Origin of the sequence: Streptomyces chattanoogensis (assembly GCF_001294335.1) — a bacterium.
GTDB lineage: Bacteria > Actinomycetota > Actinomycetes > Streptomycetales > Streptomycetaceae > Streptomyces > Streptomyces chattanoogensis.
Map to the genome: position 1 here is coordinate 57,198 of NZ_LGKG01000079.1, position 56,402 is coordinate 113,599.

52 protein-coding genes and 6 pseudogenes (2 of these 58 cut by a window edge) are annotated in these 56,402 nt (G+C 68.1%); 34 read left to right on the top strand and 24 right to left on the bottom strand.

Annotated features, from left to right (window positions below; translation table 11 throughout):
- On the top strand, positions 1-252 hold the 3' end of the coding sequence (locus tag ADL29_RS10545; RefSeq protein WP_053923411.1) for an SDR family oxidoreductase. It extends 486 nt beyond the left edge of the window; the window shows 252 of its 738 coding nt (coding positions 487-738); its start codon lies beyond the left edge, outside the window; it ends in the stop codon at positions 250-252.
- 6 nt (positions 253-258) lie between these two features.
- On the opposite strand, the pseudogene ADL29_RS45030 reads toward ADL29_RS10545, so the two are convergent.
- Positions 259-587: pseudogene (locus ADL29_RS45030) on the bottom strand (transposase); the annotation flags it as partial.
- Positions 588-1,127: 540 nt separating this feature from the next.
- Between ADL29_RS45030 and ADL29_RS40715 the strand changes: the two are divergent.
- A complete protein-coding gene (locus tag ADL29_RS40715; protein ID WP_078970883.1) occupies positions 1,128-2,846 on the top strand; it encodes a mycolysin in 1,719 nt (572 codons plus the stop codon).
- Between the two features lie 195 nt (positions 2,847-3,041).
- Here ADL29_RS40715 and ADL29_RS40720 read toward each other — a convergent pair.
- Both ADL29_RS40720 and ADL29_RS10555 read right to left on the bottom strand, forming a co-directional pair.
- Positions 3,042-3,224: pseudogene (locus ADL29_RS40720) on the bottom strand (VOC family protein); the annotation flags it as partial.
- Positions 3,225-3,417: 193 nt separating this feature from the next.
- Entirely contained in the window at positions 3,418-3,870 is a 453-nt protein-coding gene (locus ADL29_RS10555) for a winged helix-turn-helix transcriptional regulator (protein ID WP_053923413.1), read from the bottom strand.
- Between the two features lie 177 nt (positions 3,871-4,047).
- Between ADL29_RS10555 and ADL29_RS10560 the strand changes: the two genes are divergently transcribed.
- Complete coding sequence (locus ADL29_RS10560) at positions 4,048-5,523, top strand: MFS transporter (RefSeq protein ID WP_078970899.1); 1,476 nt, start codon at positions 4,048-4,050, stop codon at positions 5,521-5,523.
- A gap of 25 nt (positions 5,524-5,548) precedes the next feature.
- A complete protein-coding gene (locus ADL29_RS10565) occupies positions 5,549-6,004 on the top strand; it encodes a pyridoxamine 5'-phosphate oxidase family protein (protein ID WP_245689291.1) in 456 nt (151 codons plus the stop codon).
- A gap of 465 nt (positions 6,005-6,469) precedes the next feature.
- On the opposite strand, the gene ADL29_RS10570 is transcribed toward ADL29_RS10565, so the two are convergent.
- The gene (locus ADL29_RS10570) at positions 6,470-7,381 is read right to left on the bottom strand and encodes an alpha/beta fold hydrolase (protein WP_053923415.1); all 912 of its coding nucleotides are present in this window, start codon (positions 7,379-7,381) and stop codon (positions 6,470-6,472) included.
- Positions 7,382-7,509: 128 nt separating this feature from the next.
- Between ADL29_RS10570 and ADL29_RS10575 the strand changes: the two genes are divergently transcribed.
- Positions 7,510-8,127 carry a TetR/AcrR family transcriptional regulator gene (locus ADL29_RS10575; protein WP_053923416.1) on the top strand — a complete coding sequence of 206 codons (618 nt, stop codon included), beginning with the start codon at positions 7,510-7,512 and terminating at the stop codon, positions 8,125-8,127.
- 168 nt (positions 8,128-8,295) lie between these two features.
- Here the strand turns inward: ADL29_RS10575 and ADL29_RS10580 are convergent, their stop codons facing one another.
- The 3 genes from ADL29_RS10580 to ADL29_RS10590 form a co-directional block, all read right to left on the bottom strand.
- A complete protein-coding gene (locus ADL29_RS10580; RefSeq protein WP_053923417.1) occupies positions 8,296-9,111 on the bottom strand; it encodes a DUF899 family protein in 816 nt (271 codons plus the stop codon).
- A 347-nt stretch (positions 9,112-9,458) separates the two neighbouring features.
- Positions 9,459-9,956 (bottom strand): EF-hand domain-containing protein, encoded by a 498-nt coding sequence (locus ADL29_RS43380; RefSeq protein ID WP_053923418.1) that lies wholly within the window; start codon positions 9,954-9,956, stop codon positions 9,459-9,461.
- Between the two features lie 372 nt (positions 9,957-10,328).
- On the bottom strand, positions 10,329-11,384 hold the full coding sequence (locus ADL29_RS10590; protein ID WP_053923419.1) for a PP2C family protein-serine/threonine phosphatase: 1,056 nt from the start codon (positions 11,382-11,384) through the stop codon (positions 10,329-10,331).
- 644 nt (positions 11,385-12,028) lie between these two features.
- Between ADL29_RS10590 and ADL29_RS10595 the strand changes: the two genes are divergently transcribed.
- Both ADL29_RS10595 and ADL29_RS45035 read left to right on the top strand, forming a co-directional pair.
- Positions 12,029-12,412, top strand: coding sequence for an AQJ64_40280 family protein (locus ADL29_RS10595; RefSeq protein WP_053923420.1), 384 nt, complete (start codon positions 12,029-12,031; stop codon positions 12,410-12,412).
- A gap of 27 nt (positions 12,413-12,439) precedes the next feature.
- Positions 12,440-12,592 (top strand): annotated as a pseudogene (locus tag ADL29_RS45035) (TetR/AcrR family transcriptional regulator); the annotation flags it as partial.
- Between the two features lie 77 nt (positions 12,593-12,669).
- Here the strand turns inward: ADL29_RS45035 and ADL29_RS10600 are convergent.
- Positions 12,670-13,311 (bottom strand): cysteine hydrolase family protein, encoded by a 642-nt coding sequence (locus ADL29_RS10600; protein ID WP_053923421.1) that lies wholly within the window; start codon positions 13,309-13,311, stop codon positions 12,670-12,672.
- A gap of 85 nt (positions 13,312-13,396) precedes the next feature.
- Positions 13,397-14,665 (bottom strand): MFS transporter, encoded by a 1,269-nt coding sequence (locus ADL29_RS10605; protein WP_053923422.1) that lies wholly within the window; start codon positions 14,663-14,665, stop codon positions 13,397-13,399.
- Positions 14,666-14,799: 134 nt separating this feature from the next.
- Here ADL29_RS10605 and ADL29_RS10610 point away from each other — a divergent pair, with 134 nt between their 5' ends.
- Positions 14,800-15,735, top strand: coding sequence for a LysR family transcriptional regulator (locus ADL29_RS10610; RefSeq protein WP_053923423.1), 936 nt, complete (start codon positions 14,800-14,802; stop codon positions 15,733-15,735).
- Between the two features lie 193 nt (positions 15,736-15,928).
- A pseudogene (locus tag ADL29_RS46500) lies at positions 15,929-16,234 on the top strand (AAA family ATPase); the annotation flags it as partial.
- Here ADL29_RS46500 and ADL29_RS45040 read toward each other — a convergent pair.
- The 3 genes and pseudogenes from ADL29_RS45040 to ADL29_RS10625 form a co-directional block, all read right to left on the bottom strand.
- Positions 16,152-16,685 (bottom strand): DUF1877 family protein, encoded by a 534-nt coding sequence (locus tag ADL29_RS45040; protein WP_425424217.1) that lies wholly within the window; start codon positions 16,683-16,685, stop codon positions 16,152-16,154. The pseudogene ADL29_RS46500 and the gene ADL29_RS45040 overlap by 83 nt on opposite strands.
- Positions 16,682-17,492 (bottom strand): annotated as a pseudogene (locus ADL29_RS10620) (transposase family protein). The gene ADL29_RS45040 and the pseudogene ADL29_RS10620 overlap by 4 nt, the downstream one beginning before the upstream one ends.
- Before the next feature lie 260 nt (positions 17,493-17,752).
- Entirely contained in the window at positions 17,753-18,490 is a 738-nt protein-coding gene (locus tag ADL29_RS10625) for an alpha/beta fold hydrolase (RefSeq protein WP_053923425.1), read from the bottom strand.
- Positions 18,491-18,908: 418 nt separating this feature from the next.
- Here ADL29_RS10625 and ADL29_RS10630 point away from each other — a divergent pair, with 418 nt between their 5' ends.
- Entirely contained in the window at positions 18,909-20,522 is a 1,614-nt protein-coding gene (locus ADL29_RS10630; protein ID WP_245689293.1) for an FAD-dependent monooxygenase, read from the top strand.
- A 138-nt stretch (positions 20,523-20,660) separates the two neighbouring features.
- On the opposite strand, the gene ADL29_RS10635 is transcribed toward ADL29_RS10630, so the two are convergent.
- On the bottom strand, positions 20,661-21,935 hold the full coding sequence (locus ADL29_RS10635; RefSeq protein WP_053923426.1) for a pyridoxal phosphate-dependent aminotransferase: 1,275 nt from the start codon (positions 21,933-21,935) through the stop codon (positions 20,661-20,663).
- Positions 21,936-22,233: 298 nt separating this feature from the next.
- On the opposite strand from ADL29_RS10635, the gene ADL29_RS10640 reads away from it, so the two are divergent.
- On the top strand, positions 22,234-23,196 hold the full coding sequence (locus tag ADL29_RS10640) for a LysR family transcriptional regulator (RefSeq protein ID WP_053923427.1): 963 nt from the start codon (positions 22,234-22,236) through the stop codon (positions 23,194-23,196).
- Between the two features lie 199 nt (positions 23,197-23,395).
- On the opposite strand, the gene ADL29_RS10645 is transcribed toward ADL29_RS10640, so the two are convergent.
- On the bottom strand, positions 23,396-23,884 hold the full coding sequence (locus tag ADL29_RS10645; RefSeq protein WP_053923428.1) for a hypothetical protein: 489 nt from the start codon (positions 23,882-23,884) through the stop codon (positions 23,396-23,398).
- A gap of 468 nt (positions 23,885-24,352) precedes the next feature.
- On the opposite strand from ADL29_RS10645, the gene ADL29_RS43385 reads away from it, so the two are divergent.
- The gene (locus ADL29_RS43385) at positions 24,353-24,496 is read left to right on the top strand and encodes a hypothetical protein (RefSeq protein ID WP_157878441.1); all 144 of its coding nucleotides are present in this window, start codon (positions 24,353-24,355) and stop codon (positions 24,494-24,496) included.
- A 52-nt stretch (positions 24,497-24,548) separates the two neighbouring features.
- On the top strand, positions 24,549-25,757 hold the full coding sequence (locus ADL29_RS10650) for a PP2C family protein-serine/threonine phosphatase (protein ID WP_211274281.1): 1,209 nt from the start codon (positions 24,549-24,551) through the stop codon (positions 25,755-25,757).
- 297 nt (positions 25,758-26,054) lie between these two features.
- Here the strand turns inward: ADL29_RS10650 and ADL29_RS10655 are convergent, their stop codons facing one another.
- The gene (locus ADL29_RS10655; protein ID WP_053923429.1) at positions 26,055-26,672 is read right to left on the bottom strand and encodes a TOPRIM nucleotidyl transferase/hydrolase domain-containing protein; all 618 of its coding nucleotides are present in this window, start codon (positions 26,670-26,672) and stop codon (positions 26,055-26,057) included.
- 1,551 nt (positions 26,673-28,223) lie between these two features.
- Positions 28,224-28,502 (bottom strand): hypothetical protein, encoded by a 279-nt coding sequence (locus ADL29_RS10665; protein ID WP_053923430.1) that lies wholly within the window; start codon positions 28,500-28,502, stop codon positions 28,224-28,226.
- A 100-nt stretch (positions 28,503-28,602) separates the two neighbouring features.
- On the opposite strand from ADL29_RS10665, the gene ADL29_RS10670 reads away from it, so the two are divergent.
- From ADL29_RS10670 to ADL29_RS10705, 8 genes are all read left to right on the top strand, one after another.
- The gene (locus ADL29_RS10670) at positions 28,603-29,076 is read left to right on the top strand and encodes a MarR family winged helix-turn-helix transcriptional regulator (protein WP_078970885.1); all 474 of its coding nucleotides are present in this window, start codon (positions 28,603-28,605) and stop codon (positions 29,074-29,076) included.
- A 933-nt stretch (positions 29,077-30,009) separates the two neighbouring features.
- Complete coding sequence (locus ADL29_RS10675; protein ID WP_053923432.1) at positions 30,010-30,507, top strand: anthrone oxygenase family protein; 498 nt, start codon at positions 30,010-30,012, stop codon at positions 30,505-30,507.
- Positions 30,508-30,610: 103 nt separating this feature from the next.
- A complete protein-coding gene (locus tag ADL29_RS10680; protein WP_053923433.1) occupies positions 30,611-31,567 on the top strand; it encodes an IS481 family transposase in 957 nt (318 codons plus the stop codon).
- Positions 31,568-31,709: 142 nt separating this feature from the next.
- Positions 31,710-32,063 carry a PadR family transcriptional regulator gene (locus tag ADL29_RS10685; RefSeq protein ID WP_053923434.1) on the top strand — a complete coding sequence of 118 codons (354 nt, stop codon included), beginning with the start codon at positions 31,710-31,712 and terminating at the stop codon, positions 32,061-32,063.
- A gap of 13 nt (positions 32,064-32,076) precedes the next feature.
- The gene (locus ADL29_RS10690) at positions 32,077-32,691 is read left to right on the top strand and encodes an HAAS signaling domain-containing protein (RefSeq protein ID WP_053923435.1); all 615 of its coding nucleotides are present in this window, start codon (positions 32,077-32,079) and stop codon (positions 32,689-32,691) included.
- 154 nt (positions 32,692-32,845) lie between these two features.
- On the top strand, positions 32,846-33,100 hold the full coding sequence (locus tag ADL29_RS10695) for a PLD nuclease N-terminal domain-containing protein (protein WP_053923436.1): 255 nt from the start codon (positions 32,846-32,848) through the stop codon (positions 33,098-33,100).
- Positions 33,101-33,339: 239 nt separating this feature from the next.
- Positions 33,340-33,483 carry a hypothetical protein gene (locus ADL29_RS45045; RefSeq protein WP_245689295.1) on the top strand — a complete coding sequence of 48 codons (144 nt, stop codon included), beginning with the start codon at positions 33,340-33,342 and terminating at the stop codon, positions 33,481-33,483.
- A gap of 458 nt (positions 33,484-33,941) precedes the next feature.
- Complete coding sequence (locus ADL29_RS10705) at positions 33,942-34,544, top strand: peptidoglycan-binding protein (protein WP_053923437.1); 603 nt, start codon at positions 33,942-33,944, stop codon at positions 34,542-34,544.
- 84 nt (positions 34,545-34,628) lie between these two features.
- Here ADL29_RS10705 and ADL29_RS43390 read toward each other — a convergent pair whose 3' ends face one another.
- Positions 34,629-34,802, bottom strand: a complete 174-nt coding sequence (locus tag ADL29_RS43390) for a nuclear transport factor 2-like protein (protein ID WP_157878442.1) — start codon at positions 34,800-34,802, stop codon at positions 34,629-34,631.
- A 197-nt stretch (positions 34,803-34,999) separates the two neighbouring features.
- Between ADL29_RS43390 and ADL29_RS46505 the strand changes: the two genes are divergently transcribed.
- The gene (locus ADL29_RS46505) at positions 35,000-35,341 is read left to right on the top strand and encodes a Tn3 family transposase (protein ID WP_425424220.1); all 342 of its coding nucleotides are present in this window, start codon (positions 35,000-35,002) and stop codon (positions 35,339-35,341) included.
- 22 nt (positions 35,342-35,363) lie between these two features.
- Here the strand turns inward: ADL29_RS46505 and ADL29_RS45050 are convergent.
- Together ADL29_RS45050 and ADL29_RS10720 are read right to left on the bottom strand one after the other, a co-directional pair.
- A pseudogene (locus ADL29_RS45050) lies at positions 35,364-36,041 on the bottom strand (IS5 family transposase); the annotation flags it as partial.
- Between the two features lie 86 nt (positions 36,042-36,127).
- The gene (locus ADL29_RS10720) at positions 36,128-36,844 is read right to left on the bottom strand and encodes a DUF6333 family protein (RefSeq protein ID WP_245689297.1); all 717 of its coding nucleotides are present in this window, start codon (positions 36,842-36,844) and stop codon (positions 36,128-36,130) included.
- Between the two features lie 767 nt (positions 36,845-37,611).
- Here ADL29_RS10720 and ADL29_RS10725 point away from each other — a divergent pair.
- Together ADL29_RS10725 and ADL29_RS10730 are read left to right on the top strand one after the other, a co-directional pair.
- Positions 37,612-38,055 (top strand): hypothetical protein, encoded by a 444-nt coding sequence (locus ADL29_RS10725; RefSeq protein WP_053923441.1) that lies wholly within the window; start codon positions 37,612-37,614, stop codon positions 38,053-38,055.
- A gap of 247 nt (positions 38,056-38,302) precedes the next feature.
- Entirely contained in the window at positions 38,303-38,839 is a 537-nt protein-coding gene (locus ADL29_RS10730; protein ID WP_053923501.1) for a hypothetical protein, read from the top strand.
- A 189-nt stretch (positions 38,840-39,028) separates the two neighbouring features.
- On the opposite strand, the gene ADL29_RS10735 is transcribed toward ADL29_RS10730, so the two are convergent.
- Positions 39,029-39,955, bottom strand: a complete 927-nt coding sequence (locus ADL29_RS10735) for an aldo/keto reductase (protein ID WP_053923442.1) — start codon at positions 39,953-39,955, stop codon at positions 39,029-39,031.
- Between the two features lie 632 nt (positions 39,956-40,587).
- Between ADL29_RS10735 and ADL29_RS10740 the strand changes: the two genes are divergently transcribed.
- A complete protein-coding gene (locus tag ADL29_RS10740) occupies positions 40,588-41,592 on the top strand; it encodes a TauD/TfdA dioxygenase family protein (RefSeq protein WP_245689299.1) in 1,005 nt (334 codons plus the stop codon).
- A gap of 311 nt (positions 41,593-41,903) precedes the next feature.
- On the opposite strand, the gene ADL29_RS10745 is transcribed toward ADL29_RS10740, so the two are convergent.
- Together ADL29_RS10745 and ADL29_RS10750 are read right to left on the bottom strand one after the other, a co-directional pair.
- Positions 41,904-42,896, bottom strand: coding sequence for an NAD-dependent epimerase/dehydratase family protein (locus ADL29_RS10745; protein ID WP_063788435.1), 993 nt, complete (start codon positions 42,894-42,896; stop codon positions 41,904-41,906).
- The gene (locus tag ADL29_RS10750; protein WP_169795210.1) at positions 42,896-43,975 is read right to left on the bottom strand and encodes a glycosyltransferase family 4 protein; all 1,080 of its coding nucleotides are present in this window, start codon (positions 43,973-43,975) and stop codon (positions 42,896-42,898) included. The genes ADL29_RS10745 and ADL29_RS10750 overlap by 1 nt, the downstream gene beginning before the upstream one ends.
- Positions 43,976-44,593: 618 nt before the next feature.
- On the opposite strand from ADL29_RS10750, the gene ADL29_RS10755 reads away from it, so the two are divergent.
- From ADL29_RS10755 to ADL29_RS10765, 3 genes are read left to right on the top strand one after another with little or no spacing between them, the layout of a single operon-like run.
- Positions 44,594-45,628 carry a cupin-like domain-containing protein gene (locus ADL29_RS10755; RefSeq protein WP_245689301.1) on the top strand — a complete coding sequence of 345 codons (1,035 nt, stop codon included), beginning with the start codon at positions 44,594-44,596 and terminating at the stop codon, positions 45,626-45,628.
- Positions 45,629-45,681: 53 nt separating this feature from the next.
- Positions 45,682-46,461 (top strand): SDR family NAD(P)-dependent oxidoreductase, encoded by a 780-nt coding sequence (locus ADL29_RS10760; protein WP_245689303.1) that lies wholly within the window; start codon positions 45,682-45,684, stop codon positions 46,459-46,461.
- 45 nt (positions 46,462-46,506) lie between these two features.
- The gene (locus ADL29_RS10765; protein ID WP_053923446.1) at positions 46,507-47,640 is read left to right on the top strand and encodes an amidinotransferase; all 1,134 of its coding nucleotides are present in this window, start codon (positions 46,507-46,509) and stop codon (positions 47,638-47,640) included.
- Here ADL29_RS10765 and ADL29_RS10770 read toward each other — a convergent pair.
- The gene (locus ADL29_RS10770; protein WP_211274282.1) at positions 47,617-49,608 is read right to left on the bottom strand and encodes a B12-binding domain-containing radical SAM protein; all 1,992 of its coding nucleotides are present in this window, start codon (positions 49,606-49,608) and stop codon (positions 47,617-47,619) included. The two genes, ADL29_RS10765 and ADL29_RS10770, sit on opposite strands and share 24 nt — an antisense overlap.
- Before the next feature lie 256 nt (positions 49,609-49,864).
- Between ADL29_RS10770 and ADL29_RS10775 the strand changes: the two genes are divergently transcribed.
- From ADL29_RS10775 to ADL29_RS10795, 5 genes are read left to right on the top strand one after another with little or no spacing between them, the layout of a single operon-like run.
- The gene (locus ADL29_RS10775) at positions 49,865-50,995 is read left to right on the top strand and encodes an amidohydrolase family protein (RefSeq protein ID WP_245689305.1); all 1,131 of its coding nucleotides are present in this window, start codon (positions 49,865-49,867) and stop codon (positions 50,993-50,995) included.
- Between the two features lie 11 nt (positions 50,996-51,006).
- A complete protein-coding gene (locus ADL29_RS10780) occupies positions 51,007-52,266 on the top strand; it encodes a hypothetical protein (protein WP_245689307.1) in 1,260 nt (419 codons plus the stop codon).
- A 28-nt stretch (positions 52,267-52,294) separates the two neighbouring features.
- Entirely contained in the window at positions 52,295-53,158 is an 864-nt protein-coding gene (locus ADL29_RS10785) for a hypothetical protein (protein WP_245689309.1), read from the top strand.
- Positions 53,159-53,180: 22 nt separating this feature from the next.
- Positions 53,181-54,155 (top strand): TauD/TfdA dioxygenase family protein, encoded by a 975-nt coding sequence (locus ADL29_RS10790; protein WP_053923450.1) that lies wholly within the window; start codon positions 53,181-53,183, stop codon positions 54,153-54,155.
- Between the two features lie 52 nt (positions 54,156-54,207).
- Complete coding sequence (locus ADL29_RS10795; RefSeq protein WP_053923451.1) at positions 54,208-55,047, top strand: glycosyltransferase family protein; 840 nt, start codon at positions 54,208-54,210, stop codon at positions 55,045-55,047.
- On the opposite strand, the gene ADL29_RS10800 is transcribed toward ADL29_RS10795, so the two are convergent.
- A complete protein-coding gene (locus tag ADL29_RS10800) occupies positions 55,020-55,517 on the bottom strand; it encodes a methyltransferase domain-containing protein (RefSeq protein ID WP_245689311.1) in 498 nt (165 codons plus the stop codon). The two genes, ADL29_RS10795 and ADL29_RS10800, sit on opposite strands and share 28 nt — an antisense overlap.
- A 353-nt stretch (positions 55,518-55,870) precedes the next feature.
- Between ADL29_RS10800 and ADL29_RS10805 the strand changes: the two genes are divergently transcribed.
- Positions 55,871-56,402, top strand: partial view of a Gfo/Idh/MocA family oxidoreductase gene (locus ADL29_RS10805; protein ID WP_245689313.1) — the beginning only. The gene runs 1,463 nt beyond the window's last position; 532 of the gene's 1,995 nt are visible here — the first part of the coding sequence; the start codon lies at positions 55,871-55,873; the stop codon falls past the right edge of the window.

Here is a 56,402-nt window from a genome sequence, read left to right on the forward strand (position 1 = left end):
CGCGCCATCTGCGAAGGCTTGCGCCAGGAAGCCGGTGATTCCCTGCGGGTGACCACCGTCTCGCCCGGCGTCGTCGGGACCGAATTCGCCGAGGCATCAACGAATCCTCAGGTCCGAGCACGGATCACGGAGATGCGTGACCGGATGGCCATCCCGCCGGAGGCGATCGCCCAAGCCATCGCGTTCGCCATCGAGCAGCCGGCAACCGTCGACGTGAACGAGATCGTCGTACGACCCACCGCCCAGAACTGACCCCGCTCAAGTACGAGGCGCATTTCCGGCCCGCACCTTGAACCCCAAGCTGAGCTCGTCACACCGCCTGTCGCGGAACAGGTCCCAGCGGGCGTTGACACGGCGGCGGGCGAGAGCGCGGACGGCCCGGGTTTGGCGCTCGCCCTCAGCTCGCTTGCGATCGTAAAACCGGCGGGAATCCTCGCACCTTCTGATGCTGAGCAGCGCGGAGGTGCAGAAGACCAGTTGGAGGCGATGGTTGTATCGCTCAGGGCGCCGCCGGTTTCACTGATCTTGCCGGAGTCGCATGGGACCGGTGCGACGCAGCCGAAGCCGGCGAGGCGGTCTGGCGAGGCCATCGCCTTCTTGGCCAGCAGCACCACATCACAGCTACGCCGCATGAGCTGACGAGCCATAAGCAGCCCAAGCCCTCGCGAACCGCAAGTACCGCCGTTTGATCCGACCTGTGGCCAGGGTTCCGTGCAGCTGGGGCTGCTCGTCACCGTCGCGGCGTACGAACTGCTCGTCGTAGACGAGGACGTGGCCCATGCCGTCGCGGGCCTCGTGAGGCCATGCGGAACGCCTGGCGGCAGAGCGGCCGGGGCGGGACGGGATCGGCAAGGTGCGGGCGGCCCGGTGTGGCGCAACACCACTGCCGAATGCCACTAGTTCGTACCTGATCCACATCTTCCGCATGGGCGATGACATACGCAGGCCATAGGTATATGGTTTCGGCCACTGTCACTCAAAGTGCTGCTCTGGCCAACGGTTGATCCGGTGGTTGATTGCTGCAGTGCCGCGGGGTGCAGTGCCCAACCCCCCTCACAGCTCTGCCTGCGTGCACCGGCCCCAGTCGTGCCAGACCGGGGTCGTGCGCGCCGCAGAAAGGCATGCCCATGTCCCGAATACGGGTCACGAAACCCGTCGCCCTGACCGCGCTGGCAGGCGTAGGCGCCTGTCTGGCAATCGTCGTCGTGCCGTCCGCGTTCGCAGGCACGACCACCCCGGCCGGCGGCACCTGCACGATCCGCCCCGCGGAGAAGCACTCCGAGGCGCCGCTCAGTTGTCTCGGCGTCACCGCTTCTCTCGACCATCTGCCTGCTGTCGGTGAGCAGGCCACTCTCACCGTCGACGTCCGGGCGCAGACCGATGTCAAACACGCCGGCCTGTCCATCCAACTGCCGCCCGCGCTCCGGATGACCGGCAAGGCATCCGGGCTCGCCGCGCCCACCACGGACACGTTCGGCCAGCGCACCAGCCGGACTCTCGCCCTCACGCCCGGCACCCGCACCGTCAAGCTCAAGGTCAAGGCCGTCGCCGCCGGACCCGCCCAGATCCAGGCGGACATCAGCGACATCGACCGCCCCGACCCGCGCCGCGCCGGGCACGACTCGGTGGAGCTCACCGTCGGCAGGTCCGAGGGCTCCTCCGACAAGGGCGTCGCGGTCACCAAGGCCGACGCGTCCCCGGCCCACCGCCCCGGGGCCGGCATCCGCCCGGCACGCCCGGTTACGCCCAAGGCCCCTGCTCCTGGCCATGCTTCGACTGCCTCGGCGCCGACCTCCCCGCGCGCCACCGCCGCGGCCACGTCCAGCGCCCAGGTCTGCGTCGGCGGCGCGTTCCGCAACCGGTTCCAGTCTGCCGAGGGCGGCAGTTGGAACGGCAAGGCCAACCGGGACGAGCCGGTCAGCAACGTCAACATCACCTTGTGGGGCAAGCCGACCGCCAACAGCGGTACGCAGAAGCTCGCCACGGGAATGACCGGCAACGGCAACGGCAAGTTCAACCTCTGCTACACCCCGAGCACCTCCGCCATCTCCCAGGCATGGGTGGAGTTCCAGACGCAGGCCGGCCGGATGTGGTCGGTGGTCGACGGCAGCGGCCGCCGCTACGCCACGGCCACGTACTCGCTGAACAACATCTCGGGCAATACCAACCTGGGCAACGTGTACGCCAACGAGGGGCAGAGCCGTGCCTGGCACGCCTTCGACACCCTCAACAAGCTGTGGTGGAACCGCGGTTCGACCACCACCTGCTGGGCAACCAGCCAGCAGGACGGTCACTGCACCCCGATCACCGTCCAGTGGTACCCCGGCTCCACCGACGGCACGTACTGGACCACCAACGACGACAAGATCCACCTGGCGGACAACGACCCCGACTCCGAGCACACCACCGTCCACGAAGCGGGCCACGCCCTCATGGGCAAGCTCTACAAGGGGTGGTGGCCGAACGTGAGCAACTGCTCGCCGCACTACGTCAATCGCACCTCCTCCACCAGCTGCGGCTGGACCGAGGGCTTCGCCAACGCAGTGGCGTTCCACACCTTCAACGACACCACGTACTACTGGGGCAACGGCAGCTCCATGAACCTCGCCAATGACCGCTCCACGAACGGCATCGACTCGGGCGATGCCTGCGAGGCCCGCGTGGCCACCGCGCTGGTCGACCTGTGGTCCCAGGTCGACGGCGGCTGGACGAAGAGCAACACCATGATGTCCCGGACCTGGCAGTCCAGCTTCCGCGAGTACTTCGTCAACGACCGGCCCGATTACGGCCTGGACAGCGGCACGACGGCCCGGAACATCCTCTACAACCACACCATTCAGTACTGATCACTGATACTGACTGCTGACTGCTGACTGCTGAGTGCTGAGTGCTGAGTGCTGACTGCTGTCAGCTGTCAGCTGCATCAATTCATGGACCGGGCGCACCGTCGGCCCGGTCCATGAGTGTTTGGTGGCTCGTCATACAGCCTTGGCTGCCCCAATGGCCGTAGTCGCCGACACCCTCGCCGATGTCAGCGTCCATCAGCCTCTGACCAGGCAGAAAGGATGCCCAGCCGGATCGATGAGAACCCGCCACCTGTCCTCATTCGGCTGGTGATCCGGCTTGCTCGCGCCAAGCTCAAGTAGCCGCTTCTCGGCTTCGTCCAGGTCGTCGACGGCGAAGTCGAGGTGGAACTGCTGAGGAACGGATTGGTCGGGCCAGCGGATCAGGACAGTCGAGTGTGATCGCGCGCAACGTCATCTGCAGGGGCATGACACCTCCGGGCCGATCGTGGGCTTTCGCGAGGATGGTGGCCCATCCGGTGCTCGGCGGGGAAGTCGTAGAGCGCCGGCAGTTCAGCCTCATCGTCGTGGGGTCGGGGTCGGCGTACGGCCCTCAGCGGCCGGCGGGCCCGGCTCAGGCCCCGTCCATCGCCATCTGGGTGCTCTTGGCCTCGGCCTCGCGCTGGTCGTACTCGGTGCGTGCGGCGGCGATCTGGTCCTGGTGGTCCTCGGTCCAGGCAACGAGCGCCTGGATGGTGTGGTGCAGTGTCGCGCCCATCGGGGTGAGTTGGTAGTCCACGCGCGGTGGGACGACCGGGTGCACCGTCCGGCGCACCAGCCCGTCGCGTTCCAACTGGCGCAGTGTCACCGTCAGCATGCGTTGGCTGATCCCGTCGATCTCGCGCCGCAGTTCGGTGAAACGCAGGGTGCGGCGGTCGAGCAGGGCGATGACGAGCAGCGACCACTTGTCAGCCACGCGATCGAGGATCTGACGGACCTCGCAGCCCTCTCGAGTGTCCCACTGGCGGGCCTGGTCGTCCTCGGTTCCCGTGCAGTGACTCGGTGACTTCAAAGTGCCTTCTTCCATGGTCGTTCAGGGTGCACCAGGATCGAGGCGGTTACAAGAGGGAACTGACAGGTGGTTCGGTAACCGCCTGCGACGCCTGCGTTCTCTCTTTTCTCCCCTCCCTTTCCTTCCCTTTCTGGTTCAAGGAGCCATCCTGTGTCCACGTCCTCCACGTCCTCCACGTCCTCCACGTCCTCCATGTCACCACCGCCGCCGGAGCCCGGTGCCGCCCGCCTGAGCGGGCGTGCCTGGGGAGTGCTCTTCGTACTGTGTGGAGCGATCTTCCTGGAGGGCATCGATGTGGCCATGCTCAACGTGGCTCTGCCATCGATCCGTGCCGACCTGGGGATGTCCACCGGCGAGCTGCAGTGGGTGATGAGCGCGTACGTTGTGGGATACGGCGGGTTCATGCTGCTGGGCGGACGAGTGGCGGACCTCTTCGGCCGGCGACGGATGTTTCTGTTCTGGCTCACCGTGTTCCTGCTCTTCTCCGGCCTGGGCGGTTTCGCCGACGATGGACGCACGCTCATCGCCGCCCGCTTCGTGACGGGAGTCGCCGCCGCATTCATGACTCCGGCGGGGCTGTCCATCATCACGACCGGCTTCGCGGAAGGGCCACAGCGCGACAAGGCCCTCCTGGTCTACTCGGGCACCGCGGCCGGAGGCTTCTCCATCGGCCTGGTCGTCGGAGGGCTGCTGACCTCGGCCGACTGGCGCTGGGTGTTCTTCGCCCCCGTAGTCCTGTCGTTCCTCATCCTGGTCGCCGCCCTCGCCCTCATCCCCAAGTCGAAGCGACCCGACCGCGCCGGGCAGCGTATCGATCTGCTCGGGGCGGTCACCGTGACCGGCGCGATCGTGCTTCTCGTCCTCGCCGTCGAAGGCGCCGCCCACACCGGTGTGGGCCAGACACTGGGAACCCTCGCCGCGGGTTTCGCGCTCCTCACCGTCTTCGTACTGACCGAACGCCGGGCGGCCGCCCCGCTCGTGCGGCTGGGAATCCTCCGCAGCGGGCCCCTGGTGCGCGCCAACCTCGCCGCGCTGCTCTTCTCCGGCGGCTTCTTCGGCTTCCAGTTCATCGCCGTGCTGTATCTGCGGGAGCTGCGCGGCTGGTCCACGGTCCAGACCAGTCTCGCGCTCCTGGTGATCGGCATCGACGCCGCACTCTCACCCACCCTCACCCCCAAACTCGTCAACCGCTTCGGCAACGCCAGGGTCATCCTCGGCGGCCTGGGACTGGCTGTGCTGTCCTACGCCCTGTTCCTGCCGGTCGGCGACGACTGGACGTACGCAGCGATGTTCCCCAGCTTCATCACCCTCGGCCTGGCGTTCTCCCTCACCTACGGCCCGCTCACCATCGTCGCCACCGAGGGCATCGACGAGGAGGAGCAGGGCCTCGCGGGGGGCCTCCTCTACACCTCCTTCCAGTTCGGCGCCGCCCTCGGCCTGTCCACCGTCACCGCCGTCAACGTCGCGGCCACCGGCGACGGCGGATCCCCCAGGTCCCTGCTCGACGGCTACCACGCCGCCCTGTTCGTCCCGCTCATCGCAGCGGCCCTCGCCGCGCTCATCAGCGCGTTCGGCCTCCGCGGCCGCCCCCGTGCGACGGATGCCGACGCCTCGCGGGCAGCGCGGTCCACCGCCGAAGGTGCCGAGACGACAGGGGCGGCGCGTTGAGCGCCGCAGAGACGGAGGCGGCGCCATGGCGCTGAAGGTGCGCTCCTTCTCCGACGTGGAGAGCGAGTTCTTCCAGTACATCAGCGACATCGCATACGCGACGATGATCACCGTCGACAAGAAGAGCCGCCCCCGGGCGCGCATACTCCTGCCCATCTGGGAGGTCATCGACGGCCGCCCCGTCGGCTGGCTCGCCGCCTACAGGACACCGGTGAAGTCGGCGCACCTGGCGAACAATCCGCACACCACCTACTCCTACTGGAATCCACGGCAGAACGCCGTGTTCATCGACAGCGTCTCCAGGTGGGTCGAGGACGAGCCCACCAAACGCCACGCGTGGGAGCTCTATCGCGAGGGCAGCCCACCCGGGGTCGGCTACGACCCCGCGGCTACTGGCGCGGCGGACCGGCGGACCCGGAGTACCACCTGTTGCGATCGACCCGTGGCGGGTGCAGGTGCTGCGCGGAAGGGATGTGCGTAGCCGGATCTGGACCGCCGAAGGCGGGGCGTAGGCGGGGTGTAGGGCCCTCAAGTGTGCCCCCGGCCACGGCCGGGGGCACGGTTCCGCGCGTTTCGCTGTTCATGACTGGTGCGCGCGCCGCTGTCCAGGGCCAGGCTGACTTTCCGAGGGCGACGATCGCTCAAGTTCTTGTGAGCTTGGCGCGTTCGGCGGCGGTGGTTGGGACGCGGTAGGACTCGTCGCCCGAGCTCGACAGTCAACCAGGCCCGCCGTCACGCCGTCACGCCGTCACGCCGTCACGCCGTCACCCTGAGGGCCGCACCGACGGGCCCCTCGCGCGAACCGCAAGCCTCCACGCCGCCGTTCGCCAGCATGCCTGCCAGGCACACGGATGCGCCCACCAGCAAGGCCACCGCGGCGGGACGAAGACGAGGGCGACCGGTCACGAGACCAGGCTCGGTGGTGGCGCCTCGGCTACGGTGGCGGTCAGTCGAGGGAGTCCATGAAGTCGAGCATCCGCCTGTTGATCTGCTCCGCGTGGTCGATCTGTGGTCCGTGGCCGGTGTTCGAGATGATCTCGGCGCGGGCCCCCGGTACCAGACGCGGGACGCGCTCCACTTGGCGTTGCGGATGCACGAGGAGGCTCCGCCTGCCGAGCAAGAGGTAGAGGGGGGTGCGGATGGTGCGCAGCTCGTCCGCGCTGAGGGGGAGCGGGGCCGGGCGCCGTATGCGGTAGGCGCGGACGCCGGACCTGATCATCGTGCGCAGCTCGGGCACGATGATGACCGGTTGTTCCAGCCAGGCTGCCAGGCGTGGGCGTAGCGCCTTGGGCGCGGAGGTCGCGAACAGGCTGGCGAAGATCCAGACGAAGAAGCGCAGGCCGACCTTCTCCAGTCCGCCGGGGTCGAGCAGGGTCGCCGAGGCGAGGCGGCCGGGCTTGCGGTACGCCTGGTTCAGGGTGAGCCAGCCGCCGTAGGAGGAGCCGATGAGGTGGACACGGTCGAGGCCGAGGCCGGCGAGCGTTTCGTCCAGCCATCGGGCGGCGCGTTCGGGCTGGTGGATGGGCTCTCGCTGGACGCTTCGGCCCGGGTCGCCGGGAGTGTCGAGCGCGTAGACGGGCCGGTCGGCGCTGAGCGCGGCGGTGTTCGGGTACCACATGGCGGAACAGCTGCCCGCACCGTGCACCAGCACGATCGGGGTGCGGGACTGGGCCGCGGGGTCTGTGGGGCCGTACCGGTAGACGTGCGTCGTCCCGAAGCTGGTCTCCACGTCGACTTCCGCGCGGAGGGGCGCGCCCATCGCGTAGAGCGCGTCGCAGGCCGTGAAGTACCGGTCGCGCAAGGCGTCGTTGACGTAGCGGCCGACATCGGCGCGGGCTTCGGCCCTGGTCTCGGGCACGGTGAGTCACCTCCGGAAACGCTTTCGGTTTTCGTGGTACGACCGTACCACGATCATGGTACGTCTGTATCATGAAGGTGCCCTGATGGGTCCCGGAGCCAGGATTCGACGAGCGGAGAAAGCAGCCGATGCCGAAGCGTGTGGACCACGAGGAGCGGCGCACCGAGATCGCCGAGGCGCTCGTCCGGGTCGCGGGACGGCGCGGACTGCACGCGGTGGGAATGCGCGATGTGGCGGCGGAGGCAGGGGTGTCGCTGCGGCTCGTGCAGTACTACTTCGAGACCAAAGAGAAGTTGCTGCTCTACGGGCTGCAGCACCTGGCCGCCGGGTTCGGCGAGCGGGTCGCCGCCCGGGTCCGTGCCGCCGGGGAGAACCCGGGGCCGCGTGCGACGATCGAGGCCATGCTCCTGGCCTCGTTGCCGACCGACGAGGGGAGCCGCACCTTCCACCTCGTCCACACCTCGTACGCCGTTCTCGCCGTCACCGACGCCGCGCTGGCCGATCAGCCTTTTCTCAAGAGCCCCGACGCCGCGGAGGATGCCGTGACCGACCTGCTCCAGCAGGCGAAGGATGCGCATCTCGCACGGCCCGGTACGGACGCACGTGTAGAGGCGATCAGCCTGCTCGCCATGTCTGCCGGGCTGGGCACCAGCATCCTCGCCGGCCAGCGCAGCCCGGAGTCCGCCGCCGCCGTCCTGGACGCCCACCTGGACCGGATCTTCCGAGACGGCGGACGCAACGACTGAGAACCTGATGGGTAGTCGCACAGTGTGTCGGTGAGGGGAGTTGGGTACCTTCGTCGTCGGAACCGCCCGCCGGCCGAGCGCGCGAGGCCGTTCGCATAGCCCGGAGGTTCCGCCCGGCGCCTGACACCTTTTGACGCCGACGTGGACGCCGACGCCGACGAAGGCGCGTCAGTGGTGGTGGCCCTGCCGGCCGAGGCTCTCCACGGGGGTCGCGCCGGGGCGGGTCCACTGCGGCACGGGCCGGCTGGTGGGGCCCCAGGTGGCGTTCCCGTCCGCGTCCGAGCGCCAGTACCAGCAGGCCTGGCGGCCCTCGGACGGGTACCCCTCGCGGACATCGCCGATCACGGGCCGGCCCTCGGGGTGGTCCTCCCACGCCTCGCCGCGGCCGTAGGGCGTCATGTCGAGCAGGCCGAGGGACCCGTTGACCGGCTCGTTGCCACGGCCCGTCGTGGAGTAGGTGAGAAACGCGCGGTCGCCGTCGCGCAGGAAGCAGACGATGTGCCCCATTCCTCCGCCGACCGGTGCCTCCACGCCCCGCACCGAGTACCAGGGCTGGGTGTACCCCATGAACTCGACATAGGGAGCCACCTCGTCCCACGGGCCCGAGGTCAGGACGGCGAACGACACGCCCCGGGCATTGAGGTAGACGGCGTCCTTCACGTGCCATGCCGTGGTGGTGCAGCCCTCGCACTGCCCCTGGTGCGGCGCGCCGTCGTACCACATGTGCTTGTAGACCACGAGCTCGTCGCGACCCTGGAACAGGTCGAGGAACGGGACCGGCCCGTCAGCGCCGGTGACCTCGGCCGCGCCGTCGAGCTCGACCATCGGCAGCCGCCGCCGGGCCGCGGCGATCGCGTCGCCCTCATGGGTGTGCGCCTTCTCGCGGACCAGCAGCTCCTCGCGCGCCGCCTGCCAGGTAGCCAGATCGACGACCGGCGGCTTGCCGGGGAGGTTGCTGCTCGCGTTGCCGGGCGTGGTCGTCATGGTGTCCTCCGTGGTGTCTCGTGCCGGGCAGCGTCGCGCGACGTCCTTCCTACGACGTCCTACGACGTCCTACGACGTCCTACGACGTCCTACGACGTCCTACGACATTCACCAGAGCAGACTTGCGATCCGGGCGGAATTCATCGCAGCAAGGGGCGCCCTCGGCCGAGCCTGCACGGACCACTCCACTCGGGGTGACAAGTTCACGGCCGCGCTCTTGGACCCCGTGGCTCTGATCCAGCCTCACGCTCTGGCTCGGCTGCCGGGCGCGGCGCCACCCCCAGAGGGGCCGCACAGGGTGGAGGCCCCCAGCGACGGGCGGCCTCCACGGACTGCCTACGTCGGGTTCAGCTCGTGTAGAAGCGCTTGACCGCCTTCAGGAACTCCTTGCCGCTCAGCTGTCCGTCGTTGTCGCTGTCGAGCATCGCGAAGTAGTCCGACGCCTCGGTCGGCGGCATGCAGAGGAAGTCGGCCGCGCGGAGGAACTCGTCCCGGCTGATGGTGCCGTCGTCATCACCGTCGAGGACGGCGAAGAGGGTCTGGCAGACCTCCCCCTTGCCCGGGCGGTTCGGGGAACGGAATTCGGGCGAGGTGCGGATGGTCACGTACTCGTCAGCGGTCAGGGCCCCGTTGCCGTCGGCGTCGCCCAGAGAGAGGAAAGAGCCCCACTGGGTCTCGTTGGCCTGGATCAGGGCCTGGGCCTTGGGGGCGTCCTCCGGGACGCCGAGGGCGGCGAGGAGCTTACGTGGCGCACGCAGAAAGTCGGTGAGGTCGACGACCCCGTCGCCGTCGGCGTCCATGCGCCGGAACTCCTCGATGAGCGCGTTGTTGCTGGTAGTGGTCATGCCACCACAGCGTGCCAGTCGCAGGTCCCGGCGGAGGACCACCCGCCGCCCGGCTACCCCTCACGAGTGAACGGAAAAGTAGCCGTACGAAGGCTAGGCCGTTTCCGCTGGCCGTTGGTGGGCTGGGTGGGTCTCGTGGCCGAGCGATGCGTAAACGTGGCAGCAGCACCGGGCGGTGACCACCCGGCACGACAAAGGCGGCTACCTACTTCACACCGGAGACGCGGTTGAGCAGAGCACGCCGATGGGAATCCAGTGGGCAGCGCGTACCTCCTGTACCACTACGACCGTTGGATCATTTTTGATCATTGATTCGGGCATGGCGAATTCGCTGTGCAGTCGCTCTGCATCACCGCCGGTGGATGATCCGGGCTAAGCAGGCTGATCCCTCTGGCCGTCAAGCGGTTCCGGGGAGGAGCGGCGCACGGCGAGGGCGGCGATGTCGTCGTCGAGGCGTCCTCTGCTGTGGTGGAGGAGGTCGTGGTGAAGAGCGTCGAGCAGTTCGCCGGGGCACCCCGGGGGCTGCCGGTGCAACCAGGCCGCCACCGGGAAGAACTCGCCGTCGCGGTCGCGAGCCTCGGCGACACCGTCGGTATAGAGCAGCAGCAGGTCGCCAGGGGCGAAGCCGAAGGTGTCGATGTTGTAGTGACCACCGATCAGCTCCGCGAGGTTGAGAAGCGGCGAGGGAACGGTGGGCTCCAGGGCGTGGACTTCCCCGCGGTTCAGGAGCAGCGGCGGGGGATGGCCGCAGTTGAGGATTCCGATACTGCCGCCCCCGTGTGGGATCTCGGCGATAAGGGCGGTGGCGAAGCGCTCCATCAGGCCCTCGGGGGCAAAGGCGGCGTTGTAACGGGTACTGCTGGCCTCCAGGCGACGGGCGACGTTGACCAGGTCGGCCTCGTCGTAGGCCGCCTCCCGGAAGGAGTTGACCATCGCCGCGGCCGAGCCCACCGCCGGCAGGCCCTTGCCCCGCACATCGCCGATGAGCAGCCGGACGCCGTACTTCGTGTCGACCACCTCGTAGAAGTCGCCGCCGATACTGGCCTCCGCCGCGGCCGCGAGATACAGCGCCTCGATCTCGATGCCCCCGAAGCGGCGCGGCATCGGGCTCAGGACCACCTGCTGCGCCGCGTCGGCGACGAGCCGGACCTGGAACAGGGTCTGCTCCCGCCGGAGCCGGACATGACTTCCGTACGCGGCCGCCACGGTGACCGCGACGATCCCCGCCGCCGTCCACCACGTCCCCAGGCCGGGGAACGCGATGCCGAGTCCGATCATGAGAAGGAGGCAGACCGTCCCCAGCAGGACGGTGGGGATCACCGGCCACATGGCGGCGGCGAGGGCCGGTGCTGCGGGCAGGAGCCGGCTGAAGGCCAGTTCTGGGGGAGTGGCGTACGCCAGGCTGGCGATGACAACGGTCAGGATCACCGGAGACAGCAGAGTCAGTGGCCCCCGTCCGCGGCGCTGACGGAGGTGCAGCCGTCCAGGCTTGATCACATTTCGCAGGATATCCACGCACAGCGAACATGGCGCTCAGGTGAGCCGAAGTCGGCCGCCTGCGCCCGGACGGTGCACTCTGCTGGGCGATGGCGCCGAGGCCGAGCAGGCGCTCGCCACGGCACGCCGGGACCGCGGTCGGCGGGCCGCTGATCGCGATGTCAGGAGGGCACGACAGACCGCACCCTCAAGGAATCAGGACCTCGGATCAGGACCTCGGATCAGGACCTCGGATCAGGACCTCGGATCAGGACCTCGGATCAGGACCTCGACGGACGGGCGAAGTCCGCCGGACCCCACGCGTGGTGCGGTTCTTGGGCCGGTCGGTGGCCCGGCCGTCGGGAATGCGCTGACCGCGTCGTACCTGTGATCCGCTGATCCGCCATGGGCGGAGGGCGGAGGCCGGAGGGGGAGCGAGGCGGGCGCGGATTGTTTGGTGCCGTGCTCGTTCCGGCTCGAGCAACCTTCGCGAGCGCCGGGTGGTCTTGCCAGATGCCGGGGTCGGGGCAGTGCTCTTGCCGAGCGCCGGCACAGGGGCAGAAGACGACTTGCCGAGTGCCTGGGTGAGGGTGGGAATGACGAATCTGAATACCGTGGTGACATGGGTCGACGCGCGCGAGAGGCTGCCTCGGAGCGGTACACCGGTGGCAGCAGCGATCACGGGCCGGTATCCGGCTGACGGTGCCACTGAGTCCGATACGGCGGTGGGTGAGGAATTCTGGCTGGTGCGGCCGATGGTGTTCACGACTCTGCACTGGAGCGAGGACGGAGCAGAGCACAGAGACTGCTTCGTCGACTCCGACGGGGTGGTGCGTTTGCCCTACGGCCTTCCCGGCGATGAAACCGTGACTCACTGGGCTGAGCTGCCCACCCTGCCGGGCGGGTTGACGCACGGCGTTCTTGGGGAAGACGTGCCGTCAGCTCTCCAGAATGCCTGGGGCGCTCGTCCCCGCACCTGACCCACAGCCTGCTCGGACGGACGTCACCTGCGCGGCCAACGCTTCCACGCCGCCGCGCGCGCCCTGCTCCGCGACGGGCCGAGCGCGCCGACCGGCCGGGCGGTCACCACGGAGGCGGGCTGCGCCAAGGGCGTCCTGCGCCGGCACTTCGCCGACGGCCTGGCCTGGCCTGCGGAGATGCAAGGTCGAGTAAGACGCCGAAGCGCCGTCGTCCCACCGCCGACGGCGCACCTCCTCCCAGCAGCTTCTGAGCCGGCTCAGCCGGGGGCCAGTACGGAGCGGAACTCCTCTGCAGTGGTGAGCAGCGCATCGCCCGCGAAGCGCAGCGCAGACAGTGAACGCTCGGCGGCCTCCGTGTCGCCGCCGCCACAGGCATCGGTGACGACAACCGGGATGTAGCCCAGGTCGGCCGCATGGCGGACGGTGGGTTCGATTCCGATCTCGAGGGCGACACCGATGACGACGACAGTGGTGATCCCGCAGTCGCGCAGTGCGATGTCGAGCCAGGTGCCCTCGAACGCCGACATGGTGATTTTGTCGATCACGACCTCGCGACTCGTGGGCTGCATTTCGGGGATGAGCTGCGTCTGCGCGGCATCCGGCGGGAACGGTGACACCACATCAGCTGCCCGCTCGGCGTGCTGCCAGGCACGCCACATGCGCAACTGCGAGACGCCCATGAGTTCCGGGGGGAGCGTGACGTGTCGCAGGAAGAACGTACGGATTTCCGCGGCCCGGGCTGCCTGCACCACCTCGACGGCGTGGCCGATGACACGATCACGCTCGCTGATCTGTTCCAGGATGCCGGCCTGCATGTCGTAGACCAGCAGCGCCATGCGTCGGGGATCGCACGCCTCCTTCGGCGAACGCGGAACAAACAGGCCGTATCGCTCATCCACGGGCGCGACGCTACCTCAGCCCTCCTTGACCGGAACGTCTCCAGGCGCGCGGAACGGCACGGGGCATCGCGCGACTGGCGGCCCGTCAGGTGCGGCTCGGTGCCGGCTCCGGCTCGGAGAGCTGCGCTGCCGCGCGACGGGGGAGCAGCAACGGGGTCGCCAGCAGGAGCACGCCGGCCAGGCCGATGGCCGTACGCGGGCCGAGCAAGCCGCCCAGCACGCCCCAGGCGGCCGTCAGGAGCGCGGTCGAAGCCTTGGTCGTCACCGCCCAGGCGGACAGTGTGCGGGAGACCCGGTCGGTCGGGGTGCGCTCGAGGCGGTAGGTGGTGTAGACGGGGTTGAAGACCCCGCAGCAGAAGATCAGCCCGAGCTCGACGCCCATCACCAGCATCAGCCCTCCGGTGCCCGGCCCCAGGAAGGCCAGGCCGACCGGCCAGAGCGCGCGCAGCGCCCCGACCACGACCAGGACCTGGTGCTGCCCGAACCGGGTGACGAGCGGCCGGGCCAGCCACGAACCGAGCAGCCCGCCGATCGAGGGCGCGGCGAAGGCGAGGCCGTACTGCCACAGTGAGAACCCGAATCGGCCGAGCATCAGGACGGCCAGCAGCGGCTGCGTGGCCATCACCAGGCCGTTGAACAAGGCGGTGTTGAAGAACAGCGGACGCAGCGTCGCGTCGGCGAGGATGTAGCGCCAACCGTCGAGCAGGTCCCGGGCCCGCATGCGCGCGGCCTCCCGGCGCTCGGGCCGCGGCTCATGCCCGCCCGTCGCGCGGATGCCCACGGCCGAGAGCAGGTAGCTGACCGCGTCGGCCACCACCGTCGCCACCGGACCGAGGAGCCCGATCGCGGCGCCGCCCAGCGGTGGTCCGATGATCGTGGTCGTCCAGGTCGTGGACTCGAACCGGGCGTTGGCGACGAGCAGGTCCTCGGCCGGCAGCAGCGTCTTCAGGTACGCGCCGGAGGCGGCGCGGAAGGTGATGTCGGCCGCCGCGACGACGACCGAGACCAGCAGGAGCTGAAGGAAGGTGAGCACGCCGAGCGCGAACGCGGCAGGGATCGTCAGCAGCGCCGCGAACCGCACCAGGTCCATCGCGATCAGCACCGGCCGCTTGCGGCGGAACTCCACCCATGGGCCGAGCGGCACCGCCACGGCCGCGCCCACCGCCGCCCCCACGGAGGACAACGCCGCGACCTCCGCCGGTCCGGCGTGCAGCACCTGGATGGCGATCAGCGGGAACGCGCCGAAGGCGAGCCATGTGCCGAGCGCGCTGGTCCCGTACGCTCCCCAGAGCCACCCGAACTGCCGCCCCAGCCGATGTCCGAGCAGCTGTCCCAGCCGGTGTCCGCTCCTCATGTCCGACGCCCCTCCCGACTCGCCCGCACAACCGATTCGCGATCGGAAGCATCAAAGCGGGCGCCATGCCCGGGGATCAAACAACCGCATGGCCACCCAGGCACAACCAATGGTTGTGCCCATAGGGTGCCCGCATGGACCTCGACACCGTCCGGACCTTCGTCGCCGCCGCCGATGCGGGGCAGTTTCAGGAGGCCGCCGCCGAGCTGGCGGTCACCCAGCAGGCCGTCTCCAAGCGCATCGCCGCGCTGGAGCGCAACCTCGGCGTGCGGCTGTTCACCCGCACCGCGCGCGGCGCCGAGCTCACCATCGACGGGCAGGCGTTCCTGCCCCACGCGCGCGAGCTGCTGCGCGTCGCCGAGCGCGCGGTCGCCTCCGTACGCCCCGGCCGCCGCCCGCTACGCGTCGACGTGATCGCCTCGCGCGGCGCGGCGTCGGGCCTGATGCGCGGCTTCCACCGCGCGCACCCCGAGATCGACCTCGACGTGGTGATGCTGCTCGACATCGAGACGGCCGTCACCGCCATCCGGTCCGGTGCGATCGACGCATCCTTCCGCGCCGTCGCCGCGCCCGGCCGGCCCCTTCCCGAGGACATCGAGTCCGTCCGGGTGCTCGACGAGCCGCTCCAGCTCCTCACCGGCCCCGCCCACGCGCTCGCGGGCGCTCGGTCGGTGCCCCTCGCTCAGCTCGCCGGGCACCGGATCTGGATGCCCGGCATCGTCCCCGGTACCGAGTGGGCCGCCTACTACGACGACCTCGTCGCCGAGTTCGGCCTCACCATCGAGGCGACCGGCCCCAACTTCGGCTCCGACGCGCTCCTCGACACCGTCGCCGACACCCCGGCCCTGGCCACCTTCATGGGCGAGCACACCCGCCTCGTCTGGCCCGCCGACCACGGCCTGCGCCGCATCCCGGTGACCGACCCGACGCCCGTCTACCCGCACTCACTCCTCTGGCACCGCGACAACCCCCACCCCGCGCTGGTCACCCTCCGCGCCCACCTCGCCGCCACAACCGTCGGCCACGACGCGGCCGGGACCTGGGCGCCGGGCTGGGTGATTCCGCGCTGAACGCCGCCCCGTCTGCATGCGGTCGACGGTGCCGCAGCTCACCCGGTAATCCCCTTGACGGAATTTTTCTATTCCGGCGCTTGGATCTATCTCATCGCGCCTGGATAAGCTCTCCTCTCGAATTGCCCGTCAGTACAATGAGCTCCCATTGTCGACCCAAGATGCAGACGGCACTTCGCAATTCGGCGGACTTGTGCTGCTCGGTGGACCACCTGGATCCGGAAAGTCCACCGTTGCGGAGAAGCTGGCCGCGACGGCTGAAAAGCCAACCGTCCACATACCCGCCGACACGTTTTACGTATGGATCCGCTCCGGTTTCCTTCCGCCCTATCTTCCGGAGGCGACGCGCCAGAATGAGGTCGTCCGGAACGTCATGATCGACGCTGCCTGCGCATACGCGAATGGCGGCTATGACGTCATCCTCGACGGAATCCTGGGCCCATGGATGCTCGAATCGTTCCGCGCCGCCCGCCAGAAAAACGGACTCGCTCTCTCCTGCGTCGTCCTGCGGCCAAGCCTGGATGTGGTTGCCTGTCGTAGCCGGACGGGTAGACGTCGTCTGCGTCCATCGCTTCCTCGTCGGCGAAGTCCGCCAAGGCGTCGAAGTCCAGCCCTGCGAGGAAGTCCGCGGCTCGGACGACCTCTTCGGCGGTCAGTAGCCCCGGCGGGGCGTAGTCGAATGGCTGCTCTTCCAGGAACGGAGTGCCCATCACCGGGTCGACCGGGCAGCCCGAGGCGGTGAGCAGCCATTGGAGGGCGCTCCATGCCTTGTCCAGCGACAAGACGGCCCGGAACTTCTCGCCTTCGCGCATCTCCGGGCGTGGCCAGGCCTGACCGGCGACGGCTGCCCGTGCGGTCTCTGGTTCCATGCGCATCAATTCCATGTAGATCCCCATGGGCGCACAGCATGCCGGAAGAGCGGGCGGACGAAGACCGGCAGCGGAGGTCATTTCCAGCGACCGTTGAGGACAAGGGCGGCGCGGGCGATGTCGCCGATGCGGCTCGGGCTGAGCGTGACGTGCTTGAGCGCGCGCCAGCGTTCCTTGAGCTCGGCGGCGGCGCGCTCGCCGAGGGCTCGAAGGTCTCTGATCAGGGTGTTCGTGGTGTGCGTGTCGGCATGTAGGGCTTGTTCGGACCAGCCCTTGGGGCGGCGGACCGGCACGTAGATGCCGATGCCCGCACCTATGTAGCCCTTGTCCGCCAGCGTGGGCAGACCCTGGGCGGCGGCTTTGTAGAGCGCCGGCAGGGCGTGGATGCGGGCGGCGGTGATGTCCGGCGTCGATCCCGGCTCGACGTCGGAGACCCACAGCGGAGCGCCGTCCGGCCCGGACAGGAACTGCACGTTGCCGCAGAAGGCCTTGTGTTTCTGGCTGAACCACAAGTCATTGCCATTCTCGCGGACTCCGGCGACGCGATCGGATTCGATCAGCGTGCCGTCCAGGATCACGTGCAATCATGCCCTCGCGATGACACCGGGTCAGGACTTCGTGCAGATCCGGGCCCTGGTCGGCGAGAACATCGATGCCCTCGTGCAGGTAGCGGTAGCCGGTGGCCTGCGCGACGCCGGCATCGCGGGCCAGGCAATGCACGCACCCGCGCTCGCGGAACCAGCGCAGCACCAGCACCGCCTGTCGGAATGGCCCCAGGGCCCGCGAGCCGCGCGGGGTGCCGATCCGGCGCCGATGCGCGACAAGAAGGCGGGCGAGGAACTCGACGATGTGGGGCGGGACGTCGAGAGTGGCAGCATAGGTGACCAACGTGAAGCCTCTGGTTCAGCGGACGATCTTGTGGTGAGAACCGTCCTACCAGGGGCTTCACGCCTGTGGGCTCGCGGGCACCCCTCGTCCCTTTCCTGCTTATCCGCCCGTCTCACACTGCTTCGTGAAGATCATTTCGCTGAGAAAACCTCAGTGCCCGACGGGTCGTACGGATGGCCTGGCGATTCCTGGTGATTCCTGGCGTGAACCGCGCGGCTGCGAGGAATTTCGGGGCGGGATACCGGTGAGCGGAGCCCGGGTCAGCGGGCGATCTCGTCCAGCAGTGATGCCAGTCCGGTCGGTCGGGAGAACATCGGCCAGTGCCCGGTCGGCAGGTGGTGCAGGTCCATTCCGGCCATCGGCTTGAAGACGGGGTTGCCGCTGTCGGCCAGTGTGCGCACCTGTTCGGGAGTGAATGTCGCGGCGATCACCGAGCAGGGCGTGTACGGCGGCACCATGGGACGGTCCAGGGGGCGGGTGGCGGTCGCGAACGGCTGAGGTGTGGCCAACTCGGCTATGCGCGCGAGGTGTTCGCTGGTGAGTCCTGCCAGGTTGTCCGGGTCCGCTGCCGGGTCGAACGGCGGTACCGGCAGTTGCCAGCCATCTCCCTCCTCCGCGACCTGCTTGCGCCACTCCTCCTGTGTCTGGGGCTTGTTGAAGTCGATCACGGCCATGCCGTCGGGCAACGGTCCGGCGTCCACATACACGATCCGTGCGATCCGCTCCGGGATGCGGTCCCCGGCGCCGGCAACCGGCAGGTTTGCTCCACTGTGCCCGACCAGCACCACATCCCGCAGACCGTTGTCTTCGACGAGGCGGACGATGTCCTCTATATGCGTGCAGACATCCACGTCGGGGGTGGCCTCGGCTGCCCGGTCCGCCAGGCCGGTCAGCGTGAGCGGGTAGACGTCATGTCCCGCCGCCTTCAACTCCGGTGTCACTTCCTCCCATGCCCACGCTCCGAGCCAGAACCCGGGAACCAGAACGATGTCTGCCATGGCGCACCCCATTTCGTACGTGTCCTGCTGCGTTGGGCGCCAGGCTAGGCCGGGAGGCGGACACCTACCGTCCTAGATCGGGAGTGGCAGCCGGTGTTTCCCCAGTGATCAGGGCCCTCTGGGAGATCACGCTGATGACGGACGGACGGACGGCGAGGCTCTGGCGGTCACTGTCTCGCACCTCGACGGCGTAGGTGGTGCCGGTGCTGCCACCGGCTTGAGGCGAACGAAGACCGGAAGCGGTCGCCGGGCACCTACCTGGGCGCGTTCGGGTGTACGCCGACGCGCGGACATTGCGGTCGGCTGCCGGGTGCGGATGATGGACCGCATGGCGGTTCAGGTCATCGCCGAAGGTGCCGAGCTCGGCTATGACACGCCGGTCGCCGGGTGTCGGTCGCCTGACTGTGACAGTCACCGAGTGCCCCGCCGTACCCAGGGTGAGCAGGAGGACTTCGATATGCCCGGAGCCATCACCGAGACGGACGTATTGATCGTCGGTGGCGGGCCGGTCGGGCTCGCCGCCCGAGCGCTCCTGCAACGCTGGGGCGTGCGGGTATTGCTGGTCGAGAAACACCGCGAGTTGTCACCCTTTCCACGGTCCCGGCTGGTCAATGTGCGTTCGATGGAGATCTTTCGTCAGCTCGGGCTGGCTGCCAGGATCACCGCCGCCGCGTTCGCACCGGAGTACGGCCGGATCCGCTTCCGCGACACCCTCTACGATCGCGACTTCGCCACCGCGGCGATGGTCGGCGTGAACGCGCCGGTGCCCGAGAGCCCCGTGGTCGGCGTGCTCACCTCGCAGGACCGGTTGGAACCCGCCCTGCTCGCCGCAGCGGACGCACAGGTGCGGTTCGGGGCCGAGCTGATCGATCTGGCCGAAGAAACGGACAGCGTCGTGGCCCTGCTCGTCGACCGTCACAGCGGTGACGAGACGTGTGTCCGTGCCCGTTACGTACTCGCCGCCGACGGCGCGAACTCCACCGTCCGGCAACTGCTGGGAATCGCCACCACGGGCCCTGGTTCATTGGGGGGCGTCACCACCGTCGTGTTCGACGCCGATCTCAACCGCTGGTGCGCCCAACAGCCCGCCGGGGTCTACTTCACCGCGCACGGCTCATTCCTCCCGCTCTACCCGGAAGGAGGCTGGGCCTGGTTCGCCCCCACGCCCGAAGAGCCTGCGCGCGCCGACTGGTCCGGCCTCGTCTCGCACGCCCTCGGCCCCGGCGCCGAGGCACGGGTCGAGGTGCTGCGCGTTCAGCACTGGGCGATGAACGCGTTCGTCGCCGAACGCTTCCGCCATGGCCGGATCCTGCTGGTTGGCGATGCCGTGCACGCGATCCCCATCATCGGTGGCCTGGGCATGAACGCCGGCGTCGCCGACGTGCACAACCTGTGCTGGAAGCTGGCGGGCGTTCTCCACGGGTGGGCCGGACCAGGCCTGTTGGAGACCTACGAGACAGAACGGCAACCGGTCGCCCACCAGACGCTCCGCCAAGCAGTGGCCAACACCCAACTTCTGCTCCAGGTGCAAAACCGGCGCCGCGACCAGCTCCAAACCGGCGAAGCGGCGCCGGCCCGGATCGAACTGCCTTGGTCGGAGGAGTACTTCGCCCAACTCGGTCTCGTGCTCGGCGTCTCCTACCACTCCGACGCCGTCCTCAGCGACAACGCCACCCCACCCGAGCCGTCCGGCAGCAGCACGGACTACGTCCCCACCACAGAGCCAGGCCATCGCATGCCACACCTCTGGCTCACACCCAACAGCTCCACGCTCGACACCTTCGGCGAATGGTTCACCCTCCTGGCCCCAGACCCCGCCCACTGGGAGCAACAACCCACCGCCACCCCCACCTGGCCGCTGCACATCGAGCCCCTTCCGCACGAGTACCTCGACCTCTGCGGCCTCCACCTGCACGGAGCACTGCTCGTCCGGCCCGACGGCCACATCGCCGCCCGCTGGCGCGACCGCCCACCGAGCGACGCCACCCTCCGCCACGCCCTCACCACCCTCACCCACTCCACGCGCCCCTGATGGCCCAGCATCCAATGACGCCCACCGTTGCCCATTCCACGGCACCGAGCCACTGTCGCGTCGCTGTCTCTTCGTGGGCGTCGCGATGAGGTGCGCTTCTGACGCAGGTAGGCGGCAACGCGCTGGTAACTGCCCGGCTCAGCGCGTGACGTTGAGGATTTCGCCCAGTGCGCTGCTCAGGCGGTGAAGGGCGGGTGCGATCCAGGGCAGGGTCTGTGGTTCCTCCGTGGTCAGCGCCGTGTGACGCTGCTGCGGGGTGGCGCCGTAGAGGAGGCTGGTGGCGACCCTGAGGGTCAGGGCGGCGTCCGGTTCGCCGAACGCGCTGCCGGGCAAGGTGGCGATGCCGTGCCGGTCGAGCAGGGTGGTGGCCAGGTCGGTGCCGGTGGTGATGCCCTGGGTGCGCAGGGCTTCACGGGCGGGGGCGAAGTCGGGGTAGAGGTAGAAGCCTGCCTGAGGTGGGCGGCAGTGTGCTCCTGCTGCCGCCAGCCGGGTGTGTACGTCGGCGGCGATGCAGGCGTGCAGACGACGGGCGGCTGCGATGTGTGCGGTGACGTCCGGCGGGTCGCTCAGGGCGTGGGTGGCCACGGCTTGCATGGGTGCGGCCAGGCTGGACCAGATTTCGCTGGCGATCCCGGTCACCTCCTGCTGCAGGCGCCGCCCCCAGCGGCCCGCTGGGGTGCGCACGAGGCCGATGCGCCAACCGCCCAGGGCCAGGGACTTGCTCAGCCCGGTCGTGACGACTGTGCGGTCGGGCAGGTGCTGCACCGGGCTGGGGGCGGTGCCGTGGTGGCTCAGCTCGGCGTAGATCTCGTCGCTGATGAGGGCAAGACCGTGGCGCTCGGCGATGGCGCAGACCGCCTTGACGTGCTCGGTGGGTGCGATGGTGCCGGTCGGGTTGTCCGGGATGGTGAGGATCAGCACGCCAGGTCGGGCCCCGTCCGCTTTGGCTTGCCGCAGCGCCTGATCCAGCAGATCGGGGTCGGGGATGCCGCCGGCCTCGGACGGGACGGGTACGGAGATGACGCGACGGCCGAACAGCGCGGCCTGGGCTGCGTAGGAGACCCACGCGGGGCAGGGCAGTACCACGTCACCGCCGATCGCGGCCAACAGGGCGAAGAGCAAGGGCTTGCTGCCCGGGGCGAACAGGATGTGCTCCGGTTCGGTGGGCAGCCCGCGCCGGACGAACCAGCCCGCTGCGGCGGTCCGGGCGTGTGGTGAGCCGGCGACCGAGCCGTATCCGTTGCGCAGGTGGGCGTCGGCGAGTGCCTCGGCCAGACCAGGGGCGACCGGTAGTCCGGCCTCCCCGAATCCCAGGTGCAGCACATCGTGCCCGGCTTCGCGGCGGGCCCGAACGGCGTCATCGATGGCAAGGGCGGCGGAATGTACGGAACATGCGGAATGTGTTGTGGTCATGGGAACGTCCTTGCTCGGCGCTCAGCTGGAGCGACGGGTGAGCGGCTGGGGGAGCGTGCGGAGTTCGGCCGCGCTCCTGCCGGCGTGGGTGCACTCAGCCCCCCAGCGCGGTGTGAGCGGTGACGACTCGGGAAAGGGCCGCGGTGATGCAGAAAACCATCGGTTCTGTCTTCTCGCTTCTCGCTTCTCGCTTCTCGCGTCGTGGGGCCGCGGCAGGTTCCGGAGCCGTGTCCAGCGTGCCCGAGGAGTAGCATCAGCCAACAGCGCAAAAACGCGACCAGGGGCTTAAGGAAAACTGATGCTGGACCTACGGCGGTTGGAGATCCTCCGTCGTTTTGCCGCCTTGGGCACCATCACTGCCACGGCCGACGAACTGGGATATTCGCCATCGGCGATCTCCCAGCAACTGGCCACACTGGAGCGGGAAGCCGGCATCGCATTGATCGAGCGCACCGCCCAGCGCGCGAGTCTGACCGACGCGGGACGCGAACTGGCTGAGCACGCCGCACACATCCTCGCCGCCGCCGAAACGGCCCACAGTCGTATGCGTGCCCGCGCCGGCACCATCAGCGGACGAGTGACCATCAGCTGCATCCCGGCCTTGGCCCCCGCTCTCGCTCCCCACCTGGCCACGCTCCAACGCCTGCACCCCGAGTTGAGCGTCGTTGCTCACGAGACCGGCTCGACCGCCGCCGCAGCAGCCGTCCTGGACCGACGCTACGACCTGGCCGTCATCGACGACTGGTCCGAGCACCGACCGGTCGAGGACGCCGGCCTGTCCGTCCACCGTCTGCGCCGCGAGGACATCGTCCTGGCGCTTCCCACGGACCATCCGCTCGCCGAGCAGTCCGGTCCCGTCACCGCCGCACGGCTGCGAGAGACCGTCCACCACCAGACCTGGCTGTGCGCCCCCGTCGGGCAACTCTCCCGAGCCGCGGGCGACCAGCGCCTGGCCGCCGTCAACGCCAGCCCCGTACGGCGCTGGGAATTCGCAGGACTCCACGTTCTCGCCCTGCTCGTCGCCACCGGTGCCGGTGTGGCGCTCCTGCCCGCCGGCATCGCCCATGGCCAAGCGGGCGTCACCGGAGTGCGACTGGCCCCCCGCATGCAGCGCACTATCCTGGCGCTCACGCGGCCCACCACCCACGAGGACCCGGCCATCGCAGCCTGCCTCCACGTGATCCGAGAGGCCCTGAGCAGTCAACAGTCAACAGCCAACTACTCGGCCGTAAAGCCGGCCCCGGGCAGCGCCGCGAGTTGACGGTCATGGTCTGGCATCGCGACTGGGACGTCCGGCGGCATTCCCCGGGGCCGGGCGGCGCGGCGGGCCGAGCTGGCGGGCGGCAGGGTGCGTGGGATGCCCGCCGACCCTCCTCACGTGGAGTTGAGCCTGGTGGGAGCCGCTCGCGCTCCCAAGGAAGCCCGGGATGTCGGCTTCACCCCTTCACTCCTTCACCCCTTCACCCCTCTCTGACGATCTCACCGTCCTTGATCATGAGCAGTTTGGTGATGCCGGCATCCTCGTAGAAGCGCTCGAATCCAACGTAGTGGGCGTAGCCGTAGTCGTAGTCGGCATGGGTTGCGAGCCAGCCGAGCAGCTGGTCGACGTAATCGAAGTCGTCGGGATGCAGTGCCTGACGCGTCGTCAGTGCCCAGCCGGGACGCGGATCTTCTCGCCGAGCCAGCCCCGAGACCGCCGCCCCACCGATCCTCCAGGCCGGGCCCTGCTGGGCCCACACCGGATACGGAGTGTTCTCCAGCCTGAACTCGCCCTTGTCGTCCAGCGCCGGCCCGGCGTCGTCGAGCACGACCTCGGGAAACTCCGTGATGATGCAGAGCCGTTCAGGCTGCGGTCCGAGGCCGAGATGCCAGCGGAGCTCGGCAACCTCGTCCTCCGACAGATCGTCTCTGAGGTCGAGGGTGAGAAGGAAGTCGTATGCGTCGGCCATTCCAGGAGGGTAACTTCAGCGGCTGACAACCGGCCCAGGCGCGGGCCGGCTGACCGATCGGTCACCACTGCCAGGCATACAACAACCAAGCTCAGCCAGCCTTTGCAAAAGAGCCAGACGTTCGGCTCGGCGGCGAGGAGGTTCCGGACCCTTTGCTGGTGCGGCTGCTGATGACGGGGCGATGCGAGTCTCCAGGGCGTACATCAGTGGAGCCCACGGGGGAAGGGACGGTCGCCCTCATCGACGCCATCCACCGGGCGCTCACCTCCGCCCACCCACCGGCCCGCTCGGCCTGGCTGCCGCACACCGCCTCGCCGGTACCGCCTGACGAGGCGGTGACACAGCTCTCCGTGACGAGTCCGGCAACCGGCTCGGCGGTGGGCAGGACGTGGCTGGCGCCGCGGCGGGCGGAGGACCGGTTACCGTTCACCGTTCCGGCGCCCGGCCGGAACCGGCCGGAACCGGCCGGTGCTGCAGGCGGCGCTGCAGGCGGTGCTGATCCAGGCCGGTGTGCCGCTCGTCCCCGGGGACCGCGGGGCGGCCCGGCGCATCGCCGAACCAGGCACCCTGGTCGTCGACCCGGTCGTGGCCTGGCTGAGCGGGCGCCGCTGAGGTGAGAGGCGCCGTGATCGGTGTGAGACTGGGTGCGGAAGGGGTGATCCCCGTGCCGGACCCATCGCAGGCACCCGCCGATCCCGGCGCCGCCGTCGACGAGAGACGGCTGGAAGAGCTGATCACCGAGGCGCAGATCGTCCTCCCGGTGGATCTGTCCGCACTGGCGAACCGGTGCGCCTCGGCCCTCGGCCTGAACACAGCGCTGATCTACCTCGTCGACCTGCAGCAATGGCTGCTCGTCCCGCTCGACGAGTCCCTGGAACCGGTGCCGGTGGACGCCTCAGAGGCCGGCTGGGCATACCGCACGGTCTCCCCGCGGGTGATGGACAACGGCGACGGTATGGTCGTCTGGCTGCCGCTGGTCGACGGTGTGGAGCGGCTGGGGGTGCTGGCCGTGCAGACCGCCACACTGGACGGGTCGCGGATGCGCCGCAGCCGGATGCTGGCCGATCTGCTCGCGATGGTCGTCACCTCCAAGCGCACCTACAGCGACTGGATCGTCGCTCGCACCCGCACCGCGACCATGCAACTGCCCGCCGAGATGCTGCGGGCCTTCCTGCCGCCCCGCACCATCGGCAGCAAGCAGTGCGTCTCGACCGCGGTACTGGAGCCGGCGTACGACGTCGGCGGCGACGCCTTCGACCACGCGGTGGTCAAGCATGTTCTGCACACCATGATCCTCGACGCCATGGGCCACGATCTGTCCTCCGGTCTGACCACCTCGGTGGCCATGGCCGGCGCGCGGAACGCCCGCCGCAGCGGCGCCGACCTGCCCGACCTCGTCGGCAACGTCGACCGTGCGCTCGCCCAGTGGCTGCCCGACCACTTCTCCACCGGTGTGGTGTGTCGGCTCGACGCCAGCACCGGGGAGTTGCGCTGGATCAATTGCGGGCACCCGCCACCGCTGCTGATCCGTGCCGAGCGGGTGCTCGACGGGGCGCTGGACAGCCCCCCGCAGCCGCCGATCGGCCTGCACCTCGAACTCGCCTCGGCCACCCGGCAGGTCCACGAAACCAAACTCGAACCGGGCGACCGCGTCCTGCTCTACACCGACGGTGTGGTCGAGGCGCGCGACGGGAACGGCGTCGAGTTCGGCCTCGCCCGGTTCACGGACTTCATCATCCGCGCCTCCGCCGAAGGCCAGCGCCCGGCCGAGGTGCTGCGGCTGCTCATCCACGCCATCCTCGACTACCAGCACAACGACCTGCGGGACGACGCCACCATCCTGCTCTTCGAATGGCACCCGCAGCCCCCGTGAGGGCTCCCCCACCCCCTCACACCCCGCAAACCGCCTCGAGGTGCGGACAGCTCGAACTCGCGGTCCCGGACACGGAGGCAGGTCTCCTCGAGGCGACCGTGACGGTCGTCCGGCGCGTGCGCGCGACCGATGCCGCAGCCGCTGGCCACCGAGCCTCACACGGCCGTCCGGGGAGCACTCGCAGTCGGGCCCGAAGAGCCTGGGCCAAGCCTCGCACGCCTCCCGGCTTCTCCGTGCGTCCCAGAACGTCCCCGCGATCGCCCGAGTTCTTCTGCCGAAACTGCCGTCGCTCAGCGGTCAGAGGCTGGCGAGCAGGCCGTCGAGTGGGGCGGGTACGCGGTTGGGGTCGAGGGCCTCGACGAGGACGCGACCGTAGTGGATCTTGCGCCCTTTCTTCGTGCCGAGGAAGCGCCGCAACTGCTGCGGTGACGAGCGGCCCCGCTGTGCAGGCTGGCGCAGGAAGGTCTGCAGAGGGCGCAGGTCGCCCTCCGCCCGGACGAGCTCCTCCACCCGCGTCACGCCCAGCGCGCGGATGAGCTCGTCTTCCAGATCCGCCGCGCAGACGAAGAACGTTGGCTGTGCTGCACCGGCCCGCTCCAACGCGCGGGCGTAGTAGCGACGCTCCGCCTCGTCACACAGCCCTGTGAGCCGGAGGCCCAGGCCGGGGGGCCCGAGGAGACGGGCGAAGCGCCCGACGCTCATCGCACCGCCCATCGGCAGGATGCAGACTCCTTCGGCCGCCAGATTCCGACCGCGGCGCGCGGCCAGTGCGCTGACCGCTGCGGCGTCGCTCAACCCTTCGAGAAGGACTGCTGCCCGGACGGGCAGTTGCGCAGCCAGCTCACGCGCGGGCCCCCCGGGGCCACCGGCCGCCCACGCGATGACCGCCTCCCGGAACGCCCCCATGTCAGCCATGCCACGAGTCTCCGCCCTTTCCGGCCACCACGGTAGCGAATTTCCGCCAGCGTCGGTCAGTGGCGAGCAGCCGGGCCCAGCGGTCCGAACGAGGAGGAAGCCGCGGCCAGGGGCAGGCAGAGGTGGCCACGAAGATGATTGCCGCCGGTACCTCTTTCCCTCTGCCCCGCCGCAGGCGATGAATTCCTCGTTGAGTTGAGGAGTGAGGTGTACAGCAGGCACTGTCGGGGTGGGCAGTTGGGGCGGGTGGCGTCGGAGAGTTGGGCAAGCCGGATTTTTTCTTGCCCAGGTGGGTGGTGAGGCGGAACGAGGGGGGACCCAGGCACCTTCCATGCGGTCGGTGCCGGCCATCCTGCCGACGGGGTTCTCGCCGATGTCCTGAGAAGCCATCCGCGTTCCGGTCAGTGGAGTGGCTGGTCGAACGGGGGGTCGATTCGGGCAATCGCGACGGCGGTGCATGATGGCAGGACCTGCTGGTAGCTCGGTGATGCGAGTCAGGTCGAGCTTCCGGAGGCCTGTTGTCGCAGTCTTGCGTGAGCGTGTCCGCACTGGTGAGCAGACTGCATCTGACCGCATAGGCCTCGCGCGCGTGCTGGGGTCAACTGCGCTGAGGAATAGGGCCGTTGCATACTAGATCCGCACGCGTCGGCACGGGATCGGACGCTGAATGGTCCGCACTGCCGTACCCATGGCGTTGACGATTGTCCTTGTGATAATTGGCCTGTTGCATTTCATCTGGGCGTTCTCCACCTGGCCGATGACGTTCCGCTGGCCCTCTGGTGGGACGGCGAGGCGGTGTGGCTGTTCACCCGCGACACCAACCCGACCGGGCGCAACCTGTGTGTCTCGGGTCGGCTCCGGCGCTGCTTCGGCCACAGTCGGGACGTGGTCCTGGTCCACGGCACCGCGTGCACGCTGACTGGCGAGGAGCTTCCGGCCGAGGTGGCGGCATCTGGCTGGCCAGGACGAGCCGACTTCCATGTCGTCGGCCGTGAGTAAGGCTTGCCTACAGCAGACGCGGGGGAGTGAGGGGACGTTGCTTGTGCCGCGCCTTCAGTCGGGCGTCTCTCAACTCTCGTACATCCGCCGATAGTTGCTCCTACCAAAGGAACGAGGTGGTGAGGAAGCTGCCCTGCCTCTCTGAGGGTGGATGAGTCTCACTGACCTGGGCGTCGGGGGCAGCCCCCCATCTCACCTTCAGTGACTGCTGTCGAGGGCGGGGGCACCAGACTCGGGTAACTGTCGTTCCGTTCCATGTGGCTTGTCTCATGGCATCCGTGATGGTTGGGCGACGAGGTGACGGCATGTCGGGTTCGAGTCGCGGCTGGAGCACGATCACACGATCTTGATGGACTTCGATCCGCAGTCGTGCGGTTCGCCTCGCAGTCGTTCTGGCTCTTCTGGCTGTTTGGCTGTTTTGGCGCGATGAGACATCAGGCGGCGGGCGGTCGCACGGCGGTTCAAGCCGGGACCGCCGGCCGTTCGTCATATCCCCGCGCCCTACGGCAAACACCTCTCACCGGTGAGTGAGCAGGGGCTCAGCCTCCGAGCCTACGCGGCGTCGGCGAGGATCCGTCCCACCACGGGGGAGCGGGGCTCGAAGACATCGAGGAGGCCGATCGTGCGCAGGACGGGGGCGAGTTCCCGCAACTCCGTGACGAGGGCCGCGTACTCGGGGGCGTCCTCGGTGAGGCTGTCGAGTCGTACGGCGTTGGCGATGAATGCGGCCACCGAACCCTTGCGGACGACACGCCCGTTGATCGCCGTCGAGTCGACGCCGGCGGGCAGAAGGTCTTCGGGGCGTACGGCCGGCTGATGCGTAGGGGACATAGCGCAGTCCTTTACATGTAAACGTGCTGAATACACGTGCTTTCTGCACGCATAGGTCACGCTAGCAGGACTCCGTGCTTTTTGCACGTACCATCGAAGGGTGAGTGAACCAACCCGTGACAGCACTTCCGCCGCCCGCGTGGCCGCAGCCATCGGCGCCCTGACCCTGCGAGCCACCCGTGCCGGGCTCTACGACCGGCTGACCTCGGGGGTGGAGGGCGTGGATGCCACGACCTACCCGGTACTGTCCGGGCTCGACCGCATCGGGCCCGCCACGGCCACCAGACTCGCCGAGGCGATCGGCATGGACCGCACCGTCACCACCCGCTATGCGACCCGGCTACAGGAAGCCGGGCTCATCGCCCGCCGCCCCGACCCGTCCGATGCCCGCGCCACTCGGCTAGCCCTCACCGCGGACGGAGAGCGAGCCGTCCTGGCCCTGCGCGACGCGATGCAGTCATTCCTGGCCGAGGAAATGGCCACCTGGCCACCCGGCGAGGCCGCCACCTTCGCTCTGCACCTCGAACGTCTGACGGAAGCCCTCGCGTATCCCGACACGAGCCGTACGTCCTGAGGTGGCCAGGGCTCCGCGGGACGACGATCAAGCGGGAGTGCCTGGCACATGGCCGGGCCAGGGGAGCGGCGTCGGCGTGCGGGGGTGGCCATGGATCCGTCGTGGCACTCCAGGCAGATGCGGAGGGTGCGTGCAGCGGAAGACAGAGGAAACACCGCCGGGAGCAGGAGAGGCAGTGTTGGCGCGCCTCCGTGGCCTTGATAGTCCTGTTGGTCCTGTTAGTCCGCCCCGGGGTGCGGTCGCCCTGTCGGCCGGCCAGGACAAGGTGTCGGACGTCGTGTTCGCTGACGAGATGGCGGCTGACCAGTCGACCGAGGGTGCCAAGTTCTCCGGTGCCGAGAACGCTCGAACGGCAGATAGACGACGCCCGGGTGGTTGGCACAGACGCGTGCGCTGTCACGGATGCCGGTCTTGCCCATCTCGATGAAGCGGCCGCCCGGTCGCCGCACAGAAGGCGCCTTCGAAATCGAGGCGTTGTCCGGGAGAAGACCGACAGCCGGGCCGCCCGCCTCCGCAAAGGCTCATGCGGCGGACAGCCACTCGTCTTCGACGAAGAGCGCTACACGAAGCGCAACACCGTCGAGCCAACCACCAACAAACTCAAACAGTCCCGGTCCGTCGCTACCCGATACGACAAGCCGCTGCTACATCTTCCTCGGCACCGCAACGGCATCAACCCTGGTTGTCTGGCGCCGGACGTGATCGCTGTGACAAGTCCTGGCGAGGACTTGCTCCGGTGCCACAGTGGCGAGTTCCCGCAGCTGCTGATGGTTGAGAACAGATGGTTCTGAATGCCAGAAGTGCACGATCTTGGACTTCTGGCGGATACCCGGCCACCCTTGAAGCCAGCCCCGGCTCCCGGCCCATTGCCTATCGGGGCCCACCCCAGGGCCAACTCATCCGCCCCAAGCCAACGCACCGGAGCCGACGAACATGCGCATCAGACTCGTCCATGGATTCGCCCTGCTCTCCACCGGCCTCCTCGCCGGCGCGTTCGGCTACGGCGCCGCTAATCTCGTCCCCACCTTCAACGCCGTACCGCTTGAGATGCGGCTGTCATTCCACGCCGAACTGATGAAGATGAACGGCATCACCATGCAGGCAGCGATGGGCGCGTCGATCCTTAGTTCCCTGACCCTCGCCGTCCTGGCAGCGGGCCGCAACCGACTGCTCGCGGGTGCGGCAGGTCTGCTGGCCCTCGCATCCTTCCTGATAACCCGGTTCGGCAACGTGCCGATCAACGGACGGATCAAGCAGTGGGCGCTCACCTCGGCCCCGGCCGATCACGCGGAGATCCTGCGGCGCTGGGAACTGTTCAACAACATGCGCACGTTCGCCGCCTTCGTTGCCTTTGTACTACTGATTGTCCTCGCTGGCGACGGACTGCGATCGGTCGCCCGCTCCGTACATGGCCGGGCGGACGGGTCCTAGGTGTATTGATCACGAGCGTTGTTAACAGCCGCTGGGTCTTGATCAATGGCGAAGACCTCCGGTGTGGTGGAGCTGTCTATGACTGCACCGCACGGAGGTCTTCGTGTCCCACCGTAATGCCCGACTGACCGTCTTCGGCAGGCGGCTGCTGGTTGATCGTGTCCGTTCCGGCCGTCCGATCGCGCATGTCGCGGCAGAGATGGGCATATCCCGCACCACAGCGCACAAATGGCTGCGACGGTTCGTGGCCGAGGGCGAACCTGGATTGCGGGACAGGTCCAGCCGGCCCCACACGACGCCGCACCGGACCCCGGCCGACACCGAGACCCGGGTGTGCCGACTGCGGCAGGACCGCAAGCTCGGCCCAGCCCGTATCGGCCCGATCCTGGGCCTGCCCTCTTCGACCGTCCACCGCATTCTGACCCGCCACGGTCTGCACCGGCTCACGTTCATGGACCGGCCCACGGGGCAGGTCATCCGCCGTTACGAACGCGACCGACCCGGCGAGCTGGTCCACGTCGACGTGAAGAAGCTCGGCCGTATCCCGGACGGCGGCGGCCACAAGGTGCTGGGCCGCCGGGCCGGCCGGGCCACTCGCGACGGGAGGGGCTTCGACTACGTCCACTCCGCCGTCGATGACCACACCCGCCTCGCCTACAGCGAGATCCACAGCGACGAAAAGGTCGCGACCTGTGCGGGCTTCCTCGCCCGCGCGGCCGCGTTCTTCCACGCACACGGCATCGAACGGATCGAACGGGTACTGACCGACAACGCCTGGGCCTACCGCAAGGGCCTGGCCTGGAAGCAAGCCCTCATCCAGATCGGCGCCACCGGCAAGCTGACCCGCGCCTACCGCCCCCAGACGAACGGCAAGGTCGAACGCTTCAACCGCACCCTGCTCGAAGAACGGGCCTACTTGCGGCCCTACACCAGCAATGACGAACGCACCGCAGCCTTGGACGGCTTCCTCCACACCTACAACTACCATCGCTGCCACACCGCACTCGCAGGCCAGCCACCCATCACCCACGTGAACAACGCTCCAGGTCAATACACCTAGGGCCTGTCCGACGGGTCGCTGTGCCGTCGGCTCTATGTCCCGGAACGAGGGCTACCCACGCTGCGAGCCGAGGTCCGACCGAATCACGGGCGCACCAACATCACCTTTGGGCTTCCAGGAATAACCAGGTACTGTGCAATGCATGGAACCTGACATCGCAGGGAAGCCTGCCGCAAGCAAGGCGGAGAGCCAGCTCCGCAAGGGGGTGCTGGAGTACTGCGTGCTTGCGATCCTGCGGGACGGCCCGCGCTATGGCGTGGAGCTGCTCGAAACCCTCGGCGCGGTGAACGGCATGGTCACGAGCCAGGGGACCATCTACCCCTTGCTGTCGCGGCTGCGCCGTGACGGACTGGTGGAGACCCACTGGCAGGAGTCCCCCAGCGGGCCCCCGCGGCGCTACTACGAGCTGACGCCGTCGGGACATGCGGCGCTGAAGGAGTTCACCGCCATCTGGCCGCACTTCCGTGACGCGGTCGACCACTTCATCACCGACTGACAGGAGAGCCACCATGACGATCATCGAGCACCCGCTGGTGGAGAAGTACCTGGCCGCCGTGGCGCGGGAGGCGGCCGGACTCAGCCCGGAACGCCGCAACGAGCTGCTGGCCGACCTGGAGGAGCACATCGCCGTAGCCCTCGCGGAGGCTTCCGCCTCCGGCGACGACGAGATCCGCGCCGTGCTCGCACGCCTCGGCGACCCGCGCACCATCGCGGCGACCGCACTCGGCGATGAGCCCCCCGCGCCGCAGAGTCCGGGGCTGGCTGTGGTGCGCGCTGTGGTGCGCGCCCTCGCCGTACTGATGCTGCTGGGGATGGCCAGCCTCCTGGCGTTCTCCGCCATGCCCGCTCTGGGCGGCATCCCCCTGGTCGGCGCGCTCTGGTGCCTCTGGGCCGGGCCGCAGTGGTGCAAGCGGGACAAGGTGATCGGAACGGCGACCGCCCTCGTGCCGCTGCTGTTCGTGGTGACGCAGTCGGTGATCGCCGCAAACGGGCTGCACCTCGGCCTCGGAGATGCATTCATCCCGGTCAGCCTGGCCGCGCTGGCGCTCCCGACCGCCGCCGGCGCCTATCTGCTGTGGTCCGCGGTGCGCCCGCTGCTGGGCTCCACGGTGCGCGAGGCGTGACAGGGCTTACCTGCTGCCGATTGGTACGGCCGCGGTCCTCATGGCGGGGGCCTGACCAGGACACCATCGGCGTCCCCGAACAGCCGGACCGCCATCGACCGAGGCCGCCCGACCGGGCGCTGCCAGAACGCCCCACCACCAAGAGGAATGAACGATGCAGGCACAACTCGCACACCAGCTGGCCCTGGCCCCTACCGGCACGATCGTGATCGCCTGCGCCGGAGCTGCTGTGGTCGCCGCCGCTCTCGCGTTGTACTTCGGCGCCCTGCTCGGCATCGTCAGGTCCGACCTCACCACAGGGATGAAGCTGGTCTGGTTCGCCTTCACCCTCATGGCCCCGTTCCTCGGGAGCCTGCTCTGGTTCCTCATCGGTCGCCGCGACGCCCAGCGCCGGCCGGGCCTCGCCTGATTCCAAAAGCGCGCCATCGCCGTCTTCGCGATCAGGTAGTCACTGGGCCGATGCGGTGGCATGGCCCGGTTCGGGGGTCTGATCACGCCGCCCGCCACACCGTTCGTGTGCGAGACGGGCGCACCACTACGGCGGTTCATAGAAAGGGTGGAGGCATGGCCAAACCTGTTCGCGCGGCTCTCGGAGGCGTGTGGATCAAGTGCACCTTCTGTCAGGGTGACCTGTTCAGGGACCGTTAGGTGAAGCTCAACAGCTCCGGCATGGAGTTCATGAACTGGGGTTGGGCGAACGAGTCGGCAACCGGCCTGATCTGCTGGAACTGCGGCTATGTGCATCTGTTCGTAAACCGGGATCTCGAACTGTACAAACAGAAGAAGGGCTGAGTTCCCTCTGGCCAAGAGGCCCTGCAGATACAGCCCGCCCTTGGCCCCCTGATCACGCCGCACCCACGGCGCCCTCATACAGCCAGCGAACTACCGAACACCAACCGCGACAAGACCGGATAACAAAGCGCTGCCAGCACTCCGATTGCCCCCTCTCTGACATTGTCATACGGTCGAAGTGACTGATATTTTGCGCCTTACAGAGCCGCCTGGCTCTCCATGGAAGCGTAGCTAACAGGTGCCTAATCTGATATCGGCATACGTGTCAATTACGGGAAGCTCGCAGCCGGAATTTCAGCCTTCACCCCCAAAAGCGCAGGTATCCCTTTCCGGTAATATCTCCTCCCGGGCCGAGAATTCCGGCCAACACCCGGTTGCTCGATCAGACACCGTAATGCGCCGCGTGGATATGGCTCCTCATCGGCGAGTTGGAAGTTAGAAGGGGGTAGGGAATGAGAATGAACCTGACCGAGCTGCGCGCCCTCGCCACACAGGCAGGGTTCGCGGGCGGCGACATCAAAATTGCGGCCGCCGTCGCCATGGCAGAATCCGCAGGCGACCCCGCCGCTGTCGGGGACGAGGGTCTGGCCGACAACAAGTGGGGACCATCCTTCGGCCTCTTCCAGATACGCTCCCTCCGGCACCCAAAGCAGTTCACCCCACCGGACACGCTCAGGGTCGCCGAAAAGCTCAAGGATCCGCTCTACAACACCAAGACTGCAAAGGCCATTAAGGACGCACACGGCTGGAACCAATGGTCCACGTTCAAGAACGGGGCTTACCGGCAGCACATGGATGGCGGCCCCGCCAACTTCGAGCCGTTCCCTGGTGCGTCGTTCTTCCACACCGGACAGAAATCACCGATCATCGCCGCAATGCACCAGCGGCTCGTCGCCGAAGACTGCAACCGGTACGAGTCGAGTGCCAACGCCGACATATGGGGACCGGGGGATGTGAGGTCCTACGCCGCTTGGCAGGAGAAGCTCCGCTTCGAAGGCGATGATGCCAACGGCGTCCCCGGCAAGAGCAGTTGGGACAGACTGCACGTCCCCAACGTCTGACTGACCTCGGCCTGGAGAGGTGGACACACGCGGCACAGTGACTCAGTCGCAGGGCGCAGAAAGTCGGCCACCACGAGAGCGCTGTCACCCTCGCACTTGGAACCATCTCATCTTGGGCCAACGACAGACGTTGCGGTCGGAGCCATCGTCGGACATGCTCACATCTTCGGCGAGCAGGTCAAAAAACCCTGCCAAGTCGCCCGCGTTGACGGCATCAACGAATTGCGCTACGACTGGGTTGAGTTGATTGGATGCCATGTGTCCTCCAGTGGCTCTGATTCGGTGCAAGATGTTGTCTTCCCTGGACGACAGCTCGAGAGGACCCTCGGGCCCGTAAATACGCCCAATGGCCGTCGAGAAGCTCCCAAGCAACTTCCTCCCGGCGTCACAGCCGTCTCCCACGCGTGACTGCGGTCGCCCAGTTCCGGCACCTCAGGTGCGTGGCCGTCTCCGTAATGGAGGGCTCGGCCCCTCGGGGACGCTGCTCAATCGGTTGCGCCCGGCTCGCACAAGAACGCCACCTACATCGCTTCCGCGAGGTCGGCCGCATCATCCGCACCGTACAGCTGCTGCGCTACCTCACCGAGGCGCAGCTGTGCCGGCGGGCGACGGCCGCGACGAACAAGGTGGAGTCGTTCAACCGGTTCTCCCAGTGGGCCGGCTTCGGCAACCGCGGACCGATGCAGGCTCGACTGCCCTGGCGGGGTTGCTCCGAACCAAGCGCTCCCCAGGGATTTCTCAGGGTCTTTCAGGTCTGGCCCAGGGACTTTCGACTGAAGGAGCGGGAAAGGCCCTGACAGCTCCGAATGATGGAAACCCCCAGGTCAGAGTAGGTTCCACGCCCCAACGCCTGGTGCCCAGGCCGGAGCCGTGGGTGGTGCCGTGTCGGACGATGACTGGCTTGATGCCCTTCGCCCAGACCTCGCGGCGGTAGCAGTCGTGGTCGTAGCCGCGGTCGGCGTAGACCTCCTTCGGTCTCTGGCGGGTCGTCCGCGTGTGCCACGGATACGTGGAATTGCTGACAGCAGCGGCATCAGCTGGGTGACGTCGTTGCGGTTGCCGCCGGTCGCAGTCACGCCAATGGGATGCCGGTGGCATCGCAGATCACGTGGTGGTTGGAGCTCGGACGTCCTCGGTCGACCGGGCTCCGCCCGGTCTTAGGCCGCCCTTGAGCGCCTGGACGTGGGAGCTGTCGATCACCGCCCGCGACAAAGATAGACGATCGGCCGCCCGCAACTCGGCCAGCAACACCTCGTGCAGCCGCTGCCGGACGCCGGCGTTGTTCCAGTCCCGCAACCTGCGCCAGCAGGACATCCCCGAGCCGAACCCGAGCTCGCCAGGCAGCCATTCACACTGGATACCGGTGTAGAGGACGAACAGGATGCCGCACAGCAGCGTGCGGTCCGCCAGCACCTTCCTGCGGCCGGGGCGTCGCTGCCCACGCGGTGGCGTTGGCAACAGCGGCTCGATTCTCGACCACAACTCAGCATCAGACAGTCAAGGTTGAGGGTTTCGCCTGCTCACTCCCAAGCAACCGCCGCACACACTGGAGGACACGGCTACTCGAGTTGCGTGAGGAACTCTTAGATGAAGTACAGGCCCTCCATCGAGCAGACGGACAGATCGCTGTGTTGTACCCGAAAGGCGGTGGTCTGCATCTCCTCCCATCCCCAGGGGTCGGAGTGCCCCAGTGCCAGGCCGGCCAGGGAGGCCCATTCGATCTCGTGGAGGGGCTGGTCCATGTCGATGTCGGCGGCGGTGAGCATCCAACTTCTCAGGCCGAGGGAGGCGATGACAGCGTGGGGGGCGCCCAGGACGACGAACGGCTCGGCGTCGGGCCAGCCGGAGGCATGGAACATGGCACCGTCGGGGAGCATCACGACGGTTTCGGTGTGTTCCATTCCGCCGTAGTAGGTGACGTGGCCCACGATCCGCGCTGTGGGGAAGCGCTCCCGCATCCGTTCGGCTTCGGCCAACAGCGGGTTTCCGTTGCCGTCGTCGGCGAAGACAGGGGTGGAGATGGCCCGCATGCCGCCCCACACGGCGGCATGAACGATGTCCAGATCGGCACGCACCGACGAGGGCAGCGGCGTCTGCACGGAGCGTGGCCCGAGATCCTCCAGGACCTCCTCGATGCCGTCGAACGACTCGACGAACAGGTGGGCCTGATCGGAGTCGTTGGCCGGGAGGCTGCGGGCGTCGACGGTGAACGGCGGCTGAGCCACGGTGAGATGACACAGGCCCATCGAGCCGCGAACTATCCGGTCCGGGGCAGAAGTCCAGTACCTGGTATCGGTCATGCGGGCCACCGTAGCGGCCGACGGTGACAACCCTCCCCCCGGAACTGCACGCATCAGTCGCGGGAAGCCGGCGGCGGCAGTCGGGGCGGCCCCTGCATCAGCGCCTCGGGCGGCACCGGCAGCCGGCGGCGGCAGACGCGTCGGGTGAGGACGCGGGGCTCGGGCGGCGCGATCCGGGAACGGTACGGTCCCTGCTGTGTGCGCAAGTGGGCGATCCGTTTCCACGCTGGTGTGCCCGCCGGGGCAGGTGACCTGATTGCGGTCGGCCGAATACATCAATCGCCCACCCCCAGCGGCGCGAATTACGCTTGCGACAGCACGACGAACACCACGCCCTCCGAGCGGCCAGGGCCGAGCAGCGGACCGATGAGTGGAAGGACCGATACAAGGTCTGCGCCGGAGTCGAGGGCGCCCCCCGACGTTGCTGACCTTGTCGATGAACAGCGGTTCGGTTGACAGTTTGGACGTCCGCGACCGATGCAGCGCCAGCGCGAATGTCCGTCAGATCCGCGAGACCACGGACTGCGACGTCCCCGTGGCCGCCGTAGCCAGCCCGGGCGGTCGTACGACGACGCACCCAGCCCGCCAGTACAGCCCGTTGGGCATCGGTGTGCGACAACGACGGAATCTTCGGACCTGGATGACTCATACCGAACCATGACGAATCTCCGACTCATGACACCAGCTGGCAGACTGCAAAATGCGGGATAGGAACAGCCGGCGTATGGGCCCGGTTTTCCGCCAGACGGGCGTGACAGCATGCGGCCATGCCTTTCCCGCACCCCGACGGCGCTTACGCGATCACCACGATGTACTCCGTACCCGATGACGCCTGGTACCTGGAATTGGACCTCGTGGCCGAGCAACGAAATCTTGTGACCGCGATCGTCCCCGACGAGGACCCGGCACGGGAGCCGACGGTGTGTTTCAACCCTCATGGGCAACACCTGGATGTCCCGTACGAGGTGATGCGCTGGTTCATGGACCAGGTCGAGGAAGAGATCCGCACGTCCCGCGCCTGGATGCGGCTGCGGCCCGAGCTTGTCGGGGTCATCTACCAATTGCGCCAGGAGTACCTGGGTGTCATCGACGATGACGACTTTCGTCATGTCCTGGCGGAGGTGCGCGCCGCAGTCCCTGAGGCAGACCTCCCCACCGTTCTTGAGGCCGCCTTCGGGCGGAAGCCTGACGGCACCACCATGGATCAGTGACAAACGCTGCGGGTGTCAGGTGGCCGAGGGGGCAGAACCTAAAGCAGAGGTATACGAGGTCACAGCGGCTGTTCACACGAAGCTCTGAGGAAAGTGGTAGCGGGGGAGGGGACGCCAGACAGGTGGGAGGGCCCCGGCAATGGTCAGCCTCAGAGTTGGGTTGTCGGGCTGTTGAGCGCTGGTCGTGGGCTTGCCGCTTGGCGCGGTTGCGGATCCCGTTTGCTCCTCCGAGATATACCGTGTGGCCATGTCGGCGTTCATACAACAGCTCCCCGCCCTGATCGGCGTGGTCATTGGCGCGCTTGGGTCGTACCTGGCGAGCACGCGCGGCGATCAAGCCCGCTTCCGTCGTGAGCAGGCGGCCCGTTGGGAGGAGCGAAGGCTGGCGGCCTATGCCGACTACGCCAGGGCGCTGAAGAAAAGCGTCACCCTGACGTACCGGATCGCGGCCCACCTTGGCAACGACCCTCACCCGCACCCCTTGTCACCCGAGGAAGCGGCCCCTCACCTGGCCGATGCCACTGATGCCCGGGATCCAGCCGGGGAGACGCTGTTGATGCTTGGTACCGCGGACGTGGTGGAGAAAGCCCGCGAATGGGTCGTCGTGGTGATGGAGATGGAAGGGTTTCTGCGAGCACAGACTCGTAACCCGGAAGCATGGTCAGTCATGCTCGAGCGCCAACGCGCCGCACGTGAGGGGTACTACGCGGCCGTCCGACGCGACCTTGCGCTCCCACCCGGCCATTCCGGGGAATGGCGGCTTGCGCCGTCCCGGACTCCCTGACCATGCGCTGCCATGGCGGCCCGGCGCTGTCGCGCTCGGGGTGACAAGCCTGAGCGATCTGATGGCCCACCGCCTCACTGGCGAAGCCACCATCTCCTGGCCCGGCCCGGCCTGGCCCGACCCGGCATCCCGGAACCCCAAACACCGATTCCGGGATGAAACGCGGAGGAAAACGTCCCCTACGTGTTGTTACAGCAGCTCCAAGACCTCCCTCAGCTCTTGAGCGGTGGGAATCCACTCTCCTGCCGCGGCGTTGGCCCTCACCTGTCCCGGCTGCTTGGCCCCTGCTATCACTGAACTGCAGCCTGGGAGCGCGGCGAGGCAACCGATCGCGATCTCCAGGAGGCTGCGGCCGTTCTTCATACCCCAGGCAATCAACGCCTCTACGGTGTCGAGCCGTTCCTCCGTCACCTGGTACGCGCTCTCCGCAATGCGGGTTCCTTCCGGGATGGCCTTGCCGCGCCGCACCTTGCCCGTCAGCAAGCCGTTGGACAGCGGGAAATACGGCAGTACTCCGAGTCCGAAACGACGTGCAGCCGGGACAACTTCGTTCTCGATGTCACGGTTGAGCAGCGACCAACGGTTCTGCGCGGAGATAAATGGCTCGAGCCCTCTGGAGCGGGAAGTGCACGCGGCTTCGGCGATCTGCCAGCCCGCGAAATTGGAATTTCCGATGTAGCGGACCTTTCCTTCTCGGACCAGCTCGGTCAGAGCGGTGAGCGTCTCCTCTATGGGAGTGTGCGGGTCGGGTGTATGGATTTGATAGAGGTCGATGTAGTCCGTACGGAGACGTCGGAGGGATGCCTCGACGGCGCGGCGAATGTAGGTGCGTCCACCCTTGGCGCCGGCTGCGGGGCCATATCCCATCCCCAATTTCTGATGTCCGAACTTCGTTGCTAGGACAACCTCCTCTCGCTGTCCCTGAAGGCATTCACCGAGTACGGATTCGGAATCTCCGTAGACATCGGCTGTATCGAACAGTGTGATTCCGGAATCCAGCGCAGCGCTTATCACCGTACGTGCCTGGTCCAGCCCGACGGACCTCCCCAAATCGTTGCATCCCAAGCCGACTGCGGAGACTTGTAATCCCGAAGTGCCCATTGAGAGATAGCGCATGGTTCCTCAGTGTACGGATACTTGACACCCGTTCAAGAGGGCTGTTCTCCATCCCAGCTGCTCGCCGGTGGACAGCCACCTGCTGGGCACCACTCTTCCTCCGGGACCCACGCATTGTAAGAGCGACTGGACGGAACGCAAGAGTGTCCTCTTCGAATCAGGACTCACTGGCGCCGTCGAGGTCACGGCCGAAACGATCAGGAAGTGTCTGCTATGCCATACACAAGGGGCAGCGGTGACGCGAGAGGCAAGGGGATCGGCAAATGTGATGCCGGAAGCTGGCTGAATCAGCAAGTCGCGAAGTCGCGACTCCTTGACGGGGCTTCATAGTTGAAGACAATCGAACCGGTGGGCTGCTGAATTCCTCTCGCTTCGTGCAGATGCCTTCGGAGGCGGTAAAAGCATATGCGAGCCCACTGCGGTAGGGCATGTGCCGGCCGGTCGGCACGCCTCGTGCTCCTGCCGAGTACCGGACCGGGCACCCGAGTCTGCTGGGATGCCGAGCGCGTGGGCTGGTTTCTTCACCTGTGACGGACTCCAGCCAACCCGGATCAATTCCCTTTCCCCGATCGGGCGGCAACTACCAGGTGGCACCGTTGGCGGACATGGAGCAGGACCGAGGAGGCCGCAGCATGGCCAGGGAGTTTTCCAGGATCGACGTACGCCGCGTCGCGGGAAGAATCGGGGCGGACATTCGAGGCGTGGATCTGATGGCTATGGGTAAGTGTGATTCCGATACGATGACGGAGATCCGTGCCGCCCTGCTCCACCACAAAGTGATCTTTTTTCGTGAGCAGAACCTGAACCACGCCGCCCATGTGGATTTCGCGCGTCGTTTCGGCGAGGTGACCCGCCTTCCGGGCCCGCAACACGGCACACACCCGGAGGGATTCCCGGAGATCCTGATCGTCGATCCGGATGCGAAAGGAACCCGGAACGGCCTCAGGTTTGAGGAGCGACTGTATCGTAAGTCGCTGCGACATGACTCCGGTTGGCATGTGGACATTGCCTCCGTCGTGAATCCGCCGGCGATTTCGGTGCTCAGATGTGAAGTGGCCACGGAGCGCGGTGGCGATACCCAGTGGACCAATCTCGTCGCCGCTTATGAAGGAATGACCCGCCCCCTGCAGCAGCTGGCTGACAACCTGCGAGCCGAGCATGGTCTGCACGCCGGGGTGCGGCTGCTGTTCTCCGATGACGAAGACCTGGAGATCATCCGGAAGAGAGTCAAGGATACGACGGTGTCCCTTCACCCGGTGGTGCGCGTGCACCCGGAGACGAAGCAGAAGGCACTCTTCCTGCCTCCGGCATCCGTATCTCATATTGCCGGAGTGCTCCCCTGGGAAAGTGACGGCATTCTCGGACTGCTCTTCGCCCACATCAGCCGCCCCGAATACACCGTGCGGCATCGTTGGAAGCCCGGTGATGTCGCTGTTTGGGACAACCGCGCGGTAGCCCACCTCCAGCCCGCTGATCTCCACAACACCGACTACCGGCGCAGGATGTACCGGGTGCTGGTCCTGGGGGACCGCCCGGTCGGGCCGGACGGTTTCGTGTCGGAAACCGTGCGAGGCGAACCGCTTGAGCCCTTCACCGGAACCGGAGAGAGCGATACCACCGGACCAATGCCGGAATAGGGGCGAAACACGGAGAGGATGTTGCGCCGGCGCCGCATGGAGGAGGCGCCGGCGCCCGCCCTGGCCGAGCCGCCCGCCCCGGAGCTGTTCCACAGCGAGACGGGGCTCCCCTGGGGCGGCAGGGCGGCAGGGCGGCAGGGCGGCAGGGCGGCAGGGCGGTGTGCGCTGTCGCCTGGCGTACGGCCACCGCGCGGTTGACCGCGACATTCACCACATCGCCAATGGATCGCTCACCAGATCACCCACCAGATCACCCACCAGGTCGTTCACTGCATCGTCAACTGGTGCGTTCGTGCTCACTGCCGTTCCCCTCACCCGATGTCGGTGCTCGGCGTCCCGATCTCGGTGTTCAGCGCACCGTCTGGCTGTTCTGCGTCCCCCAGCGCCGCATGTTTGGCCATCGCGGCGAGGCCGTCCTCCAGCCGGGTACGGGGCCAGAAGCCGAATCCGCGGGCGGCGACGGTGATGTCGGCGCCGGTGTGGCGGGCGTCGCCGGGCAGGGCGGGCCGCCGGTCGAGGGCGACCGGTCCGGCGACCCGCTCGACGACGGTGATCGCCCGCCGCATGGACACCGGCCGGCCGCCGCCGAGGTTGGCGATCCCGGTGAAGCGGGAGCAGGCGGCGTCCCGCATGGCCGTCACGGCATCCCGTACGTAGGTGAAGTCGCGGGTCTGCCCGCCGTCACCGTAGAGCGGGAAGGGGGGACCGCCGGACGCGGCGGCTATCAGGCGGGCGAATGCCATGTCCGGGCGCTGGCGCGGGCCGTAGACGGTGAACAGTCGCAGGGACACCGTGGGCACGCCGTAGGCCGTGCGGTACAGCTCGCACAGATGCTCGGCGGCGAGTTTGGTCACGCCGTACGGTGACACCGGACGCGGGCAGGCGGTCTCCGGTGTCGGGAAGCGGCGGGCATCACCGTAGACCGACGAACTGGAGGCGTGGACGAACTTGCGGAGCGGATGGTCGCGCACGGTTTCCAGCAGGCGTTGTGTGGCCAGCACGTTGCGGTGGGTGTAGAGCGCGAACTCCCGCCCCCAGGACGGCCGTACGCCGGGTTGCCCGGCCAGGTGGTAGACGACGTCCGCGTCGTCGAGCAGGGCGTCGACCTGCGGGTCCAGCACATCGATGGGGTGGAAGGCGAAGGCCGGGGAACGGCAGGCCTCGGCCAGATTGCGGCGCTTGAGCATGGGGTCGTAGTAGTCGGTGAGCACGTCGATCCCGATGACGGTGTCGCCGGCGTCGAGCAGATGGCCGCACAGGTGCGAGCCGATGAAACCGGCCGCGCCGGTCACGACCGCCCGCATCAGCTGCTCCCGCGCACGGTTGCACCGTCCAGGTGGGGCAGGACGCGGTCCACGCGGGCCCGCCAGGTGTACTCCCTGCGCAGGTGCCGTTCGGCCATCTGGCCCAAGGACGCACGCTCCCCGGGGTCGTCCGCCAGGCGCTTGACCGCCGCCGTCCAGGCCGTGACGTCGTCGGGCGGGCAGAGCACGCAGTTGACGCCGTCCGTCAGGACTTCCTTGAGCACCGGCAGGTCGGAGGCGATGATCGCCTTGCCGTGCGACATGTACTCGAACAGTTTCATCGGCGAGACCCAGCGGCCGATGTCCCCGACGCCGCCGGCGCAGGCGACGCGCCGTTGGTAAGGGGCGAGGACGAGGTCGAACGCCCGGTAATACGGGTGCAGTTGGGCGGGCGGACGGTGGCCGTGGAAGTGCACATTGGGCGGGCGGGACCGGCTCCGCCAGTGGGCCAGGTCCTCGTCCGTGCCGCCGACGAGGTGGAAGTCGGCATCGGGCAGGGAGGCGGCCAGCGCGAGAATGACGTCGATGCCCCGGCCCGGGTAGAGATGTCCCACATACCCCACCTTCAGGGCGTCCGGCCGGCCCGGCAGCGCCGCCGTCGGCCCGGTGGCCGGCGGGAGATCCGCACAGTCGGAGGCGGTCACCATCTCGGGTCCGCCTGGCCGTCGCAGCCGGGGGACGGTGCGGCGGTAGTCCTGGGCGAGTGCCTGGGTGACGGTGACCACGCGGCGCAGGCCCCGCAGCCGGAACAGCAGTCGCTCCATGAGGCGCTGGTCCCTGCCGGGCCTGAGGAGGTGCGTTTCGTAGACGAGCGGCGCCAGGCCCGCCGAGGCGAGCAGCGCGTACAGATCCCTGCCGTAGAGGAGGTCGACGGGACCGGAGCGGCGCACGGCCCGGCGGACCCGCCAGGCACGGATCCAGAGTCCGAGCACCGGGATGCGGGGAGCGGCGAAGGTGCGCACGGGGAAGCGGTTGCGGGTGCCGTAGTACGCATGGATGTCCTCGGCAGGCGTGGATCCCGTCGCCGCGTAGAGGGTGATGTCGTGCCCCGCGTCCGCGAAGGCGTCGCACATGCGCATCACATGAACTCCGTTGGCGAAGACTGAGGGAATTTCGCACGCGTGCAGATAGGCGATCCGCATGAGGGCCTCACCTCGGCAGTTCGTACTCGGGAAGTTCCTCGGTTACCTGCTCGATTGCCTGCTCGGTTACCTGCTCGGTCTCCTCGTGCTCCATGTCGGACCTCTCCTCTCACGGCGGCGGTCAGCCCCCATTGGTACCCACGCAGCCATTCCCACAGCGTCCGCCCGGCTGTACCCGGTGGCATCCGGACAGCGTGGATCGGTGCATTGCCGCTGTTGTGCGGCGGCACCGCCCGTGCAGACATCGGGAAGGGGGCCGTTGCGCCCCGGGCACGTCGGCGACCGAGTGAGGGATGCTGCCCCTGTGACGCCCGCGATTGCGGGAACGCGCACCGCCCGGCCATGCGGCCACGACCGAAACCGTCTCAATCGTGCCGCCGGGCCGCGCGGTGCGCGTGCGTGCGCCCTCCGTGCCTCCGGAATGCGTCGGTCACGCCCAGCTGATCACCACGCGCACGGAGGCCGGCCCACCGCTGGCCGGAAGTGGGCGCTCATGTGGGGTGCCTGACTTTGGGGACTAGGCAAGGGGTGGGCAAGCCCGGACAGTGAGTTGTCATGAGCGTAATCCGACGATCCGGGGCGGGACGGTTGGGAGAGCAGCTGGGGTTGCCTGAGAAGCCGCCGGATCCGTCAGCCGCGATGGCCTTGCGTCTACTGGAACAAGGGTTGACGGTTCGTCGGGTGCCACAGGCACCGGCATCCGGCATCGGCGCACTGCACCGCACCGTCGCTCGGCGCTCCGGACCGTTGCTGTGTTCCGGTCTCCTCGATTCCTGGCCGGCCCGCACCGCGTGGAGTCCGGCCGCCCTGGTGGAGCGCCACGGCGAGCGGCGGGTGACTGCCTTGCTGGACCTTCCGGATACCGGGGTCCTCTTCCCGCAGGACCAGCGACGTTACGAACGGGAGTTGAGCTTCGGCGAGTTCGTCGAGCAGATGGAGTCTGCTGGGTCCTCCGCACCGTGTTACCTGGCCTATCAGCGGGCGCACGAGATTTTCGACCCGGCTGACTGCGACTTCGCCTCGCTGGTCCCGCCCGACGGGCACCCCACTGATACCCGGGTGTGGATCGGCTCCGCCGGCACACGTTCGATGCTGCATTCGGATCTCAAGGACAACTTTTTCTGCCAGCTCTGGGGGGAGAAGAGTGTGACCTTGCTGGCCTGGCGGGACAGCAGGGCCGCGTACCCCTTTCCGGACAACCTGGTGAACAGCCAGGTGGACCTGGCTGTTCCGGATATGCGCCGCTTTCCCAGACTGAAGCACGCGGTGTTGCACCACGTGCGGATGGGCCCCGGCGACCTGCTCTACATCCCGCGCGGTTGGTGGCACGACATCCGGGCGCACACCACGTCCGTCTCGGTCAATCACTGGTTCGGCCGGCCGCTGGGCGTCGCGCAGTACCTCGCCTTGCTCGGGGCCCTCGGGCCGGAGTACTGGAAGGCCACTGCCCGCGATTTCATCGAGCACGGACTGCTGCGTCGGACGGAGTCGACTCAATTCTTCTTCAGCCCGCCGTCCACCGGAAAGCGGCTCTACGACGCACTGCGCTTCGGCGACTTCTCCCGCGGGAACGATCCCAGCTCGTCCTAGCCAGGCACGGAGCCCATACACCGGGGAAACCTCACCGACTCAGGAGACCAGGCTTGGCAGAGCAGGCTGGGCAGACATCGCGACGGGTGCTGGTCACCGGCGGCGCCTCGGGAATCGGTGCCGCCATCGCCCACCGTTTCGCACGGGACGGGGCATGGGTGGCCGTTCTTGACCGCGACCGGGACGCCCTCGCGCGGTTCGCGAACGACGCCCCCGCATCGGTGCTTCTGCTGCACGCGGACGTCGCAGAGGAAGAGCCCCTGCAGGAGGCGTTCGCCGAGGCCGATGCGGCCTGGGGCGGACTGGACGTGGTGTGCAACAACGCCGGGATCAGCATCCGGCGGCCGTTCCTGGAGACCTCGCTCGCGGAGTGGGAGCAGACACTGCGGGTGAACCTCACCGGGGCCTTCCTGGTGGCCCGCGAGGCGGGGCGCCGAATGGCGTCGGACGGCGGGGTCATCATCAACACCGCTTCGGTCAGCGGCATGGTGGGCATGCCCGACTACGCCGCGTACAACGTGAGCAAGGCGGGGCTGATCGAACTCACCAGGACCCTGGCCCTGGAGCTGGCACCGAGGATCCGGGTCAACGCGATCTGTCCGGGCTATGTCCTTACGCCCATGCAACGGGCCGAGTACACCGAACAGCAGCTTGCCGAGCAGGCCGGGACGTTGCCGTTGAAGCGGCTCGGCTCCCCGGAGGAGATCGCTGCGCTGGTGGCCTATCTGGCGTCCACGGACGCCGCGTTCGTCACCGGGCAGACGTTCGTGATCGACGGGGGCGAGACGGCTGGCGGACTGGCCAGCGCCGCCCGGCGGCATGACGAAACATGACGGGCACAGGGAAGCGACAGCAGCACCGCGCCGAAGTGGGGGAGCATGACGAACGACGCGCAGCCGGAGGAGCACGGACAGGCACTGCTGCCGGCGGTCAACTCGTACACCGAATGGGATCCGTTGCGGGAGGTGGTGGTGGGGAGCCTGCTGGGAGGCGTCTTCCCCGACTGGCAGGACTCGATGGTGCACGTGGTGCCTGACGCCGCCCGCCCTGTCTTCCAGGAGCTGGGCGGATCTCCGTTGCCCGCCGGCCACCTCAAGGCCGCCGAAGAGGAGTTGGAGGGCCTGGTCGAGGTGCTGGAGGCACACGGGATCCAGGTCGTCCGGCCGGATGCCGCCGAGCACCAGGCACCGTTCCGGACACCGCACTGGAGCTCCGCGGCCGGACTCTACGCCGGGATGCCCAGGGATCTGCTGATGGTCGTCGGCGACGCCATTGTCGAGGCCCCGATGTCCTGGCGCTGTCGCCACCACGAGGTGGACGCCTTCCGTTCGCTGATCAAGTCGTACTTCCGGCGCGGCGCCCGCTGGCTCCCGGCTCCGCGCCCCCAGCTGACCGACGAGCTGTACCGCACAGGGGGAGATGCGGGTGACTGGGCGGTGACCGAGTTCGAGCCGGTCTTCGACGCCGCCGACTTCCTGCGCTTCGGCCGCGACCTCATCGTCCAACGCAGCCACGTCACCAACGAGTTCGGCATCGACTGGCTGCGGCGGGCACTCGGCCCGGACTTCGGCGTGACGGTCGTCGACACCGACGATCCGCACGCGATGCACATCGACGCCACCATCGCCCCGCTGGCGCCGGGCAAACTCCTGGTCCACCCGGAGCGCTACGTCCCTCACGAGATCTTCGACGGCTGGGAGATCCTGCCCGCCCCGGAGCCGACGCTGCCGCACGACTGGCCGATGTACTTCTGCAGCCCGTGGGTGAGCATGAACGTGCTCTCCCTGGACCCGGAGACCGTGGTGGTCGAGAGCCAGGAACAGCCGCTCATCGACGCGTTGACGGGCTGGGGATTCCGTTGCGTGCCGGTGGATTTCCGGCACGTCTACTCCTTCGGCGGGTCCTTCCACTGCGTCACGCTGGACACCGTGCGGGAGGGCGGGCCCGCGCGGTACTTGTCCCGGCCCGGGGCCCGTGACCCCAGGCCGTCACACGCGGAACAGGAGCCGTGAGTAGTCCGGGCGCAGCAGGACGTTGTTGTCGTACAGGCAGTACTGCACGGCCAGCAGGGGCAGCGCCGGGTCGCCGGGGCCCGCCGCCGCGCGCGCCATGTCGAGGACGTCCTCGACGGTGGTGAAGCGGGCGGCGAGCGTGGCGCAGACGTCGTAGGCGGTCCAGGCAGTGCGGTCGTCCCAGTAGCCGGGCAGGCCGATCGCCGCGAAGACGTCGCGGATGCGGTCGGGCTCGGTGCCGATGAGCAGCTCGACGAGGGCGCGGGCGACCGGGCCGGCGCCCTCTTCTGGCGGGGGGCTTGCCCGTAGCTGCTTGAGCAGCGTCGTACCGTCGTCCGCTGTGAGGGCGGCGCGGATGGTGCGTGACACCGCGTCCTCGCCGGCGTGGGCCGGCGTGTGCCGGAGGCTCTCGCACCACTGGGACAGGCGTTCCTCGTCGGTGTGGCGGGTGAGGAACGCCGGCCAGTCAAGACGGGCCCGGTAGGCGCGGGACAGGAAGGTCTTCTCCACGTAGGCGAAGAACTCGTCCACCGCCCGGGCGCTGCCGAGGGCCTCGACCAATGCGGTCGGGTAGCTGAAGGTCGGGTGTACCAGGTCGACCTCGTCCAGGAGCCCTTCGGGGCCGACGGAGTACGCCGAGGCCGAGGTGTCGCCGATGAGGCCGTCGCCCAGGTCGAAGACCCGGGTGGCACGGGTGATGAGCGAGTCGTCGAAGCGCTCGCCCAGGCGCAGCTCGTTGACGATGCGCAAGGTGGTGGAGACGGTCTCGGGGGTGGCATAGGTGTTTCCCAGGAACATGTCCAGGCGCCGGGGCGGCACCGGCAGGCCGTTCGCGCGGCGGAACGCCTGGTCCTCTTCCAGCCAGTCGACCTGGGCCTGTACCGCGTGCCGGGCCCGGTAGGGAACGCGTGTCCGCTTGAGGTTCTCGTCGTGGTAGGAGGCGAACTGGTTCCAGCTGGGCTCGAAGTGCGACTCCAGCAGTGTCCGGATGTCACTCCGCTCCAGCGTGGGGTTGGGCAGCAGGTAGCTGGTCCAGCTCACCGGCTTCTTGCGGCCGTGGTTGAGTTTCCGCATCCGCGCGGCCATTTCGAACAGCAGCTTGTTGCTGCCGACGTTGATTTCCGAACAGACCAGCCACACACGGGAGACTCCCCGGTCGGCCAGGAAGGCGATGTCGGCCATCACCACATCGAGGTTGCGGACGCGATGGCGCCGGCCTTTGACCATCGGCTCGGTGCAGAAGTAACAGCGGTAGGGGCAGCCGCGCTGCACCTCCACCGGGACGTGGACGTCCGCGTGCGGTCCGGTGACGCGCTGCGGACCGTAGAAGTCAAGCAGGTCGCGGAGGACGGCGTCGGTGTACTCGGTGTGGTCCGGGGGTGGCAGGAAGACCCGAGCGTTGAGCGTGTAGCCGTTGCCGGAACGGTGGGCGAGGTTGGCGATCTGCGCCACCTTGCGGTGTGCCAGCACATCGTCCAGGCGCTCCAGCACCTCGTCCGCCTCGCCGGTCACTCCGAAGTCGGGCTGGAGCCGGTCGAGCAGATCCGGGGTGCGGGTGGTGAAGCCGAAGCCACCCACCATTATCGGACACTCCGTCAACTCCCTTAGTAGGGAGATGAGTTGCTGGGTGTCGTGGAACGGCCAGTAGCTGTTTCTGCGCACCGGTGGGGCGCCCGGAAGGTCGTGGTCGGCGTAGTTCCAGATGAAGATGGAGTCCAGCTGGCGCAGGTGGATGCCGATGAGCCGGGGGTTGGTGCGGTTCAGGGCTTCGCGCAGCGTCGTACGCCACGATGCCTTGGGAGTGTGCAGCAGGTCGAGGCGGGCGGTGGTGAGGCCATGGCGGGCGGCCACCGCAGAGACCTGTACGAAGGCGTAGGGATAGATGGGCAGCGCCGGGTAGTTGGAGGCGCTGAGGAGAAGGATGTCCGCGCCCTGTTGCGCCGGGGCGGTCGTGTCGTCGACCGGCATGCGAGGAATGGTGACAGATCGGCGGTCACCACACCAGAAGACCGCTACGTCGGGTGTCCGAATCGCCGCGTTCGGTTGCGTGCACCCTTGAACCGGACATGGGCGAACCGAAGAATGGGACACCGCGCTGCCGCCGTCTGCCTGAACTCCGTGGACGGCTTTCCGAGTCCGCGTCTTACCGCCTTCCGCCATCGCCGCAGGTCTCCGTTGCCGAAGGATGCCGCGATGGCCCTTACCCATGGGGAGGAGTGGGCCTGTGAACGCCCCCGTGCTGTCCGCAGACTCCCATGTCGTCGAACCAGTGCGACTGTGGACCGAGGGGCTGGAGCGTCGATACCTCGACCGCGCCCCCAGGGTCTCCTGGGACACCGAGCGACGTGGTTGGTACTTCACCTGCGACGACCTGCGACCGGCCCTGGTCAACACCCTCTATGCCACCGACACCACGCCCGAGGACTTCGTGAACGCGGAGGCCGTCGTCGAGGCGGCCCGCGCCGGTGGCAGCGATCCGGCCGCACGGCTGAAGGACATGGCGCTGGACGGCGTGGCCGGGGAGGTGCTGTACCCCAGCCTGGGCCTGCACCTCTTCTGGCTCGCCGACCCAGACTTCCAACGCGCCTGCTTCCGGGCCTACAACGACTGGCTCGCCGACTACGTCCGTTACGCGCCGGAACGGTTGGCCGGCCTCGGACTGATCTCCCTCTGGGACACGGAGGAAGCCGTCCGGGAGCTGCGCCGCTGCCGCGATCTCGGCCTCAAGGGCGCAGCCATCTGGGCCTCCGCCCCCGCCGAGCGGGACTTGGCCGGTCCCGCCAACGACCCCTTCTGGCAGGCGGCGCAGGAGCTGGGCATGCCCGTCTCCATGCACTGCCTCACCGGCTACCGCGACAGTCCCCGGCTCTTCGACTACCGCACCCCGATGGGCCGCATCCAGCGCAACATGGCCTACACCGAGGAACTCCAGCACACGCTGACCGACCTGATCTTCTCCGGCGTCCTTGAGCGCTTCCCCGGCCTCGACATCGTCCTGGCCGAGAACGACATCGGCTGGATCGCCTACCACCTGCTGCACGCCGACCGGGTCCACGACAAGCTCGGCCCGGCGCTGGGCACCGACCTCACCATGCCGCCGAGCGACTACTTCCGCCGCCAGATCCATGCCACCTTCACCGAGGACGAGGTGGGCGTACTGACCATGCGTCTGCTCGGATCGGGCAACTTCCTCTGGGGCAGCGACTATCCGCACTACGAGGGCAGTTGGCCGAACTCCAGGGAAGTGCTGGGGCGCTGCCTGGCGGACGCCGACCAAGCAGCCCGGGAGCAGGTGACCTCGGGCAACTGCGCGCGCCTGTACGGATTCGATCTCGCGACACTGACCACCGAGTGAAGGAGACCCGCATGGCGGAGCCGACCACGCACCCGTGGTACCGCTTCATCGACGACGACATCGAGCGCAGAACCCGGGCGGGCGTCGGCTTCACCAACCTCATCTCCCCACGCCCCTACGCGCTGGATCCCGAAACCTTCCAGGGCTTTGTCGACCGCAACGCGCTGATCCGCGAATTCCAGCGGATCACCCGCGATGTTTTCCTGGCCAGTCTGCACGGCGAGGCCGACCCCGCCATCGCCGATACCGTACTGGCCGGACAGCCGCCGGAACGCGGTCGCGAGTACCACCTGAAACTGACGGAGCGCCACCTTGCCCTGCCGCTCTACTTCCGCACCGACGAGCCCGCCCCCGGGGCGATCGCGGAGGTGCAGTGTCCGGCCTCCGGCTGGGAGATCGCGGATCAGGCGCACGCCCTCTACCGGGCCTTCCCCGACGACTTCGACCCCGTGGAACGGACCTTCGACCCACTCATCGACAACCTCGCAGCCTCCCTGCGCGCCCGGTTCGGCGACGGCCTCGTCATCCACCACCTGACCGGCAACGCCTCCCGGCCGCACGGCGTCCACTACACCGTCCAGCGACTGCGCGAGGCCGGCATCCGGCACTTCGCCTGGGACGCCGTTCACTGGAAGGACTGCGGGTTCGTCCGCGCCCACGAGTTCTACGACCTCAGGTACAACGGCTTCTTCGACCAGTGGATGGAGGCGTGCGAGAACGGTGAGCTCTTCTTCGACCATCCGCCCACGCCGCTCTACGACGCCAAGGTGACCATGGCCTGGCCGTTCTGGGCGAAGGCACGGGAGTACTACCCCGACGAGATCCGCGGGATCTTCCCGCACACCGAGATCATCACGCCCGAAGGCTTTCACCTGCCCGACGGCACATGGATGACCCTGGACGAGTACTGCCGGCTGGGCCAAGGCAGGCGCCGCTACTACGTGAAGTTCGGCAGCCACCATCCAACGCTGAACTGGGGCAGTCGCGCCGTCTACCACACCGGCAGCTTCTCCGGCCCGGCGCTGCGCGCACTCTTCGACCGCATCTGCGACGACACCGCGGCGGGCCACCTCTGGGTCGCCCAGGACGCGCGCCTGCTGGCGGAGCCCGCCACCGCCGTGTCCCGGAGCGGGGAGGACGTGAAGTTCGACGGCTACACCAAGCTGAGCGCCTTCTACACCCCCGAGGGCCTGGCCGGCGTGATGGCCATGCAGGAACGCGCGCGCAAGGTACACGGCTCACTGAACACCGTGGTGAGCGCCGCCTACTGAGCGGAACACCCCACGTAGGAGGTCGGTGGTGAGGAACAGCGGCTCGGATCGGTTCCGGCTCACCGGACAGATCCACCCCGTCGACTACTTCCGTTTCGTCGAACGGGACGAGATGGACTGGCAGGTGTGGACGGACGTCCTCCGCGGAAGGGTCGCCGGCGCGGTCTTCCGCGGGATACTGCCACCGGACGTCTGCGAGCGCATCCGGCGGAACTTCTGGAGCAGCCCGATGCTCCGGACCAAGGAGCACAGCACTCGGGACGCGGACTACTCGTGCGGCCATCACCTCTTCTCCGCCCCCAGCCTTGACTGGTACCTCGACGAGGCGGACCGCGCGCGTCCGGTCCTGGAGGCGCTCTGCGGCGGCCCGGGCCGGACTCCGCTCTCGCTGCTGGACGAGTACCGCCGCTACCTCGCGAACCAGGGCATCCGGCTCCGCGTCGCGGAACACCAGGGCCGGCGAGCCGCCCCGTTCCGGCTGCGCTCCCGCGGGGACGACGACACACTGGTGCTCTCTCCGCACGACGATGCCGAGGCCATCCGCCACGCACACCACATCGAGGGGTGCGAGGTCCAGCGGGTGAGCCGCCTGTGCAATGCGCTGATGTGCGTGGAGAACGACTCCGGTGGCGAGCTGCTCTACTGGAACATCTCACCCGACCGCGAGAGCCGCGACGCGCTCGGCATGTCCACCGACAGCTACGGGTACCCGATCGCATCGCTCTCCGGAATCGAGCAGCTCACCGTCCCCGTCCATGCCGGGGACGTCTACCTCTTCGACACCGCGAACGTGCACGCCGTGGCGCCCTGCGGCGGCGGCCGGATCTTCCGCACCACCGTCAATCTGCTGACGGGCGAGCTCGACGAAGAGACGACCGTGTACTGGTCCTGACCGATCGGGGGGAAGGAACGGCATGACAACAGCCACCGAGAACGTCGTGGGGATCGAGATACGACGCCTCGCGGGACACATCGGCGCCGAGATCGCGGGGGTGGACCTCTCCGCACCGATACCCGACGCCGTCATGGCCGGGATCCGTGCGGCACTGCTCAGACACAAGGTGATCTTTTTCCGCGGCCAGCGACTGGGCCACGCCGAGCACGTCGCGTTCGGGCGGCGCTTCGGGACGCTGACCCGGCGCCCGGGCCGCAAGCACGGCGTGCATCCCGAGGGGTACCCGGAGGTCCTGACCGTCGACCCGGATGCCGAGGACACCCGCTACGGCCGCCGCTTCGAGGAGCGGCTGCGGCCCAAGGCACTGCGCCACGATTCGGGCTGGCACGTGGACCTGGCCGCAGCCGTCAACCCGCCGGCCCTCTCCGTACTCCGCTCGGAGGTGGTCACCGAATACGGCGGCGACACCCAGTGGACCAACCTGGTCGCGGCGTACCAGGGACTCTCCGGCCCACTGCAGGCACTGATCGGCGGACTGCGCGCGGAACACACCCTCTACGCCGCCTGCGAGCTGCTGCTTTCCGACGAGGAGGACGTGGAGGTCATCCGGCGGCTCACCGAGGACACCCTGCTCTCCGTGCACCCTGTGGTGCGCGTCCACCCCGAGACCGGCGAGAAGGCACTGTTCACACCGCCCGCCTCGGTGGCCCGCCTTCTCGGGCTGCTTCCCTGGGAGAGCCGCCACCTGCTGGAGCTCCTCTACGAGCACATCGGGCGCCCGGAGTACACCGTCCGCTGGCGCTGGGCGGTCGGCGACGTCGCTGTCTGGGACAACCGCGCAGTCGCTCACCTTCAGCCGGCCGACCTGGACCACACCGACTACCGCCGCACTCTCTACCGGGTAACCGTCCTGGGCGATCGCCCGGTCGGCCCGGACGGCTTCACCTCCGAGGCCATCCGCGGCGAGCCGCTCACGGCCTGCACCGACTCCTGACCCACAACTCCCAATACTCCTGATACTCCTGGATGAGAAGGGGCGAGACGCCATGCCCGGCAAACGCGGCGTGTACTTCGTGGCCAACGACCGCGTGGTGGAACTGGTCACCGCGTTCCTCAACAGCTTCCGCCGCACCAACCCCGACATCCCGCTTCGGCTGATTCCCTTCGACGGTGAATACGGTCGGATCGCCGCCCTGGGGGAGCGGTACGGATTCACGGTATGGGAGGACGAACAACTGCTGGCGCGTTGTGACGAGCTCAGCCTGTCCTTCCACGAGCGCCGGAAAGGACACTTCAGAAAACTCGCGGCATGGGAGGGCGAGTTCGACGAATTCGTCTACATCGACAGCGACACGGCCGTCCTGCGGAACGTCGACTTCGTCTTCGACTACCTCGCGGACTACGGATTTGTGACCGCTACGTCCAACCTTCCAGGACGTGCCTGGAAGGAGACCATCAAGCAGGCGGCAAAACTGACACGGGAGCAGTACGAGTACGCTGCCAACACCGGCTTTGTGACCTCCCGAAAAGGGGCGCTCACACTGGCCGGAATCACCGCTGCCCTCCCGGGGGCCCGCGAGCTCGCGCCGCATATGAAACTCGGGTATGAACAACCGTTCCTGAACTACCTCATCGTCACGTCGGGCCTGCCGTACACCAGCCTGCACCACTTGCGCACCACTACCGGCGACCAGACCATCCCGGCCGAGGTCTTCGCCTGGACGCCGGGCGTCCAGGCGAAGGACGGCGAGATTGTGCACCCCGCCTCACCCCCGGCACTTACGGTCCACTGGACCGAGCCGGTCAAACCGACCCAGGCCGACCCGTCGGAGGTCCCGCTGTACGACCTGTGGTGCCACTACCGGGATTTGCGCGCCCTCACATAGAGAGACTGCTCATCGTCGTGCCGTGGCGGGAACTCGGGGTGGGCGGCGAGCAGGTCGCCCTCCTCGATCCGTTCGACGGTGGAGAAGCCGGCCCGGCCGAGGGCCCATGTCAGAAGTTCGAGGTCGAAGAGGTTGCGGTGCCTGCCGCGCGCCTGGAAGAGGTCGTTGATGAACTGTTGGACGGGGGCGCCGTCGAGGGAGTACTCCGGCCAGCGGCGGCAGCGGTCGTCCTTCAGGGCCTGCCCCCGGTCGGCGGTGTAGGCGGCACAGGCCTTGGCCAGATCGGGGCAGGAGAGCCAGAGCACGGCGTCGTCCGTGCAGACCCGGTGCAGCTCCCGGAACAACGGGATCAGCTGCCCGCGCAGTTCCAGGTGTTCGATGACGTGTTGCATCACGACGACCGTGACGGAACCGTCGGGGAACGGAAGTTTACCGGCCGCCAGGTCGATGTCACATTCCGAATCGGACACATCGCAGTTGAGCCATCCGGAAACACGCCGCTTACCGCAGCCCAAATGGATTTGGCGAGATCTGGAGGCGTCCCCCGGCCCCCGGCCCAGACGGTACTTTCCGAGGCGCGCGAGGAGGCGGGCACAGTCATGTTCGATGAAGGAGATGGTGCGGGGATCGAAATCCAGCTGGCGCAACACCGAAGCAATCATGTGCTTTACCGTGCCTGAAGAATTACGTCCGGTCAACCATGACTTCATGGCGCGAAATTCGGGCGCTCTTTCGCGAACGGGGCTCCTCCCGCTAGAACTCTGGCCCGTACCGCAGAATCCCCGTGTTGATCGGTGTCACCGCATTCCCCATGGAGGCGTGCATGCGACAGGTGGTCCTACCCGGTCCCGGCCGGTGCGAGGTCGTCGAGCAGATCGAGCCGCCGGAGAGCCCCGGACACGTCGTGGTCGATGTCCACGTGAGCGTGCTGTCACCCGGCACCGAGCGTGCCATCCTGCTGGACCGTCCGACCGCCGGTTCCCGATTCCCGGAACACCCCGGTTACATGGCCGTCGGTGCGCTGCGCAGCGGCCCGGGACTTCCCGCAGGTACCCGGGTGGCGGTGCGCCGGGCCCGCCACGCCGACGTCGCCGTCGTACCCGCACGCTACGTGCGGGCGGTGCCCGACCGCGTCCCACCGGCCGACGCCGCAGTCTGGCAACTCGCGCTCACCGCCCTGCACGGCCTCGAAACCGGAGGTCAGCGTGCAGACGAGCCGGTGACGGTGGTCGGCCAGGGGCTGCTCGGCGTCATCACCCGCCGCCTGGCAGCGGCCCGCGGCGCGTCGCGGGTGAGGGCGGTCGCCGCATCCACCGCCAAGGCGTGGACCTCCCGCGCGGAACCCGCCACCGTGT

Coding starts and splice junctions, on each gene's coding strand:
- ADL29_RS10605 (WP_053923422.1), bottom strand. CDS start 14,665: ATGAGGAGCGGACACCGGCTGGGACAGCTGCTCGGACATCGGCTGGGG.
- ADL29_RS10640 (WP_053923427.1), top strand. CDS start 22,234: ATGCTGGACCTACGGCGGTTGGAGATCCTCCGTCGTTTTGCCGCCTTG.
- ADL29_RS10755 (WP_245689301.1), top strand. CDS start 44,594: ATGAGCGTAATCCGACGATCCGGGGCGGGACGGTTGGGAGAGCAGCTG.
- ADL29_RS10720 (WP_245689297.1), bottom strand. CDS start 36,844: ATGACCGATACCAGGTACTGGACTTCTGCCCCGGACCGGATAGTTCGC.
- ADL29_RS10610 (WP_053923423.1), top strand. CDS start 14,800: ATGGACCTCGACACCGTCCGGACCTTCGTCGCCGCCGCCGATGCGGGG.
- ADL29_RS10555 (WP_053923413.1), bottom strand. CDS start 3,870: ATGGAAGAAGGCACTTTGAAGTCACCGAGTCACTGCACGGGAACCGAG.
- ADL29_RS10735 (WP_053923442.1), bottom strand. CDS start 39,955: ATGCGCTATCTCTCAATGGGCACTTCGGGATTACAAGTCTCCGCAGTC.
- ADL29_RS45040 (WP_425424217.1), bottom strand. CDS start 16,685: ATGACCTCCGCTGCCGGTCTTCGTCCGCCCGCTCTTCCGGCATGCTGT.
- ADL29_RS10625 (WP_053923425.1), bottom strand. CDS start 18,490: ATGGCAGACATCGTTCTGGTTCCCGGGTTCTGGCTCGGAGCGTGGGCA.
- ADL29_RS10765 (WP_053923446.1), top strand. CDS start 46,507: ATGACGAACGACGCGCAGCCGGAGGAGCACGGACAGGCACTGCTGCCG.
- ADL29_RS43390 (WP_157878442.1), bottom strand. CDS start 34,802: ATGGCATCCAATCAACTCAACCCAGTCGTAGCGCAATTCGTTGATGCC.
- ADL29_RS10690 (WP_053923435.1), top strand. CDS start 32,077: ATGACGATCATCGAGCACCCGCTGGTGGAGAAGTACCTGGCCGCCGTG.
- ADL29_RS10750 (WP_169795210.1), bottom strand. CDS start 43,975: ATGCGCATGTGCGACGCCTTCGCGGACGCGGGGCACGACATCACCCTC.
- ADL29_RS10685 (WP_053923434.1), top strand. CDS start 31,710: ATGGAACCTGACATCGCAGGGAAGCCTGCCGCAAGCAAGGCGGAGAGC.
- ADL29_RS46505 (WP_425424220.1), top strand. CDS start 35,000: ATGGAGGGCTCGGCCCCTCGGGGACGCTGCTCAATCGGTTGCGCCCGG.
- ADL29_RS10645 (WP_053923428.1), bottom strand. CDS start 23,884: ATGGCCGACGCATACGACTTCCTTCTCACCCTCGACCTCAGAGACGAT.
- ADL29_RS10665 (WP_053923430.1), bottom strand. CDS start 28,502: ATGTCCCCTACGCATCAGCCGGCCGTACGCCCCGAAGACCTTCTGCCC.
- ADL29_RS10780 (WP_245689307.1), top strand. CDS start 51,007: ATGGCGGAGCCGACCACGCACCCGTGGTACCGCTTCATCGACGACGAC.
- ADL29_RS10655 (WP_053923429.1), bottom strand. CDS start 26,672: ATGGCTGACATGGGGGCGTTCCGGGAGGCGGTCATCGCGTGGGCGGCC.
- ADL29_RS10770 (WP_211274282.1), bottom strand. CDS start 49,608: ATGCCGGTCGACGACACGACCGCCCCGGCGCAACAGGGCGCGGACATC.
- ADL29_RS10560 (WP_078970899.1), top strand. CDS start 4,048: ATGTCACCACCGCCGCCGGAGCCCGGTGCCGCCCGCCTGAGCGGGCGT.
- ADL29_RS10740 (WP_245689299.1), top strand. CDS start 40,588: ATGGCCAGGGAGTTTTCCAGGATCGACGTACGCCGCGTCGCGGGAAGA.
- ADL29_RS10675 (WP_053923432.1), top strand. CDS start 30,010: ATGCGCATCAGACTCGTCCATGGATTCGCCCTGCTCTCCACCGGCCTC.
- ADL29_RS10635 (WP_053923426.1), bottom strand. CDS start 21,935: ATGACCACAACACATTCCGCATGTTCCGTACATTCCGCCGCCCTTGCC.
- ADL29_RS10595 (WP_053923420.1), top strand. CDS start 12,029: ATGACGAATCTGAATACCGTGGTGACATGGGTCGACGCGCGCGAGAGG.
- ADL29_RS10790 (WP_053923450.1), top strand. CDS start 53,181: ATGACAACAGCCACCGAGAACGTCGTGGGGATCGAGATACGACGCCTC.
- ADL29_RS10705 (WP_053923437.1), top strand. CDS start 33,942: ATGAACCTGACCGAGCTGCGCGCCCTCGCCACACAGGCAGGGTTCGCG.
- ADL29_RS43380 (WP_053923418.1), bottom strand. CDS start 9,956: ATGACCACTACCAGCAACAACGCGCTCATCGAGGAGTTCCGGCGCATG.
- ADL29_RS10745 (WP_063788435.1), bottom strand. CDS start 42,896: ATGCGGGCGGTCGTGACCGGCGCGGCCGGTTTCATCGGCTCGCACCTG.
- ADL29_RS10565 (WP_245689291.1), top strand. CDS start 5,549: ATGGCGCTGAAGGTGCGCTCCTTCTCCGACGTGGAGAGCGAGTTCTTC.
- ADL29_RS10575 (WP_053923416.1), top strand. CDS start 7,510: ATGCCGAAGCGTGTGGACCACGAGGAGCGGCGCACCGAGATCGCCGAG.
- ADL29_RS10695 (WP_053923436.1), top strand. CDS start 32,846: ATGCAGGCACAACTCGCACACCAGCTGGCCCTGGCCCCTACCGGCACG.
- ADL29_RS10725 (WP_053923441.1), top strand. CDS start 37,612: ATGCCTTTCCCGCACCCCGACGGCGCTTACGCGATCACCACGATGTAC.
- ADL29_RS10795 (WP_053923451.1), top strand. CDS start 54,208: ATGCCCGGCAAACGCGGCGTGTACTTCGTGGCCAACGACCGCGTGGTG.
- ADL29_RS40715 (WP_078970883.1), top strand. CDS start 1,128: ATGTCCCGAATACGGGTCACGAAACCCGTCGCCCTGACCGCGCTGGCA.
- ADL29_RS10730 (WP_053923501.1), top strand. CDS start 38,303: ATGTCGGCGTTCATACAACAGCTCCCCGCCCTGATCGGCGTGGTCATT.
- ADL29_RS10580 (WP_053923417.1), bottom strand. CDS start 9,111: ATGACGACCACGCCCGGCAACGCGAGCAGCAACCTCCCCGGCAAGCCG.